This is a genomic window from Thermogemmatispora aurantia (assembly GCF_008974285.1).
GTDB lineage: Bacteria > Chloroflexota > Ktedonobacteria > Ktedonobacterales > Ktedonobacteraceae > Thermogemmatispora > Thermogemmatispora aurantia.
The window spans coordinates 230,686-288,356 of the sequence record NZ_BKZV01000002.1 but is presented as its reverse complement, the minus strand read 5'-3'; the positions used below and the strand labels follow the sequence as shown (position 1 = coordinate 288,356).

41 protein-coding genes, 1 tRNA gene, 1 other RNA gene and 1 pseudogene (2 of these 44 only partly in view) are annotated in these 57,671 nt (G+C 60.3%); 23 read left to right on the top strand and 21 right to left on the bottom strand.

Annotated elements, in window-relative coordinates; all coding sequences use genetic code 11:
- Positions 1-190: the 3' end of a zinc-binding dehydrogenase gene (locus tag KTAU_RS07945; protein ID WP_151727875.1), read on the top strand. The gene continues 842 nt to the left of window position 1, outside the view; only the last 190 of its 1,032 coding nucleotides appear in the window; the start codon falls outside the window, past its left edge; its stop codon occupies positions 188-190.
- Positions 191-297: 107 nt separating this feature from the next.
- A complete protein-coding gene (locus KTAU_RS21520) occupies positions 298-471 on the top strand; it encodes a hypothetical protein (protein WP_170293149.1) in 174 nt (57 codons plus the stop codon).
- Between the two features lie 186 nt (positions 472-657).
- Here the strand turns inward: KTAU_RS21520 and KTAU_RS07940 are convergent, their stop codons facing one another.
- The 7 genes from KTAU_RS07940 to ffs form a co-directional block, all read right to left on the bottom strand.
- Entirely contained in the window at positions 658-1,056 is a 399-nt protein-coding gene (locus tag KTAU_RS07940; RefSeq protein ID WP_151727874.1) for a hypothetical protein, read from the bottom strand.
- Positions 1,053-1,814 (bottom strand): glucose 1-dehydrogenase, encoded by a 762-nt coding sequence (locus KTAU_RS07935; protein WP_151727873.1) that lies wholly within the window; start codon positions 1,812-1,814, stop codon positions 1,053-1,055. Before KTAU_RS07935 ends, KTAU_RS07940 begins: the two co-directional genes overlap by 4 nt.
- Before the next feature lie 383 nt (positions 1,815-2,197).
- Positions 2,198-3,310, bottom strand: coding sequence for a recombinase RecA (recA, locus tag KTAU_RS07930; RefSeq protein WP_228026383.1), 1,113 nt, complete (start codon positions 3,308-3,310; stop codon positions 2,198-2,200).
- A gap of 345 nt (positions 3,311-3,655) precedes the next feature.
- On the bottom strand, positions 3,656-4,282 hold the full coding sequence (gene recR, locus KTAU_RS07925; RefSeq protein WP_151727872.1) for a recombination mediator RecR: 627 nt from the start codon (positions 4,280-4,282) through the stop codon (positions 3,656-3,658).
- Between the two features lie 3 nt (positions 4,283-4,285).
- Positions 4,286-4,582: a YbaB/EbfC family nucleoid-associated protein gene (locus KTAU_RS07920; protein ID WP_151727871.1), complete on the bottom strand. Its 297-nt coding sequence runs from the start codon at positions 4,580-4,582 to the stop codon at positions 4,286-4,288.
- Between the two features lie 12 nt (positions 4,583-4,594).
- A complete protein-coding gene (dnaX, locus tag KTAU_RS07915; protein ID WP_170293147.1) occupies positions 4,595-6,814 on the bottom strand; it encodes a DNA polymerase III subunit gamma/tau in 2,220 nt (739 codons plus the stop codon).
- 327 nt (positions 6,815-7,141) lie between these two features.
- Positions 7,142-7,241, bottom strand: an RNA gene (gene ffs, locus KTAU_RS07910) — signal recognition particle sRNA small type.
- A gap of 399 nt (positions 7,242-7,640) precedes the next feature.
- On the opposite strand from ffs, the gene KTAU_RS07905 reads away from it, so the two are divergent.
- On the top strand, positions 7,641-9,914 hold the full coding sequence (locus KTAU_RS07905) for a TIR domain-containing protein (RefSeq protein WP_151727869.1): 2,274 nt from the start codon (positions 7,641-7,643) through the stop codon (positions 9,912-9,914).
- Between the two features lie 19 nt (positions 9,915-9,933).
- Positions 9,934-11,400: an extracellular solute-binding protein gene (locus KTAU_RS07900; RefSeq protein WP_151727868.1), complete on the top strand. Its 1,467-nt coding sequence runs from the start codon at positions 9,934-9,936 to the stop codon at positions 11,398-11,400.
- 124 nt (positions 11,401-11,524) lie between these two features.
- On the opposite strand, the gene mtnP is transcribed toward KTAU_RS07900, so the two are convergent.
- Both mtnP and tyrS read right to left on the bottom strand, forming a co-directional pair.
- Positions 11,525-12,397 (bottom strand): S-methyl-5'-thioadenosine phosphorylase, encoded by an 873-nt coding sequence (gene mtnP, locus KTAU_RS07895; protein ID WP_151727867.1) that lies wholly within the window; start codon positions 12,395-12,397, stop codon positions 11,525-11,527.
- 101 nt (positions 12,398-12,498) lie between these two features.
- Positions 12,499-13,752: a tyrosine--tRNA ligase gene (gene tyrS / locus KTAU_RS07890; protein ID WP_223258447.1), complete on the bottom strand. Its 1,254-nt coding sequence runs from the start codon at positions 13,750-13,752 to the stop codon at positions 12,499-12,501.
- Positions 13,753-14,126: 374 nt separating this feature from the next.
- On the opposite strand from tyrS, the gene KTAU_RS07885 reads away from it, so the two are divergent.
- Positions 14,127-14,558 carry an Hsp20/alpha crystallin family protein gene (locus KTAU_RS07885; RefSeq protein WP_151727866.1) on the top strand — a complete coding sequence of 144 codons (432 nt, stop codon included), beginning with the start codon at positions 14,127-14,129 and terminating at the stop codon, positions 14,556-14,558.
- A 222-nt stretch (positions 14,559-14,780) separates the two neighbouring features.
- Here the strand turns inward: KTAU_RS07885 and KTAU_RS07880 are convergent, their stop codons facing one another.
- Positions 14,781-15,836, bottom strand: coding sequence for a phosphoribulokinase (locus tag KTAU_RS07880; RefSeq protein WP_151727865.1), 1,056 nt, complete (start codon positions 15,834-15,836; stop codon positions 14,781-14,783).
- Positions 15,837-16,111: 275 nt separating this feature from the next.
- Between KTAU_RS07880 and KTAU_RS07875 the strand changes: the two genes are divergently transcribed.
- Positions 16,112-18,124, top strand: a complete 2,013-nt coding sequence (locus tag KTAU_RS07875; RefSeq protein ID WP_151727864.1) for a bifunctional homocysteine S-methyltransferase/methylenetetrahydrofolate reductase — start codon at positions 16,112-16,114, stop codon at positions 18,122-18,124.
- 241 nt (positions 18,125-18,365) lie between these two features.
- Here KTAU_RS07875 and KTAU_RS07870 read toward each other — a convergent pair whose 3' ends face one another.
- Entirely contained in the window at positions 18,366-18,674 is a 309-nt protein-coding gene (locus KTAU_RS07870; RefSeq protein WP_112433321.1) for a hypothetical protein, read from the bottom strand.
- A 756-nt stretch (positions 18,675-19,430) separates the two neighbouring features.
- On the opposite strand from KTAU_RS07870, the gene infC reads away from it, so the two are divergent.
- Together infC and KTAU_RS07860 are read left to right on the top strand one after the other, a co-directional pair.
- Complete coding sequence (gene infC / locus KTAU_RS07865) at positions 19,431-20,120, top strand: translation initiation factor IF-3 (RefSeq protein WP_112433323.1); 690 nt, start codon at positions 19,431-19,433, stop codon at positions 20,118-20,120.
- A 577-nt stretch (positions 20,121-20,697) separates the two neighbouring features.
- Positions 20,698-22,104, top strand: a complete 1,407-nt coding sequence (locus tag KTAU_RS07860) for a S41 family peptidase (RefSeq protein WP_151727863.1) — start codon at positions 20,698-20,700, stop codon at positions 22,102-22,104.
- 624 nt (positions 22,105-22,728) lie between these two features.
- Here the strand turns inward: KTAU_RS07860 and KTAU_RS07855 are convergent.
- The 5 genes from KTAU_RS07855 to KTAU_RS07835 all read right to left on the bottom strand — a co-directional run bounded on the left by KTAU_RS07855 (position 22,729) and on the right by KTAU_RS07835 (position 27,783).
- Positions 22,729-23,256, bottom strand: coding sequence for a hypothetical protein (locus tag KTAU_RS07855; RefSeq protein WP_151727862.1), 528 nt, complete (start codon positions 23,254-23,256; stop codon positions 22,729-22,731).
- Between the two features lie 95 nt (positions 23,257-23,351).
- The gene (locus KTAU_RS07850; RefSeq protein ID WP_151727861.1) at positions 23,352-24,293 is read right to left on the bottom strand and encodes a hydroxymethylglutaryl-CoA lyase; all 942 of its coding nucleotides are present in this window, start codon (positions 24,291-24,293) and stop codon (positions 23,352-23,354) included.
- A gap of 205 nt (positions 24,294-24,498) precedes the next feature.
- On the bottom strand, positions 24,499-25,989 hold the full coding sequence (locus tag KTAU_RS07845; RefSeq protein WP_151727860.1) for a hemolysin family protein: 1,491 nt from the start codon (positions 25,987-25,989) through the stop codon (positions 24,499-24,501).
- Positions 25,990-25,997: 8 nt separating this feature from the next.
- Positions 25,998-27,464, bottom strand: a complete 1,467-nt coding sequence (gene glmU, locus KTAU_RS07840; RefSeq protein ID WP_228026357.1) for a bifunctional UDP-N-acetylglucosamine diphosphorylase/glucosamine-1-phosphate N-acetyltransferase GlmU — start codon at positions 27,462-27,464, stop codon at positions 25,998-26,000.
- Positions 27,465-27,709: 245 nt separating this feature from the next.
- Positions 27,710-27,783 (bottom strand) — tRNA-Gln (locus tag KTAU_RS07835).
- A 387-nt stretch (positions 27,784-28,170) separates the two neighbouring features.
- Between KTAU_RS07835 and KTAU_RS07830 the strand changes: the two genes are divergently transcribed.
- The 8 genes from KTAU_RS07830 (at position 28,171) to KTAU_RS07795 (ending at position 36,555) form a co-directional block, all read left to right on the top strand.
- Positions 28,171-28,656 carry a DUF4395 domain-containing protein gene (locus KTAU_RS07830; protein ID WP_151727859.1) on the top strand — a complete coding sequence of 162 codons (486 nt, stop codon included), beginning with the start codon at positions 28,171-28,173 and terminating at the stop codon, positions 28,654-28,656.
- A 31-nt stretch (positions 28,657-28,687) separates the two neighbouring features.
- Positions 28,688-29,161 carry a thioredoxin family protein gene (locus tag KTAU_RS07825; RefSeq protein ID WP_151727858.1) on the top strand — a complete coding sequence of 158 codons (474 nt, stop codon included), beginning with the start codon at positions 28,688-28,690 and terminating at the stop codon, positions 29,159-29,161.
- Between the two features lie 158 nt (positions 29,162-29,319).
- On the top strand, positions 29,320-30,927 hold the full coding sequence (locus KTAU_RS07820) for a carboxyl transferase domain-containing protein (RefSeq protein ID WP_151727857.1): 1,608 nt from the start codon (positions 29,320-29,322) through the stop codon (positions 30,925-30,927).
- A gap of 124 nt (positions 30,928-31,051) precedes the next feature.
- On the top strand, positions 31,052-32,029 hold the full coding sequence (corA, locus tag KTAU_RS07815; RefSeq protein WP_151727856.1) for a magnesium/cobalt transporter CorA: 978 nt from the start codon (positions 31,052-31,054) through the stop codon (positions 32,027-32,029).
- 198 nt (positions 32,030-32,227) lie between these two features.
- The gene (locus KTAU_RS07810) at positions 32,228-33,019 is read left to right on the top strand and encodes an enoyl-CoA hydratase-related protein (RefSeq protein ID WP_151727855.1); all 792 of its coding nucleotides are present in this window, start codon (positions 32,228-32,230) and stop codon (positions 33,017-33,019) included.
- A gap of 1 nt (position 33,020) precedes the next feature.
- The gene (locus tag KTAU_RS07805) at positions 33,021-35,048 is read left to right on the top strand and encodes an acetyl-CoA carboxylase biotin carboxylase subunit (protein ID WP_151727854.1); all 2,028 of its coding nucleotides are present in this window, start codon (positions 33,021-33,023) and stop codon (positions 35,046-35,048) included.
- 126 nt (positions 35,049-35,174) lie between these two features.
- Entirely contained in the window at positions 35,175-36,116 is a 942-nt protein-coding gene (locus tag KTAU_RS07800; protein ID WP_170293145.1) for an NAD(P)-dependent oxidoreductase, read from the top strand.
- Between the two features lie 226 nt (positions 36,117-36,342).
- Positions 36,343-36,555, top strand: a complete 213-nt coding sequence (locus tag KTAU_RS07795) for a hypothetical protein (protein WP_151727852.1) — start codon at positions 36,343-36,345, stop codon at positions 36,553-36,555.
- Positions 36,556-36,614: 59 nt separating this feature from the next.
- Here the strand turns inward: KTAU_RS07795 and KTAU_RS07790 are convergent, their stop codons facing one another.
- The 3 genes from KTAU_RS07790 to KTAU_RS07780 form a co-directional block, all read right to left on the bottom strand.
- Positions 36,615-37,673 carry a site-2 protease family protein gene (locus KTAU_RS07790; RefSeq protein ID WP_151727851.1) on the bottom strand — a complete coding sequence of 353 codons (1,059 nt, stop codon included), beginning with the start codon at positions 37,671-37,673 and terminating at the stop codon, positions 36,615-36,617.
- Between the two features lie 206 nt (positions 37,674-37,879).
- Entirely contained in the window at positions 37,880-39,214 is a 1,335-nt protein-coding gene (locus tag KTAU_RS07785) for an Nramp family divalent metal transporter (RefSeq protein ID WP_151727850.1), read from the bottom strand.
- A 250-nt stretch (positions 39,215-39,464) separates the two neighbouring features.
- On the bottom strand, positions 39,465-40,706 hold the full coding sequence (locus KTAU_RS07780; protein ID WP_170293144.1) for a competence/damage-inducible protein A: 1,242 nt from the start codon (positions 40,704-40,706) through the stop codon (positions 39,465-39,467).
- A gap of 492 nt (positions 40,707-41,198) precedes the next feature.
- Here KTAU_RS07780 and KTAU_RS07775 point away from each other — a divergent pair, with 492 nt between their 5' ends.
- Entirely contained in the window at positions 41,199-44,561 is a 3,363-nt protein-coding gene (locus KTAU_RS07775; protein WP_151727848.1) for a ribonucleotide reductase barrel domain-containing protein, read from the top strand.
- Between the two features lie 425 nt (positions 44,562-44,986).
- On the opposite strand, the gene KTAU_RS07770 is transcribed toward KTAU_RS07775, so the two are convergent.
- Both KTAU_RS07770 and KTAU_RS07765 read right to left on the bottom strand, forming a co-directional pair.
- Entirely contained in the window at positions 44,987-47,239 is a 2,253-nt protein-coding gene (locus KTAU_RS07770; protein WP_151727847.1) for a sodium-translocating pyrophosphatase, read from the bottom strand.
- 856 nt (positions 47,240-48,095) lie between these two features.
- Entirely contained in the window at positions 48,096-49,310 is a 1,215-nt protein-coding gene (locus KTAU_RS07765) for a 6-phosphofructokinase (protein WP_151727846.1), read from the bottom strand.
- Between the two features lie 305 nt (positions 49,311-49,615).
- Between KTAU_RS07765 and KTAU_RS07760 the strand changes: the two genes are divergently transcribed.
- From KTAU_RS07760 to KTAU_RS07735, 6 genes and pseudogenes are all read left to right on the top strand, one after another.
- Positions 49,616-50,248 carry a mycothiol-dependent nitroreductase Rv2466c family protein gene (locus KTAU_RS07760; RefSeq protein ID WP_151727845.1) on the top strand — a complete coding sequence of 211 codons (633 nt, stop codon included), beginning with the start codon at positions 49,616-49,618 and terminating at the stop codon, positions 50,246-50,248.
- Between the two features lie 255 nt (positions 50,249-50,503).
- On the top strand, positions 50,504-52,195 hold the full coding sequence (locus KTAU_RS07755; RefSeq protein ID WP_151727844.1) for a beta-N-acetylhexosaminidase: 1,692 nt from the start codon (positions 50,504-50,506) through the stop codon (positions 52,193-52,195).
- 298 nt (positions 52,196-52,493) lie between these two features.
- Entirely contained in the window at positions 52,494-53,870 is a 1,377-nt protein-coding gene (locus KTAU_RS07750) for an NAD(P)/FAD-dependent oxidoreductase (protein ID WP_151727843.1), read from the top strand.
- 304 nt (positions 53,871-54,174) lie between these two features.
- Positions 54,175-54,777: a Dps family protein gene (locus KTAU_RS07745; protein WP_151727842.1), complete on the top strand. Its 603-nt coding sequence runs from the start codon at positions 54,175-54,177 to the stop codon at positions 54,775-54,777.
- Between the two features lie 281 nt (positions 54,778-55,058).
- Positions 55,059-56,357 (top strand): GTPase ObgE, encoded by a 1,299-nt coding sequence (gene obgE, locus KTAU_RS07740; RefSeq protein ID WP_151727841.1) that lies wholly within the window; start codon positions 55,059-55,061, stop codon positions 56,355-56,357.
- A 413-nt stretch (positions 56,358-56,770) separates the two neighbouring features.
- Positions 56,771-57,671: pseudogene (locus KTAU_RS07735) on the top strand (CHAT domain-containing protein); its annotated part runs 2,084 nt beyond the window's last position; the annotation flags it as partial.

The window sequence follows — 57,671 nt, the reverse complement described above, 5'->3', positions numbered from 1 at the left end:
AGAGATCGCTCTCATTGGCTCCTATGGAGGCACACGCCACGACCTGGCCGAAGTGCTCAAGCTGGTGGCCCGAGGACAGCTCAAACCAGTGGTTCATGGCACCTATCCCCTGAGCGCCATCGCCGAGGCCCAGCGTCTCATGGAAGAGCGCCAGCAGTTTGGCAAACTCATCATTCTGCCCAACGACTGAGCAAGAGCGCGAGGGACACCAGCGCGAGCGGGGGAAGTAAGGAGGTAGATGAGATTCTCACCTGCCCCAGGAGAAGGTAAGAAAGCAGAGCAGAAGGGAGCAGTGTCATGACACAGACAACCGGTGAGGCGAGCAGCCGTCCCATCGAAATCGTCGATCAGCCAGAGGAGGAGCAGCAGGACCAGCGACTGACCGTCATCCTGGTCCTGGCGGTCACGGTCATCAGTGCCCTGATCACCTTCCTCATCGTGCGCCGATTACTGGGCGAGCACGAGAGCTGAAGCTATCTCCTCACCAGCCAGGCTGCCGGTTGCTCAATAGCCTGCCAAAGCCTGCGAGGGAGATCTGTCCCGGGGGACAGCGAGCGGGCAGCCAGAAGGGAAAAAGACTGGCTGCCCGCTGCGGCTCAGGCTGAGGGGGGAAGAGCAAGGCCTCTTGAGGCCAGCGGCAGGCTGCTCCTGTCTTGCTCAAAACTCCTCATAGCCATGTTCCAGCAAAGGCCGCAGCTCGCTCCCTGTTGAAAGGCCGACAACGCGTGGGGCTCGTACCAGGCGTAAATGGCCGCGGGCCTGGATCAGATAGACGATTGCCTCGGGCCGATAGTAGCGGCGGGCGATCAGCTCGTAGACATCCTCCCAAGGCTGGTAGCGACCGCCTGGCAGCTCAATCAGTTGAATGATCCCCTCCCAGGGACGGGGACCGACGTACTCGAAATAGACGCGAGTTCCGACTGTGTAGGTCGGGCGAGGGAGGCGGTGCGGCTCCACCTCGGGTGGCCAGTCGCAAGGCTGAAGGCCGCGGAGAGGTTGCCAGCGATTCGCTTCCGGCAGCCAGCGCAGCGTTGGGAGAATCAGCTCCTCGCTCACTGAGCGCTGCGTCCTCCATCCACGGCCAGCACCTGACCGGTGATATAGCTCGCCGCCTCGGAAGCCAGGAAGAGCACGACCGGAGCCAGCTCACCCGGGCGTCCAATACGGCCCATGGGGGTCGTGCTTGCGATATAGCTCTCGGCTTGCTCCAGCACCGCCTCCGTCATTCGTGTGCGGAACATGCCGGGGGCCACCGCGTTGACGCGCACTCCGCGTCCGCTCCACTCCACCGCCAGCGAGCGTGTCAGATTGATCACCGCGGCCTTGCTGGCGTTATAGCCCACTGTCCGCAGCTGCTCGCCACTCAGACCGGCGATCGAAGCCACATTAATGATCGAACCTTTGTGGCGCTCCAGCATATGGCGCCCAACCGCCTGAGACATCAAGAACGTCCCTGTCACATTAGTCTCCAGCACCTGGCGCCAGCGTTCCAGGGGCATCTCTTCGGCGGGCGCACCCCAGGTTTGGCCGGCGTTGTTGACCAGCACATCGATCTTCCCATAGAGGGCCAGACTTTGGCGGACCAGAGTCTCGACTGCCTCGGCCTCAGCTACATTGCAGAGGTGAGCAGAGACGGTGATCCCCTGTTCCTTCAAGTGGCGCTCTGCCTCCGCGAGCCACTGCTCGCGGCGAGCCGTTATGATCACTGTTGCGCCGGCCTGGCCAAAGGCCTCGGCGATCTCGAGGCCGAGGCCACGAGATCCGCCGGTAATCAGCGCCACCTCACCGCTGAAGTCGAAGCGAACCTGTCCCATAGAGAGCCTCCTCGTCGTGAGAACTTCGTGCTGACTTGCTGGCTTGTCCATCTGCTTGTCTGCAGCCAGGCGGGGCTGTCGGCAGGAAGCGAGCGAGCCAGCCAGCCAGCCAATCAGCCAGAGAGAACAGGGCCAGTTGAGCGGGACGGGCCAGTCAGGGAAGCATGCTATCGACCGGTGCAGAAAGTGGAGGACAGGCGATAGCCGAGCATATAGTCTGTCAGGAACAGCAAAGCGCGGACGGCCCGATCTGCTTTCGCCGCCCGCGCCTGCCACTCTGGGTCAGCGCAGAGAGCAAGTGAATCAGGCCAGCTGGCCGATCAAGCTGCTCCTCTCTTTCCCTTTCCTTCCTCATGCCCGCCTTACGCCTGGCTGGGAGAGGCTCACAGCTCCTCCAGGGCCTCCGTGGGAGGCTCATCGGCGTGGCCATCCTCCAGCGGCTCGGCCTCGCCGCCGCGGAACGACAGCATATTACTGCGAATCTGCTCCTCCAGAGCCTGGGCCACATCCGTATTCTGGCGAAGGAACTCCTTCGCATTCTCGCGACCCTGACCGAGGCGGATATCGCCCACAGTGAACCAGGCGCCGCTCTTTTTCACCAGGCCCATCTCCAGGCCCAGGTCGAGCAGGCCGCCCTCGCGAGAAATACCCTCGCTATACATAATATCGAATTCAGCCACCTTAAAGGGAGGAGCCACCTTATTCTTCACCACGCGCACGCGTGTACGGCGCCCGACCACCTCCTGGCCCACCTTGATGGTATCCGTTGAGCGGATATCCAGGCGGACCGAGGCATAGAATTTCAGTGCGCGGCCACCGGAGGTTGTTTCTGGGTTGCCGAACATCACTCCCACCTTCTCGCGCAGCTGGTTCGTAAAGATGATCGCGGCGTTTGAATTCGTAATCGCCGACGTCAGCTTGCGCATGGCCTGGCTCATCAGGCGGGCCTGGAGGCCGACATGAGAATCGCCCATCTCGCCCTCGATCTCGGCGCGGGGGGTCAGAGCGGCCACTGAATCCACCACCACCACGTCCACGGCCCCACTGCGTACCAGGGCATCGAGAATCTCCAGGGCCTGCTCGCCCGAATCCGGCTGGGAGATCAACAGATTAGCGATATCCACTCCGCAGCGAGCGGCGTAGGCGGGGTCGAGCGAATGCTCCGCATCGATAAAAGCCGCATAGCCTCCGGCGCGCTGAGCGTTAGCGATGATGTGCAAACAGAGCGTCGTTTTCCCCGAGGACTCCGGGCCGTAGATCTCTGTAATGCGACCGCGAGGCACGCCGCCCACGCCGATCGCCAGGTCGAGGGCAATGGACCCTGTTGGGATCGCCTCCACCTGAGCGTTGGCCGCCTCGCCCAGGCGCATGATGGCCCCTTTCCCAAAGCGGCGCTCGATCTGCTGGACAGCCTGCTCAAGCGCACGCTCCCGCTCACTGGCCGGGGCGCTACTATTCGTGCCCGAAGCGATATTTATCTTCTCTTTCCTGGTCATCATAGTGCCACCTTTCGTGCTATATCCAACCACAGCGGACCGATGCCCCTGCCATGTGAGAGGTAATCGCGGGCAGCATCGGATGACCTCCTGCTGTTCTCGCTCTCACAGAATATCTTCCCTCGTGAGGGTCAGAAAGCGGAAGAGGCGGCTTCCTTCCCTCGGCGATCTGAGCAATCTCTCTTGCTGCGTTGCTCGTGTGCTCGTTCACTGGTCCCTGGCTTCGTTTGCTGGCTCTGGCTGGTTCCAGGTTCTGGCGAGCTAGGAGGAGCAAGGTCAGCATGAGTGTAGAACATCTGTCAAAGAAAGTCAACAAGCGAGCGGAACGGAAGGTGTTAATGTGCTTCAGGCGCCGAGATCGAGGCGTCCCTCAATTGAGCGGCGCAGGGTGCCCTCATCGGCGTATTCCAGGTCGCCCCCGATGGGCAGGCCACGGGCCAGGCTCGTGATCTTCAATTGGCGCGGGGCCAGCTCTGACTTCAGCTCTCTGAGGCGAGAGACAAGGTAATTAGCCGTGTACTCGCCTTCGAAATTGGGGTTAGTGGCCAGTACGATCTCGTGAATCTCCTCGTGTCTGACGCGTTCGAGCAACTCTTTGATGCGCAGGTTATCAGGCCCGATACCTTCCAGAGGAGAGAGCGCGCCATGCAGCACATGGTAGAGGCCTTTGTAGGCGCCGGTGCGTTCCAGTGCCAGCACATCCAGCGGCTCTTCGACCACGCAGACCAGCTGGCGATCGCGCTGGGGGTCCTGGCAGATGCTGCATGGATCGTGCTCCGTGATATTGAAGCAGCGCGAGCAATAAATGATGCTCTCCTTGACACGCAAAATGGCCTCGGCCAGTCGGCGCGCCTGATCGGCGGGGCTGCGCAGCACATAAAAGGTCAGACGCTGCGCGGTTTTGATGCCGATGCCCGGTAGCTTCGAGAACTCTTCGATGAGGGCCGCAACAGGGGGAGCCAGCTCGCTCATAGCCTAGAACAACCCTGGAATCTTGATGCCGCCTGTGATCGTGGTGAACATCTTTTGTTGAGCCTCGGCCACTTTGCTGAAAGCATCCTTGGCTGCTGCCAGCAGCATCGTTTCCAGCTCACCGATGTCTTCAGGATTGACCGCCTCGGGATCGATTTTGATGGCGGTAATCTCGTAGTTGCCCTTCATCGTGATTGTCACTGCGCCGCCTCCTGCGCTCCCGCTAAACTGACTCTGCTCCAGTTCCTCCTGCAATTTCTGAAGGCGCTGCTGAGCCTTCATGATCTCTCGCATGTTCATAAGAGAAGCTCCTCACTCGCTTTTTTCAAGATCAATGTCGACGATCTCTGCGTTGAAGGTTTTGATGACCTCCTGCACTCGCGGATCGCTGCTTGCCTTCTCGCGCAATACAGCCGGCGGTGGCGCAGAGCCATTGCTCTGGGGCCGAGGCTTGCTGGTCGCTGGGGCGGCGTGCTGAGGTTGGTTCTCGGCACTGGCTGAAGACCAGCTGGAAGCAGGAGGCTCGGATTGCTGGGTCGATGGCCCCTTCTGCTCAACAGGCAGTTCCTCAGCCTCGGGCCTGCCACCTCTATCATTTTCTGTCACTATGCCATTTCTGGCAAGGGGGGAGGAGGGGGCAGGAGCCTCAGCGCCGCTGGCCGTAGGTAAAGGCTCCTCGGTTCCAGCTTCGGCGGCCTCTGCCGCCTGCAGGGTGCTGTCAGGGCCAGGGTTGGCGATGGCGGAGGTCGAGGGATCACGGCGCAGTACGGCTCGTCCAAAGAGGGACGAGCCGGTGGGCTGGCCTGGAGGCAAGAGACGCACCAGGCATTTGATGCCAAATTGCAGCTCCAGGGCCTGCTCTACCGGCTTATGACGGTTGCCCTGGTTCAGAAAATCAAAGTGCGGTTGGTGCTCGGCCTGGATGACTACCACAGGCGGGCCGCCATGCTGCTCGACATCCACCACGTGGAAGTCCTGGAGACAGGAGGCGGCTTTGTGATTTTTCTGGCTCACGCGGCGCCGAATCGTTTCCCAGGCCTGTTGCACCTGCTGCAGCGTCAGCGTTCCTCCGCTGGTTGGGGTTGCGGCTGAGGAGGCACCAGAAGGCGGGCGGGCGCCGGAGCCTGGGCGGCTGGCCGTGGTGGCTGAGGCTGGGGTGGAGACGGGCGTCGCCGCTCCCGCTGGAGTGGCTGTTCCTATAGTACTGGAAGCAGGTGGAGTAGACGGGCCAGCCTCGGAGCGGGGGCGTCCTCCACTGGTCGGCGCCGGGCGGAGGGGCGGTAGGAAAGGCCGCAAAGGAACGGTCTCGTCGCGCTCCTCTCCGCTGCGTCCTGAAGCGGGAGCTGGTGGTGCCGGGCGCGCAGCGGGGGAAGTAGTGGCGGGTGTCGCACTTTGCCAGGAGGGGCCGGTGGCTGGCAGGGGAATCTCACCTGACTGGGTCCGGCGGCGCAGCTCCAGGCACTCCAGAAAAGCCAGTTCCAGAGCCAGCTGAGGTGTTCCCACGCCCTTCTGAAGCAGCTCATTCTGGGCACAAATCCGGGCAAAACCCGTCAATTCCTCCAGCGAGAAATGGCCTGCCAGCTCCTGGATCTGGCGGATCTCCTCATCGCTGCGATCCAGAATCTCAGGTAAGGAGGCTCCGGCGCGAGCCAGCATGAGAGCGCGCCAGTACTCTACCAGCTGGGTGTTGACCTGACGCAGATCGGCCCCATCCTCAGCCAGCTGATGGATCAAGTGCAGGCCCGTCGCGCTCTCCCCTGCCGCCACAGCCTGTACCAGCTTCTCGATAGCCTGCGGATCGGCTACGCCTAGCATGGCCTGAACCTGGGCCAGGCTTACCCGCTCCCCTGAGTAAGCGATCGCCTGATCCAGCAGGCTCAGGGCGTCGCGCATGCCCCCGGAAGCGGCACGGGCGATCAGCTCAGCGGCTCCTTTTTCCAGCGTTACCCCTTCCTGGCTGGCGATATAGTGCAGATGGTCTACAATCTGTCGGGTCGTAAAGCGCTTGAAATAGAAGCACTGGCAGCGCGAGATCACCGTGGCTGGCATCTTATGCATATCAGTAGTCGCCAGCACAAAGATCGCATGCTCTGGCGGCTCCTCCAGCGTCTTCAGCAGGGCATTGAAGGCCTCCGTTGTCAGCATATGGGCCTCGTCGAGGACATAGACCTTATACCTGCCGGAGGTGGGACGCACCATCACCTTCTCGCGCAGCTCGCGGATATTATCGATGCCGCGATTCGAGGCGGCATCGATCTCAATCACATCGAAGGAAGTACCGGCGGTAATCTCGCGGCACTGCTGGCACTCATTGCAAGGCTCGCCGTTGCGGGGCTGCTGGCAATTGATCGTTTTCGCGAGCAGACGGGCGGTTGTTGTTTTGCCAGTGCCGCGCGGGCCGGTAAACAGATAGGCATGGGCCAGCTTGCCGCTGCTGAGCGCGTGCTTGAGCGTCTCGACAACGGCCTCCTGGCCAACCATCTGCTCGAAGGTCTGCGAACGCCACTTGCGATAAAGAGCCTGTGAACTCATAGGGATGCACTCTTCTCTCCTGGCTGACTGCTGGCGCATGGACGGACGGGACAGACGGACAGGCGGGAAGCAGGGCAGGAACCGGTCTGCCGCTTGCCTGGGGCTGGTGGCGCTGGCGCTGTTTCTCGTCAGAGGGCCAGCCTGCTCAGCCGGGTGGCCTGCCTATCCTGTCGTGTCGTGTCGCATCGCATCGCGCCGGCAGGGGCAGCGTGCCGCGGAGCGGTGCCTGCTATGCCGCCGGGCGTGGGACAGAACGGATGCGCGTGTGAGGCAGACAGAGGCGCTGGACAGATAGAAAACCGGCTTTCGCCCGGCCCTGCCGCTCAGCGCAATCAGGCAACCCTGCGACGCCCAGAGAGGTCCATTTACCGTTGCTTCCTCACGGACCTGGCGGGGTTCACAGACATCTGCCGCGCAGGACCCAATTGCGCCGAGCGACAGGGCGGGGAGAAAACCGGTCTGTTCCGCTCGTTCTCTCTTACAGGATCTGCCTTCGCGGACCAGGGCTTATTGTACACCTGTCCCAGGTCTCTTGTCAAGATTGATGGTGGGTTACGTCACGACATAGGAGGCGTAACTCTTGCCGCTCGTGAGATGATTCTCCCTGTGAGCGCTGGTTGCCCTGTGTCTGTGTCGGCTTGCTTGCTGTTCAGTCCAGGCGCGAGCTGACTGATCTTACAGCGTAACTTCACCATGACTCTATGGAAAATAAGACGATCTTCTTGTACAATGAAAGATATTGGAATCAAGGATGTCTCGTCTGCGCTGACCCGCTGCCGGGCCAGCCTGCTGCTGCGTACTGCTGCGAGGCTGCGGAGGTCCTACTATGGGAGATCAGGGAAGCGTATCCTGCGGGTCGTCTACCTCTGCCCTTTCACTTCGCTCTGTCCTCTGCTATGCTCAGGAAGATAAGAAGTTCGCCAGCCGGTTGATCAAGCACCTCTCGGCGAACCAGATCAGCGTGAGCGATCTCCCTAAAGAGTTGCCGGCTGGCCATGACCGGCAAGCTGAGTTGCAGCGGCGCATCGGGGAGGCGAACCTCGTCATTGTCTTGGTCGGTCCCGACTTTCTGCAAGATCATCGCTTTGAACTGCAGCTGATCGAGGAGCGCTTGCCGGCGAACGACTGGAGATTTATCCCCATACTGGCCAGAGAAGTTCCTCGTCAAGGCATACCGCTGCTCGAACGTTGCCAGCTCTTGCCACGCTCTGAGAAGGCGCTGGCCTCTCTGGAAGCGTCTCAGCGTGATAAGGTGCTCAAAGAAATCTCCAATGAGATCAAGAAAACCTCCGATGAGATCGAGATGCTGATCAAGCGCGGGCCAGCGCGTCAGTCGCTCCAAGATGGGGTATCGGAGGTTGCTCGTGAAGAAAAATCGGCACCGGTGCCTGTCTTGCCTCACGAGCAGACGGTTGCCGCAGAAGGCAGATCTGGGGCTATAGCTGGGATACAACCAGCCCTGCCTGTGGAGAGAAAGAAGCGCTGGAGGCAGTTCGCCACCTGGAAGGTAGTGACTCTGTTAGCTCTCTTCTTCTGCGTTCTCTGCGTCTCTATCGGCATCGGCTATCTGGCTCTGCGTACCTCTAGTCCGGCAACTGAGATCCGCACGGGCCACACTGCTACGACGATTGCAGCCTGCAGCCAGGCAGGTATGCCTGGCGCAGTGGGGCTGACTACAGAGCTGGTAGCTGGCGATTGTGTCGGAATCAGCGTCGGACAATCGATCTTCGACCAGGGAAATGGTCTGACAATCAGCGCCAAGCTGCAGGCGGCGGCCCTGCTCAGGGCAGGCCGTATCAGCCAGGCTCGGACCTACTTTCAACTGGCTCGCAGGACTGATCCCACGGATGCCGAAGCCGGTATCTATGATGAGGACCTGCTCTACTTCTCTCAGCCGCACCTCTCCCTGCTGGTGGGAGTTCATTTCTCGCATCGAGGGGATCTCTACGCGCAGCAAGATGCGCTTCAAAGTCGAGCTATTCTACAGGGGGCGTTCGTCTATCAAAAGGAGTATAACAGAGATCAAGAGCATCGAATGAAGCTGGTCCTCCTCATCGATAATACTGGCTATAGCACTGAGACAGCTCTGGAAGCTGCCAGGCTGACTCAGAAGTGCCTCCAGGCGCAAGGACTGAATGCTCTGGCGTTGATTGGCTGGCCATTCGGACTGGCAGGGGATGATGTGGTGCAGGAGGGTATGAGCAGCGATCTACAGAAGCTGCTGTCGAATATGCCGGTTCCCATCGTCGCTTCGGTTCCGACGGATCTGAGCGGCCTGCTCCCTAACTTCTTCAGTGTTGTGCCCTCGCTCCAAAGCGAAGCCGCCGCTATCGTGGCCTATATGCAGCATATTGGAGCACGTAATCCTGATGTCATCTATGATGAAAATCTGCCTTCTGCCCAGGCCCTGGCGCATGATCTGCAGAGCTTCACCAATCGTCAGCAGCAAGTCTATCCTTCCCAGGCGTACACCGGTGACTCTGCCACGGGGATACAAGACAGCCTGAAGTTCATCACGCGAATGAACGATGCCCTTATCTTTATCGGTGCGGCCCCCAGCGCTGTCATTTTGCAGAAAGCCCTTGCCTCTCAGCGGTATTCTCATCTGGTCGTCCTGGGGACAGACATCCTCTATCATTATGTTGATCTCCTCTCGTCTACGGATCGCGCAGCCCTGGTCGGACTGCATTTTCTGAGCTTTGCCTACCCCGATGAATATGGTTACTTCCTGCCGGACAAGCCGCCGCCGGCTTTCTTTGCAGACTATCTCAGTGAATTCAGCCCGCCGGGACAGAGCGAAGGACCGATCACCTATGGCAAAAGTCGCGAGGAGAGCGAGGTGATCCTGGCCTATGATGCATTCACCGTTGTCTTCACCGCCTTTCAGAGGGCCAGGCCCGGGGCCACACTCCTGCAAGGGCTGGAGAGCATCGCCCCGGCTCAGCCGGTGCAGGGAATCAGTGGTCAGATCGCCTTCGGCCCCGATGGCTATCCCATCGATAAAGCTGTGCTCGTGCTCAAAATTGTCCCTGGATCGTCTCCCGCTCAGCCCGGCCCCTATACCGAGCAGGAAATGCTCATCAGTGGGCGCTATAGCTGATCCTTCCAGGAGCTAAGCCATGAGACAATTGCCGCCGCTGCCGGGTCTGGGCGCTAAGCTAGAGCAAGGCTGGAGTCGACGCCAGGTTTTGGCCATGCTAGCTGGGGGAACGTGGTCCCTGCTCTCCTCGTGCATCTCCAGCAACGTTTCTCAGCCGATCATGGACACCTGCGTCTCCCAGATGGCCCTCTGCTCGCCGACGAGCGTAGTCGGCTCCTCCTCACCCACGCAGATCTTCTGGTATGCCGAACCGGACCCGAAAGGGATCTTTAAAACGCTGGTAGACACTTTCAACGCGTTAGGCTTCGGCGTGCAGGTCACCTTAGCGGCTCAAGGAAGCAGCACCGACGCCTATCACCAGTGGCTGCGTCAGCAGCTCAAAGCGGGTCGAGAGACTCCGCAGATCTTCTCGCTCGATATCATCTATACTGCCGAATTTGCAGAGCAGCACTGGCTCGTTTCTCTCGATGAGCTGCTTTGCCAGAGCGATAGCGAGCAGTACCTGCAGACGGCTCTCACCGCTGCCAGCTATCCTACCAGCGAGGGGCGGCTGTGGGCCTTGCCTCTTCATAGCGATGTGGGCCTGCTCTTCTGCCGCAGCGATATTCCCTATGCTGCGGGCGAAAGCCTGCCGCCCTCATCCTGGAAACAGCTCAGCGCGATGGCGCGCGAGGCGCAAGCCAAACAGTCAGTCACTGGCGTTCTACCAGGCTGGGGTTATCTTTGGCAGGACGCCCGCTATGAAGGGCTGGTCTGCAATGCTCTGGAAGTCTTTTCAGGCTACGGTGCTCAACTGCTCGCTGAGGACAGTGGCCAGCAAGACAAGCGGCCAACCTATCAGGTGATTGTTGAGCACTATCGAGATCAATTAGAGCAAGCCTTGGGGGACATGGTCTCATGGGTCCAGGGTCCGGGCGCCATTACCCCGCTGCAGTCCCTGGAGAGCACTGGGGGCATGTGGGGGCTGGATGAGCCGTTGACGATCGCCCACTTCAATCAAGGGATTGCGGCCTTCATGCGCAACTGGCCTTATGCCTACAACCAGCTCGATATCCGTGGGCTGGGATCGCAGGCTCATACCCAGCGGGTAGCTGTCTATCCCCTACCAGGGGCAACCCGTCCCTGTATCGGCGGCTGGCAGGTCGCTATCAATGCTCATGCCTCGCCGCGAGAGCGAGCTGCCGCCCTGACCTTTGCTCGCTGGCTACTGTGCGATTCCGCCCAAAAAGCCCTGGCCGGCAGCCAGAACTACCTGCCGGTCCTGAAGGAGATCTATAATGATCCGGGGCTGCAAGCTAATGTTCCCTTCTACAGCGGCCTGTGGCAGATGATTGAAGAGAGGGGACAGTTACGTCCGCGCCTGGCGCAGTACGCGCAATTTTCCAGCGCCGTTCAGGCGGCAGTCTACAGCGCCTTGCTGGGAGAGCGTCACCCTGCCGAGGCTATTACCCAATTGGGGCAGCAGCTCCACGCCCTGCTAGGCTAGAGGGCCGGGCTGCCATAGATGGGAGAGGGGCCCGAATCGGAGGCGGGCGGAGCGCGGCCTGCCTTCTCCCCGGACTGCAGCCGGTCGGGTCGACAGGGGGCAGGTGCTCCGCGTAGCCTCAGAATTAGAGATACTTCTCGATCAGCAGGCGGTATTTTTCGCGCACCGCCTCGGGGATCACGGTGCGGTCGGTAATGATAGCCGAAGCCAGCGCCTGGGAGCAATCGCAGCTCACCATGCTGCGGTCGGCAGGGATCTTGCTGACCAGGCGGCGCAAAATGCGCTGCGCATTCGTCACATTAGCGTTCAAATTCTGCACCACCAGCTCCACCGAGACCGACTCTTCACTCTCATGCCAGCAATCGTAGTCGGTCACACAGGCCAGGGTCGCATAGCACAGCTCGGCCTCGCGGGCCAGCTTGGCCTCGGGCAGGGCTGTCATGCCGATAATGTCCATGCCCCAGCTGCGGTAAGCCAGAGACTCCGCCTTCGTTGAGAAGAGCGGTCCCTCGATGCAGACATAGGTCCCACCCTCGTGTACGCGCACATCGCCGAGTTCGCGGGCGGTCTCCAGCAGGAGCCGGCTCAGGGTGGGACAGAACGGCTCAGCGAAGGTGCAATGAACTACCAGGCCGCCCTCGAAGAAGGAGTTCACACGGCTCTTCGTGCGATCGAAGAGCTGGTTGGGAACGACCAGATCACGGGGGGCAATGTGCTCGCGCAAGCTGCCGACGGCGCTCACCGAGATCACCCATTGCACGCCCAGGCTCTTCAAGGCCCAGATATTAGCGCGGACCGGAATCTCGGTAGGGCTGAGGCGGTGACCCCGTCCGTGGCGCGGCAGGAAGGCCACTGGCACCCCTTCCAGTTTGCCGATGGTAATCACATCGCTGGGGGCGCCAAAGGGTGTCTCTACCGCCACCTCCTCCAGATCAGTCATCCCCTCCATGCGGTACAGCCCGCTGCCGCCAATCACCCCAATGGTTGCCTGTGGCATAGCGATCGCATTCCTCCTTGCTGGCAGAAATCATCAAGTCGGGTGTGGGCCTCGCAGCGCTGCCAAGGCTGTGCTGCGAGGCCCACCTGCTTCGAGCATTCTCAAGACTGGACTGAAGAAGAAGAAGGCGAAGTAATGCGCAGATAGCGCAGCTTGCCAACTTTGAGTACGGCGCCCTCACTGGGAGGCACCATGAAATCGGGCGTCTCGATCTTTTGGACCTCGCTGGTAGCGCCGTGGGGGAAGAAGCTCACGCCTCCCTGCTGGATCAGGCGACGGGCCTCGTTGCGGCTGGGAACGAGCCTGGCCTCCACCAGGAGGGTGACAATATTGACCGGCTCCGTCAGCGGATAGAGAGGCATCTCTTCCGGTAGCTGCCGCTGGGAGAACTGGCGAATAAAAGCTTCCTCCGCTGCCTGAGCGGCCTCGGGACCGTGGAACTCGCTCACGATTTCACGAGCCATGCGGCGCTTGACCACCATTGGATTAAGTGTCCCCTCGGCCATCTTGCGGCTCATCTCTTCCAACTCCTCGTCGGGGACATCGGTCAGCGTCTCAAAGTAGCTCCTCATCGCGTGATCGGGCAGCGACATCAGCTTGCCGTACATATCGTTGGGTGGGGCCGTCAGGGCAATATAGTTATTCAGCGATTTGCCCATCTTCAGCTGGCCATCCAGCCCCACGATCAGTTGCACCGTGAGAATCTGCTGCGGTGGCTGGCCAAAGATTGGCTGCAGCTCACGCCCCACCAGCAAATTAAAGGTCTGATCGGTACCGCCGATCTCCACATCGGCACGCAGCGCCACTGAATCGTAGCCCTGCAAGAGTGGATACATCAATTCTGACAGATAGATCTCGATGCCGCTGTGGAAACGCTTGGCAAAATCGTCGCGGGCCAGCATCTGCGCCACCGTCTTGTAGCTGAGCAGGCGCATGACATCGGCCAGGGTGAACTGATCGAACCATTCGCTCTGCCAGCGTACCTCGGTCTGCTCGCGATCAACGATGCGGTAGAACTGGTCGAGATAAGTAGCGGCATTGGCCTTGACCTGCTCGGCGCTCAGTGGCTTACGCGCGTTCTCTCGTCCGCTCGGATCGCCCAGGCGGGCTGTCCAGTCGCCGATCACCACCACGGCCTTGTGGCCCAGGCGCTGAAACTGGCGTAACTTGCGGAAGACCACCGCATGACCGATGGTCAACTCATAGTGACTGGGATCAACGCCAAGTTTGACCCGCAGTGGCTCCCCGCGGTTGCCTTCCAGCAGCAGGCGCCGTAGCTCTTCCTCTTTCTCCACCAGCACCACCCCGCGCTTCAGCACCCGCTCGATCTCAGCTGGCTCTGGTGAGTGCTTCACCGTCACGTCTTCTGCACCCTTCCTCTTCTGACTGATTTGGTGAGATGAGATGGCTTGCGTATTGCCTGCATTGTAACAGAAAGCGAGGGTGGCGTCGAGAGGTTGAGCTTGATAGGATCATTATCAACTTTTCTAACAGAATTCTTATAGATTGCAAACGTTGCTCTAATACAAGGCACGCTATACTCTAAGGCGAGAGACAGGCCCAGCCTGATGGCCGAAGGAATGGGCCTGTCAGCAGCGACGGACGAAGATGATGTGAGCGAGAGAGGCCGCAAGTTCTCGGAGACAGAAGCATTGTGTGATCTGTTAGCTGGTAAGACAGCAAAGTTAATGCAAGAAGTATAATTAATGAAGGAGGTGTTGGTAGTTCTATGCCAGATCTGACCCGCTACAACCCCTTCCAGGAGATGATTTCGCTGCGCGAAGCGATGGATCGCCTCTTTGAGGAGAGCTTCATTTCGCCGCGCAACCTCTTGAGCCGGGGTGTTGCCTCGAACCTCTACGAGACAAAAGATGACTTCATCCTGCAGATTCCCATGCCGGGTGTCAAGCCGGAGGAAGTGGAGATCACCGCGCAGCAAGACACAATCTCTGTCAAGTGGGAGACAAAGCCGGTAGCGCCGGAGAACGCGACGGTCCACTGGCGCAACTTCGGTGAGGGGCAGTATCAGCAATCGTTCACGCTGCCTGCGCCGATCAATCCCGATCGAGCCGAGGCCCACTATCAGAACGGCATCCTAACCCTGCGCCTGCCCAAGGCCGAGCAGGCCCGCACGCGCACCGTCAAAGTCAACACCCGCTAAAGCGGGACGAAGGAAGCGGCGACACTGCGAGGCTGGCCCGCTAGCTCCGTCCCTGGCCATGCTGTGAGTTTCAACTGGGGATGAGAGCCTCCAAAGGAGCGGGCCAGCCTTGTGGTCTGGCCTGGCCTGCCAGATCTGCCCAGGTCTGGCCGTACCGCTCCCTCCTGATATTCTCCAAGCCGCGGGGGTAGGCGCGACTGGCGAGCATCAAGCCGGCCTGGCCTATGATCGTTGCTCTGGCTCGCGTTCGCGGCCACCGCGGCCCTCCACGGCCTCCCCCGAGGCGGGGGGTTCCCTCCCGCTCACTTCCTCTTCCTCAGCGCTCTGCCGCAGGCGATTTCGCGCATGAATAATGTGGTAAAGAATAATGAGCTGTGTCAGCGCCAGCGGGTCGCTCTGGCGCAGCACATTCCCCACGTAGAAGCGCCCGAGCATACTCAGGCGCTCTGGTCGCAGGTGGTTGATCTCCTGCATATGGGCCCAGATACAATTTTCCAGCTCACAGGCCTTCTGATGGCTGATGTCGCCGTCGATCTCCAGTACATCGCGCAGCACCCCGTCGTAGACCTCCTCCACCAGGCGCAAGGCGGGCTTACGTCCATTGTGGGAAGCCTCCAGCACATCTGAGAGATCGATCTTGGGGGCATGCTTCGCCTCGATCAGGCGCACGTCGAGATGGGCCAGATCGCGTGTACGGTAATACAGGCTTCCACGGTAGAAACGAACAATGATATCGGCGAAGCGCTTTTGCGGCTGAATATAGAGGCGACTATCGCGGCGGCGCAGCGCGATCTGCTCCCGCACCTGCTCAACGGTGTAGCCGCGAGAAGTGCTATCACGCATAATCTTCCACTGTTGCTGGAGGGCGGCCTCGGGGTCGAGATAAATACGCACATGAGCGAGGCGGCGCAGCTCGGGCGTAAAGAGCGCATGGAGGCCGTGGACGAAAATAATCTCCGCCGGCTTCACCTCCTCGGGCGGGCCAAAGGTGCCTGTGCGGTGATCGTAGACCGGCTTCAGGATCGTCTCACCGCGCGCCAGGCGCTGCAGGTGCTCTGTCATCAGCGGAAAATTATTGGCGCACGGGTGAAGGGCGGTGATGCCGGCGCGCATGCGTGCCGCGCGATCCAAGGTGTGATAGTCATCGAGGCAAATATGCGTCACGGAATCCTGGCCGAAAAGCTGGACCATTCCATCGGTCAGAGTGCTCTTCCCTGAGCCGCTATCGCCGCAGACCGCGACAATGAGAGGCTTGTGAGCTGTCTTCTGTCTCTCCATGAGTTAGCCACTGATTAGCAGACAAGCAGGCAAGAAGAGTCGGGGTACTGCTGCCTGGCATCTGCGTGCTCTGAACACCATCCGTTCCACCTCGCCGGAAGCGAACCTTTCCCAAGGGTTCGCTGGTTAAAAGTATAGCATATCTCGCCTATCTCGCGGCCAGCCTGCCCTTCCCAGGCGCATCACTCTGGAAGAAGAGGCCAGAGAGGGAGTACAATAGAAGGACAACGAAGCGAACTCAATTGTCAGTATTGCCGGTGGAGTGGTCTGTTATTATGGAACACGTATTGTTGGAGCGATTGCGGCAGGGTCCGTTGCTGTGTGACGGAGCGATGGGAACTCTGCTCTACGCGCGTGGCATTCCCTACGAGCAATGTTTCGATCTGCTCAACGTAACGCGGCCGGAGTTGATTCAGGGTATCCATCGCGAGTACATCAGCGCCGGGGCCCAGATTATCGAGACGAACACCTTTGGCGCCAATCGTCTGCGTCTGGCTGCCTATAACCTGGAGGATCGGGTTCGCGAGATCAATTTTCAGGGTGTGCGGCGAGCGATAGAGGCGCGCGAAATTGTCGGTCTGCCGGTCTTTATCGCGGGTGCAGTCGGACCGAGCGGCCAGCCGCTTCAGGCGCCCGAGAGTGGGCGGCTCAGCGAGGTACGAGCGGCCTTTCGAGAGCAGATCGAGGCTCTCCAGGAAGGGGGGGCCGAGCTGCTGATTTTAGAGACCTTTACCAGTCTGGCCGAGCTGCGCCAGGCCATTCTGGCGGCTCAGGAGGTCGGTGGGCTACCGATCGTGGCCCAGGTCAGCTTCTACGAGGATGGACGCACGCTCTCCGGTCAGTCGGCGGCCAGTGTAGCGCGAGAGTTATATGAGCTGGGAGTTGATGTCATGGGGGCCAACTGCTGTGTTGGGCCGGCCATGACTCTGGAGGCCCTGCAAGGAATGATTGGCGCCCTTGACGAAGAGATACAGGCCGCCGCCCAGCAGGGAAAGCGTCCCCCGCTCTTTTCGGCTCAGCCCAATGCCGGCCTGCCGACGCGCCTCGGTAACCGCTTCTTCTATGTTTCGACACCCGATTACTTTGCCGACTATGCCCTGCGCTTCGCCCAGGCCGGGGTACGTCTCATTGGCGGCTGCTGTGGCACCACGCCGCGCCACATCGAAGCCATGCGCAAGGCGCTCGACGCCCACTATGGGCGTGGAGTTGGAGCCGCGGGCCAGAAGGAGAAGGAAGAGGCCGGGCAGCAGAATGGGCTATCGGCGTCTGCCCAGGGGCAGGAAGGCAGCCGCACAGCTTCGGTGGTGGTGCCGGGGCGTGGCGGGCACCGTCCTGTGATTGGCACGCTACCTGAGGAAGAGGTAATTCTCCCCCAAGAGGGGAGCAAGACACGCCTGCAGCAGAAGCTAGAGGCTGGCGAATTCGTCATCAGCGTTGAATTAGATCCTCCGATGGGTCTCAACCCCTCCAAGATTCTGGCTGGGGCCGCCCAGCTCCAGCGCGATGGCGTCGACTGCATCAACATCGCCGATAGCCCGCTGGCCCGCGTGCGCATGAGCTGCATCGCTCTGGCCCGCCTGATCCAGGATCACCTGGGCATGGAGACCATCATCCACTTTACAACCCGTGACCGCAATCTGATGGCGCTTCAGGCCGAGCTACTGGGGGCCCACGCTCTGGGACTGCGCAATATTCTGGCCTTGACAGGCGATCCCCTGCGCGTTGGTGACTATCCCAACACCACCGGTGTCTGGGATGTCGATTCGGTTGGACTCATCCGTATTCTGCGTGGGATGAATGAGGGGCATGATGCGGCAGGTGGCTCCATCGGCGCCAAAGCCTCTTTCCATATAGGGGCCGCCCTTAACCTCAATGTCAGTGAAGAGGAGGCCGAGCGCGAGATCGAGAAATACTATCGCAAGCTGGAGGCCGGGGCCCACTTTATCATGACCCAGCCGATCTATGAACTGGCCCCCTTAGAGCGCTTCCTCAAGCGAGTTGGCAAGCCGCCGGTGCCCGTGATTCTTGGTTGCATTCCCCTCCATAGCTGGCGCCATGCCGAGTTTCTCCACAACGAAGTAGCCGGCGTCACCATCCCCGAGCGAGTACGCGAGCGTATGCGCGCGGCGGGCGACCAGGGCACGGAGGAGGGCCTGCGACTGGCTCAGGAGCTGCTGATGGAAGCGCGCGACCTCGTCCAGGGAGTCTATCTGCTCCCTTCCTATCGACGCTACGATATTGTTGGACGCCTCACCCGCTTGCTGCGCGAAGCGCCTGCCAATGCCTGAGTTTATGCTCTGTTGTCCACCTCTTCCATATACAGAAGAACATGGCATGGCAGAACGCTAGCCAGGTGGGGGCAGGCGCCGCAGCAGTAGAACGACTGCACAAGGGAAAGAGCACGGCGGCAGCGAGAGCCGTTCGCTCAGGTGCAGGCCGATCGGGTACGCGGCAGAACGGAAGAGGAAGAAGATCGGGCCTGGCGCCTGGGGAAGGCCCCGCTGGTCTCGCGCGTTCTCCTCGCCGTGCTCACGGAGCGCTGGCGGCCTCACTCTCATAGACGAGACCATCGGGACGTGGCTGGGCCGGGTAGCGCTGGAAATACTGGCTGCTTGTTCCGGGGAGGAATTGCCCGCCGGGCAGATGCCAGCCGTAAGGGCGCGAAACCACGTTGATCCGGGGAAGGACGAGGGAGGCCGCCAGCCGATAGCGATCTCTGATATAGCGCTGCAGGATATCGGCCAGTTGCTCTTCGGCTTCGTAGAGCGTCTCCGCGTAGATAAATGAGTGGACGGTGCGTCTTCCGATGGTGATGTGACCAGTGTAGAGCGTTCGCATGGGCTTGCCTCTTTTACCGGGGTCGTGTGCAGGCCATGCACAAGGGACCCTGAGAGCCAGCGCCACTGCGAGCAGCACCCGGGGGGTGGTCGCTGTAGGCAGTAGACGCTAATGAACCTGTACCGAGAGTGAGAGCGGTGGAAGAAGCTGGCCCAGGCGTCTACAGGTAAGCCTGCGTAAGCCTGCAGGCGGCCTGTGAGAGCGACAGGCGCAGCTGCCGGGCTAGCCGGCTGCTCCTAGGCGCTATCGCTGGAGGTGCCAGTGTGGGGGCGGGGAAGATGGAGACAGCTGCCAGGCAACCGCTCATAATGGTCCTCCTTTGCAGTTTCCGCTGCCGCAGGTTGCGGAGAGCGACGCGGAAGCAGCATCTGAAGCACAGACAATGCGCATAGAAGGACGCAGTCAGAGATCTTCTGCGTCTGCTGAACACATAGAGGATAGGGCGAACAAACGCATTACCTCAATAAGTATAACATACGAAAGGGTCAGTCTGTCGCGGCATGCTGGCTGGTGAGAAGTTACAGGCGGTGCAAGGGGACGGGGCGGGGCTAAAGGCATGTCGTGGGTAGCGTTGAAGCGCAGAGAGAGGAAGGTGCCAGCAGACCTCGCGGGGGCGGCACACATGCGTAAAATCAATTGACTTCTCCCACCCCTTATGCTACACTTAATCCGTCTATCCAGGGATAGACACCGGTCCTGGGATAAACAGGTAAGCAGGTTGTCACAAGTCAGGAAAGGAAAAGGGAGGTTTGGCCTATTAACAGAGATCCTCGGGGGAATGACCGGACGCGCGAAACACGGGTCAACGAGCGCATTCGGGCACGAGAAGTACGCCTCATTGATGAGAATGGCGAGATGATCGGCGTGATGCCGACGCCCCGCGCTCTTGAGATTGCCCGTGAGAGGGATCTGGATTTAGTCGAAGTGCAGCCCAATGCTGTACCACCGGTCTGCAAGTTGATGGACTATGGACGGTACAAGTACGAGCAGGCCAAGAAGGAGAGCGAGGCGCGCAAGCATCAGAAGACGATTACCCTGAAGGAGATTCGCCTGCGCCCTCGTACCGATGAACACGATATCGGTGTCAAAACTCGCAAGATTCAGGAGTTCTTAGCTGATGGCGATAAGGTGCGGGTCAGCGTCCAGTTCCGCGGACCGGACTTGCGCCACCCAGAGATTGGCCGTAGGCTGCTGGATAACATCGCCGAGACCCTGAAGGGGACGGCTGTCATCGAGCGCCCGCCTGTAATGGAGGGCCGGGTGATGTCGATGATTGTCTCGCGCGCGCCGGGGTGGGAACCGCCAAAGAAGCAGGCACCTACCCCCTCCGGTAAACGCCAGGTGGCCACGGCGGGCGCCGTGGCTGGCAGTCAGGCACCAACCTCCCCATCCGCTCCTGCTGCTGGGAGCCAAGAGGTGGGGGACGCCACTGATCGTCAGCAATAGTGACAAGCGTAGCCCCGTGAGGTAAAAACTCCTCCTGAACCTCCTCTGCCAGGAAACATGCCCAGAGCAAGAGAGAGGAGAGGGCTACGGGTACCAGGAGCTTCCCAGGTAGTCACGCCTGTGGACAGGGACAGGGGAATGCTGGTTGTCAGGAGTTGATCCTTCTCGCTTCTGACAGCGAAACTGCTCTGGAGGAAGCGAACCGACCGCCGTTTGGTTTGGACCTGTCCTACACAGGACAGTGTTGGAAAGCGGTACTGTCGCCTTCCTAGGCTATCAGGAGCGGATGCCCTTCTCCTGTTGTAGAATATTGGAATAGCTATCACTGCAGGCAAAAGGACGTAGTTCTCAGCAACTACGTCCTTTTTCTTCCTCATTCGCATGAGCGGTTGACTTTTCCTGGCGAGGCGACTACCATACGAGAAGGACTGACCTGGTGGTCCCGCCGGAGTTGCCCCGCCTGGCCTGGCTTACCCTGCCTGCCCTGTGCTTGCCTCTGCCTGCTGTCTGTTTCTTTCTGACTGTCGAATTCGGTCGGTTGCTAGCTAGCTAGAGACGCATTCTTGGGAGGAATCTGGTGAGCAACTACTATGACCCGCGCTGGTATGAAGACGGTGAGCGGCACAGTTGGAGGTCGTTTTCAACCGAGAGCATCTCCGACTCCGGCTCTGCTCCGCAAGCTGCTGCCTCACCTCCACTCGACGCTCCAAATGCTCCAGCTGATCAGCCCGCGCCCCCTGGTTGCCGCATTGCTGTCCGCCGTGCTGTCACAGTGACTGCGCTGCTCATCCTGGCTTTCATCGCCGGCTGGTTCAGCCACCAGTTTTTCTCTTCTGGCTCCTTCCCTGCCAGTAGCCAGTCGCAAAAATATGCCCAGTTGTTCCAACAGGCCTGGACGTTAGTGGATCAGAAATATGTTGATCGCAAGGCGATCAACTATCAGAAGATGGCCTACAGCGCCATTCAGGCCATGCTCGACACCCTCGGCGACAAGGGTCACACGCGCTTCCTCACGCCCGACCAGGTCCAGGCTTTTAACCAGTCGCTCAGCCCGACCCTGGTTGGCATCGGCGTCTACATCCAGCAAGATCCGACTACGAAGCAGGTAATCATCAGCGACACCGTACCGGGGGCCCCGGCGGAGAAGGCTGGTCTGAAGCCTGGTGACATTCTCCTCTCGGTCAATGGTCAGAGTGTGCAAGGCAAGGATCTGGATACGATCAGCTCGCTCCTGCGGGGGCCAGAGGGAACCTCGGTCTCGGTGACGGTGCGTCGCCCCAGCACGAATCAGACTCTGACTTTCCACCTGAAGCGGGCCAAGATTACTGTTCCGAATGTCATTTTGCATTATATCCCCGAGGTCCATATCGCCCATATTCAGATCGTTCAGTTTGCCGATGGGGTCAGCGATCAGCTCCGCAGCAGCATCGAGCAGGCCAAAAAGCTGGGGGCCAGGGCCATTGTGCTTGATCTCCGCGGCAATCCTGGTGGCCTGGTCGAGGAGGCCATCAACACAGTCAGCGAGTTCCAGGCCAGCGGCACCGTCTTTCTGGAGCAAGATAGTTCGGGGAGGCGTACACCGTATCAGGTGACAGGGCACGTGGTCGATGGGAAGATCCCTCTGGTGGTGCTCGTCGATAACGGAACAGCCAGCGCTGCCGAGATCGTCTCGGGAGCTTTTCAAGACAACCATCGGGCGGTAATTATCGGAACGCGCACCTATGGTACAGGGACGGTGCTGGAGCAATTTCCGCTCTCCGATGGCTCCGAATTGTTGCTCGGCACGGCTGAGTGGCTGACGCCCGATGGCCACTTTATTCGCCAGAATGGCATCCAGCCCAATATTGTGGTCTCTCTGAAGGCGGGGCAAAGTCCCCTAACGCCAGCGACAGAGAATCGCGACCACATGACCTATCAGCAGATTCTGCAAAGTGGCGATAGTCAGCTGATTCGCGCGCTCCAGTATCTACAGGGTCAGCACTAGAAGACGTGTCCTCAGCCGGAGACTGCCAGCGCGCTCCAGATCCGTTCATTCAGAATAGCAGAGTGTGGAACAACAGTGTAGAATAACGGTAGAGACGATCCAGCAGGCAACTAAAGCGCGGCTAGCGCGCTGAGAGAGAGGCAAGCTGAAGCCAGGTGGGCGATAGTCCAGGTTAGCCTGGTCCGCTGCCAAGCCAAGGGAGTCGGCGGAGGACAGAGAGGCGAGATAGTTGAGGCAGAAGCCAGGGTTGCCAGCGAGCAAGGGCGGAGCGGGATGGCCAGGCGAAGACGGCCTTGTCCTGGCTGGCAGCCTCCTCTCGGGTGGCCACTATCTTATAGGGCCGCCTTGGCGATGGCTAGCGCTTCCTACGCCAGAACCAGCGCCAGATCGAAAGGAAAGTGCTGCAACTTCTGGCGGCGGAGCAGTGAACAGCCAGACACCCTTTGCACGCCGTTCGTTCTCGCATCCTGCTAGAGAGCGGCAGGCCGATCTGAACCTACTTGATCAGGCGGCAAACAGATCGCTAGAGCAATCCAGAGGCGACGACCCTGTTGTCCGAATTACGGGGAGTGTGCTCGATAGGCCAGGTCGCTCCTCCGCCGGGCACAAGAGGACCTTTGGTAATCAGCGCCGCTGAGGTGGAGACGGCGGCTGGTGGCCTGGATAGTCCATCGGTTCCGCTGGCCAGGGGGTGCCTCCCCACCAGGACAACTGTGGGGGGGGAGCCACAGGCGACTGTCCGGCCCTGGCCATTACCGCAGGAACAACCGTAGCTGCCGACCCTGCTGGCATCTGACGAGGTCCTCCTGATCGAGCCGAGGGCGAGAGAGCCGTGGAGAAGGCTTGACCTGCCTGGCTCGCCTCGGCATCTTGCCCAGCGACCGGCTCGCGCGCGGCTGACGAGGCAGCAGCTGCTGCCGAACTTCGCTTCCGGTTTAACAGGAGGATCAGCCCTTTGAGAAGCAGAACAAGGCCGAAAAAGGCCAGGCCACCCCCCAGAATCACCCAATAGGGATAGATATATTCACCGCTACAGGCAGCATAAGCGACCACAGCCCCCACAGGAATCAAGAGGACTCCCACGAGAAGCTGCAACAGCGGCTTCTCCCTCTTGGATAGAAAGCGGTCGAGCCAGTAGAACAATCGGATCATCAACTTCTCCTTCCTCAAAACAAGACAACAACCGGTCGATGGGATCAGCCATCGATACAGGTGTCTATTTTAGAAAGTGAGGAAGGAGCAGTCAACTAGCTCTCGCTGCACGGAGTCTGAGCAGTAGCAGCAAGGTAATATTTGCTCGTCGGAGGATGATCGAGTACCGTGGCGATGAAGCGTGTGGCCCTGACCACCTGCTCCAGCGAGACTCCGGTCTCGATCCCCATGCCGTGGAGCAGATAGAGCAAGTCCTCGGTGGCCAGATTGCCGCTGGCCCCGGGAGCGTAAGGGCAGCCACCCAGACCACCGGCGGAGGAATCCACGCAGCTCACGCCCATCTGGAGGGCGGCCAGCACATTGGCCAGAGCCGTGCCGCGCGTGTCGTGGAAGTGCACAGCCAGCCGCTCAAGAGGAATACCCCCTTCGTTCAACAGCAAATCCAGAACCTCAACCACCTGATTGGGAGTGGCCACACCAATGGTGTCGCCCAGCGATAGCTCAGCGACGCCCATCTCCAGCAGTTCCAGGGCTACTGCCAGCACACGCCGGGGATCGACTCGCCCCTCGTAGGGGCAGCCGAAGACCGTCGAGATATAGCCCCGCACACGCACTCCTTCGCGCTGAGCCAGAGCCAGCACAGGGCGGAACTGGGCCAGGCTTTCGGCCACCGTGGCATTGATATTGTGGCGCGTGAAGCTATCGCTGGCCGCCGTAAAGACGGCTACTGAGCGCAGCCCCGCCGCTAAAGCCCGCTCCATGCCCTTGAGATTCGGTACCAGGGCCGTCAGGCGCAGTGCCGCTGGCAGGTCGCGCAGGCCCGTCATAACCTCGCTGGCGTCGCTCAGCTGGGGGATAGCCCGCGGACTGACAAAAGAGGTCACCTCAATCTCAGAGTAGCCTGCCTCGGCGAGCAGACGAATGAAATGGATCTTCTGCTCCGTGGGAACGCGCACTTTCTCGTTCTGAAGACCATCGCGCGGTCCGACCTCGACCACGCGCACCTGGCGCGGTAAAGTAGAGAGATCAAGCTTCATCGCTCTCTGCGGCCCAATCTGACCCGGGCCGCCGGTGACCCGACAGCGTTGCTGCTGGCTGGGGGGTGGGGCGGCTCGGAACTGCAGCCGCTCGCTCCTTTCTCCAATGGGGAGTCTAGACTCAGCTGGCCAAAGTATGGTATGGGTAGCGGGCGACCTGTGTGTGTATGCCAGGTCGCCCAAGCTCTGTGTTCTGCTGACTGCATCAGGAGAGGTTAGTCGCCTCTCTCATCAGGGGGGACTGAGCCATTGCCTGCCGGGCTGGAGCGGGCGCCCGTTGCTTCTCGGGGCTATCCAACGCGGACGTTGACGTCGAAGGCGGTGGGGCCGGCAGCCTGAGACGCTCGGCGGGGGCCGCCGACGACTCCTCGACACCGGGGTTGCTCAGGCGTAGCACTCGCACCTTCGTGATGCGTCGCCCGCGTGTTGCCAGCACCGTCAGATTCAAATCCCCGTAGGTAATCGTATCACCAGCCACCGGGATCTTGTCGAGCTGAGCATAGAGGAAGCCGCCGAGCGTCTCGTAGTCCTCGTTATCAAGCTTCGTTCCCATCAGCTCGTTGAAGTCGTCGATATTCATCTTGGCATCGACGATATACTCCGTATTGCTAATGCGCTCGTAGAGATTCTCCTCACGATCATACTCATCCTTAATATCGCCGACGATCTCTTCCATCAAGTCCTCGATAGTCACCAGGCCGGCGACCGAGCCATACTCATCGACCACGATGGCCATATGTGTGCGCCGCTGACGGATCTCGCGCAACAAATCGTCGAGCTTCTTCGTTTCTGGCACAAAGTAGGCCGGACGCACCAACTCGCGCACCAGGCGCGTATGATGACCCTGGCGCAGCTCTCTGAGCAGATCCTTGGTATAGAGGATGCCCAGAATATTATCTAGAGACTCCTCGTAGACAGGGATACGGGAGAGGCCGCCCTGCAAGGCCACATCGACAGCCTGATCGACGGTAGTATCGGCCTCCAGCGTAATCATGTCGATGCGTGGCACCATCACCTCGCGCACCGGCGTATCGGCGAACTCGAAGATGCTATGGATCATCTCCTTCTCTTCTTCTTCAAGTACGCCCTCTTGCTCGCCGACCGAGACCAGCAGGCGCAGCTCCTCCTCTGTTACGAAGGGGCCGGCATGCTTTAGCTCGCCGCCGAGCAAGCTCGCCAGGGAAGAGGTGACTACCCCGAGCAACCAGACCAGCGGTCGCAACAGCCAGGCGGCAAAGCGTACGAAACCGCTGAGGGCGCGCGCCCAGCGCAGGGGGTTCTGCACAGCGGCAGTTTTCGGCGTGATCTCACAGAAGATCAGCACGATCAGCGAGATGAGCACAGTGGCGATCAGCTCGCCCCAGGTGGCCGAGAAACGCAGGGCCAGGACCGTGGCCATGCTGGAGGCCACGATGACGGCGATGCTATTGACCACCAGGATCGTCGAGAGGAACGTATTCGGGTGAGCCAGCAGGCGCTCCAGCTCAGCGGCCTGTGGATCGCCCTCCTCGACGAGGTTTTTCAGCTTGATGCGGCTGACCGAAGTCAGCGCGGTTTCGGCGGCGGAGGCTGTGGCGCACAGAATCAGCGCAATGACCAAGATGATCAGCTGCAGCCAGGCCACGCCGTCGAACTGGGGGAGAGAGAGGCTGAGAGCGGCGGCGATCCTGACAAGGGGTATGCCATCGGCGTCCATAGTTGTAGTTACTCCTTTTTGCCTCCTTCCGCTTCTGAGGAGGCCTGTTCTGCTGCTGCCGCGGGATCGAGCATACGCAGCAGACGGGCGGGCACACCAACGACCAGCGCATGGGGAGGCACATCACGGTTCACCACTGCGTTGGCGCCCGTCATGGCTCCCTCACCGATGGTCACGGGCGGTACGATGATCGTATCGCAGCCGATGAAGGCCCCGTCCTCGATGACCGTACGGTACTTCTGGCGTGTGATCCCGTTATAGTTGGAAGTTACTGTACCCGCACCAATGTTGACATGTGCCCCGACAGTGGCATCACCGATATAGCTAAAGTGATGCATGTCTGTTTCCGCACCGATATACGAGTTCTTCACCTCGCCAAAGTTGCCCATGCGCACGCCACGAGCCAGATGGGCGCCGGGGCGACAGTGGCTGAAGGGGCCGATCCGTACATCATCTTCGAGAATAGCCTCTTCAAGAGCTGAATTTCGAATGATACAGCGATTCCCAATAATCGACGACTCGATGGTAGTTCCAGGGCCGATCCGGCAGCCGGAGCCGATTTGCGTTCGGCCAGTGATCATAGTGCCGGGCAGGATAACCGTGTCGGGTCCGATGGAGACCTCGGCGTCGATGTAAGTCGCCGCGGGGTCAACGATCGTCACACCCGCGTACATGTGGCGCTCCAGGATGCGGCGCCGCAGGATCTGCTCCGCCGCCGCCAACTGCACGCGATCGTTGACACCCACAGTCTCCTCTAGAGCACCCGTTACCGTCGCAACAGTACGCCCTTGCGAACGCGCGATAGCCACCAGATCGGTGAGATAGTACTCGCCACTGAAAGGATTGCGCGCTAGGCTGGGCAAGGTCTCCCAGAGCCAGCGACGCTCGAAGCAGTAGACACCCGAATTCACCTCTTTAATGCGCTTCTGCTCTTCGGTAGCGCGCTTGACCTCGATGATCTCCACCACAGCGCCTGAGCTATCGCGGATCACGCGCCCGAAGTCGGAGGGCTGTTCGGTGATGGCGGTCAAGAAAGTGATGGTGGCCTGGCTCTCCAGGTGCTGAACAAGGACGCGGGCCAGCATCTCGGCGCTGATGAGCGGAGTATCGCCGTAGCAGACGAGCACCGTCTCAGGAGGAGGAGTCAGGGCCTCGACGGCCTCGCGGGCGGCCAGGACAGCGTGGCCGGTGCCCAATTGCTCGGCCTGCAGGGCGTAGTAGCAGCGCTCACCGAAGGCGGCCTGGACCTGGGCGGCCTCGCAGCCGACGACAACAATGGGGCGGTGAGCGGTAATGGTGGCTGCCAGTGGAGCAAAAGCAGAGGTGAGAGGGATCGTTTCCACGGCATTGAGCACATGGCCTAACATCGGCAGCCCGGCCAGCGGATGGAGCACCTTGGGAATGGCAGAACGCATCCGCGTGCCCTTGCCCGCTGCAAGGACCACGGTCGCATAGGTCTTCATTGTTGAATTCACAAAACCTCTTGTTTCATTGCTGTCTCCTCAGCGGTTCGTGCCCCTGCGCCACGAATCGCCGGGCTACGCTGCGCTAAGCCAGACAGGGGAGTTGATCACCCTGCTGCTCGGGCGTGAGAAAGAAAGAAGGTCCCCCTTTTTCTTGCTTGCTGCCTGTGCAAGCACGATAGAGCATATCGATCAACCTTTAAACCTGGTCACAAAGGACCAGCCCCTGCTCTCTCCGGCGGAGAGCAGAAGCCAGATGGTTCGGGTGCCAGGATTCGAACCTGGGATCGCGGATCCAAAGTCCGCTGCCTTACCGCTTGGCCACACCCGAAAGTGATGACACGCTCAGCCGGCCCGGTCACGTCTTGCCTGGCTCGTCCTCTCCGGCTCCAGGCAGCTAGCTGGCCTTCTGCCTGCCTGGCCGCTGTTGCACGCTCTGGCGATAGTGCAAAGCCGAGACGCGACACCTTGTCTGTAGCTGTCCGAAAACAGGATACCTTTTCTTGCCAGCCCTGTCAAGGGGGGATGGCAGAGCTGACTGTCGTTGGGGTCTCCTGTGCGGCGGGGAATACGGCAGACCGTGAAATGGTTGTTTACTTAATAGATACACTATGTTATCATTCACCCTGTTGAAGGCTCGGCTCAAGAGGTGCTCATCTCCTCGGATTGAGGTGGGCGCTCGTCCCTCAGCCTGATCTGAACTGGAGGAGGAACTGCTGTGGAAGCCGCTTCTGCAACTGATTTGCGCGTCGATACGCACCTGGCGAAGTTTTCGCAGGGCAGTGTGGTTGTGCTGACGGCCCTGGCCTTTCTGTTGAGTTGGCCGCCGCTCGTGCTGATCACCGGGCTGCTCCTGGCCTGGAGTGCTCTCTGGCCGACGGTTGGTCCGTTTACCTTGCTCTATCGGCATGTGCTCGTACCGAGCGGTCTGTTGAAGCCACGCCTGGTCGAGGATGATCCAGCCCCGCATCGTTTCGCCCAGGGTGTAGGTGCTACCTTGTTGCTGGTGGCCGGGCTGGTGCTCCTGTTGACAGCGGCGACAATGGTCGGCTGGGTCCTGGACCTGCTTGTGTTTGTGCTCTCCTTTGTTAATCTCACGGTTGGCTTCTGCGCTGGCTGTCTGGTCTACTACTATCTGGGGAAGCTCGGCCTCGTCCCGCGAGTGCGCTATGAAGGGGGCTTCCACTGGCGCGGCGTGAGGTAGGAGAATGCTGGCAGACGGAGAGAGCTGAGAGATGCTAAACGTGATGCTCTGGCGGGCGGCCTTGCTGATCCTACTGGCCGCTCTCCTCTGGGGTTTCATTGTGCTCGGACGGCGCTTTGTCGAACGGCAACGTCGGGCGGCCCTGGCGGCGCCGGCTCTGGTTACCGGTCTCCAGGGTGGCTCGGGGGCTTCCAACCCGCCGGTACGCATTTTGCTCTTCAGCAGCGCCGAGTGTCAGCAGTGCCATCGTTTGCAGAAGCCGGCGCTGCGCCAGGTGCAGGCGGCCCGCGGCGATCTCGTCAGGGTGATCGAGGTAGACGCGCCGACTGAGCCCCACTTGACAGCTCGCTATCGCGTTCTGACCCTTCCGACGACGGTTGTACTTGATGGCCAGGGCAAAGCCCAGGCGGTCAACTATGGCTTTGCTCCCGCCGGGCGACTGCTGGCCCAGATCGATGACGTACTGGCGCAGCAACAAATTGAGCGAGCAGCGCCTCTGGCCTGAGTTACTTCTCTTCCTCCTCAGTTGGCCTTTCTATGGCATGAGGTGTCTCTCTGCTTGTGTAGAGAGCGGTCTTCGTCAAGGAGAAACATCTTGACGAAGAGGAGCGCCTCATGCCACAATGGCAGTGATTTCTTCAGAGAGGAAGAGAAGAAACGCCCATGCGAGTCCTTGAAACGCATGTTGACCGCAGCAGTCCTGAATTTCAGGAAAATGCGCATTATTTCCGTCAGCTTGTGGCTGAGCTGAAGGAGCGTCTGCAGCAGGTGCAGCAGGGCGGAGGCGCCGAAGCCGTGGCTCGCCATCGGAAGCGCAACAAGCTGCTTGCGCGCGAGCGCATTCGTTTACTCTGTGATCCCGACACCCCGTTTTTGGAGCTGAGTCCGCTGGCTGCCTGGGATATGTACGAGAACGAGGCTCCCTCGGCGGGCATCGTGACCGGTATTGGGGTGGTAGAGGGCCAGGAGTGCATGATTATTGCAAACGATGCCACCGTCAAGGGCGGGACCTACTACCCGATGACGGTGAAGAAGCATTTGCGCGCCCAGGAGATTGCTGAACAGAACCGTCTCCCCTGTATCTATCTTGTCGACTCGGGCGGGGCCTTTTTGCCGCTGCAGGCCGAGGTCTTTCCTGACCGCGATCACTTTGGACGCATCTTCTATAATCAGGCGCGGATGTCGAGCCAGCGTATTCCGCAGATTGCCGTAGTGATGGGTTCGTGCACTGCGGGCGGTGCCTACGTGCCGGCGATGAGCGATGAGACTATCATTGTACGCGGCACGGGGACGATTTTTCTCGGCGGGCCGCCGCTGGTGAAGGCGGCGACCGGCGAAGAGGTGAGCGCCGAGGAGCTGGGTGGGGCTGATGTCCACTGTCGCATCTCGGGAGTGGCTGATCACTATGCCCTCAATGATGAGCATGCCCTTGCTATCTGCCGCAGCATCGTGGCCAATCTGCAGCGGCGCAAGTACATCCCCTGGGAGATCACTGAACCGGAGCCGCCGCGCTACGATCCCGAGGAGATCTATGGCATTGTGCCGCGCGACTATCGCAAGAGCTACGATGTGCGCGAGGTGATTGCTCGCCTGGTCGATGGCAGCCGCTTCCATGAGTTCAAGGAGCTGTACGGGACGACGATTGTCTGCGGTTTTGCCCGCCTGATGGGCTATCCTGTGGGCATTATTGCCAATAATGGGGTGCTCTTCTCGGAAAGCGCCCTCAAGGCGACCCATTTTATTGAACTGTGCGCCCAGCGCCAGATCCCGCTGGTCTTTCTGCAGAATATTACCGGCTTTATGGTGGGACGTCAGTACGAGAGCGGCGGCATTGCCAAGGATGGGGCAAAGATGGTGATGGCGGTGGCCAACGCACCGGTCCCTCGCTTTACGGTGATCATCGGCGGCTCCTTCGGAGCGGGCAATTATGCGATGTGCGGGCGCGCCTACTCGCCGCGTCAGCTCTGGATGTGGCCCAATGCCCGCATCTCGGTAATGGGAGGTGAACAGGCGGCCAGCGTTCTGGCAACGATCCGCAAGGAGAACCTGGCGGCGCGCGGAGGGACGATGACCGAGGAAGAGGAAGCAGCCTTTAAGCAGCCAATTCTGGAGAAATATGAACGCGAAGGCAACCCCTACTACAGTACGGCTCGCCTGTGGGACGATGGGATCATCGACCCCTGTGAGACGCGTACAGTGCTGGCCCTGGGGATCGCTGCCTCGCTCAATGCGCCCATGCCTGAGACGCCTTTCGGGGTCTTCCGCATGTAGCATGAGTATGGAGAGCGGCCGCTGGCGCTGGCAGAGCGAGATATGGCTCGCGGAAGGAGCAGGCAACAGAGCAGGCGACGCGCTGGCTGGCAGCTCCTGAGTGAATAAGGAAAGGCCCACGCTTATGTTGAAAGCGCTGCGTTGCAATTCCCTGGAGCATTGCTTTCAGCGCGTCACCTCGCTGGCCGAGGCCCAGCAGGCCCTGGCCGAACCGCAGGCCATTCTCTGGCTCGATCTTTTCAATCCGAGTCAGGAGGAGCTGCAGGATGTTGGGGCGGCCTTCCATTTGCATCCGCTGGCCGTCGAGGATGCCGGTCATAAGCATCAGCGTCCCAAAATCGAGGAGTATGATAGCTTCTACCTGCTCGTCTTTTATACGGTGCAGGCCGAGCCATCCACAGATCGCCTGCGAGTCTGTGAGTTGTCGATCTTTCTGGGGGAGCGCTATTTGATCACGGTGCATAGTGAGCCTGTTCCCGAGCTGGAGGAGACCGAGCAGCGCTGGACGCGCAATGTGCGCCAGCTTGAGGGCAGGGTGATTGTCCTGCTCTATTCCCTCCTCGACACGATCGTCGATCAGTATTTCCCGGTGCTGGATGCGATGGTCGAGCAGGCCGAGGCCCTGGAGGATCGTCTCTTCAGCGGTGAGCTGCGTCAGCGCTCCTTTACTCAGGACCTGCTGGCCCTCAAGAAGCGCTTTCTGACGCTGCGCCGCATCGCTGGCCCTGAGCGCGATGTGCTCAATGTGCTCACGAATCGCGATAACCCTCTCTTCAACGAGCATGCCTTGCTCTATTTCCGCGATGTCTACGATCACATTATGCGCGTCGCCGATACCGTTGATCTCTACCGCGATCAGCTGAGTTCGACGATGGATGCGAACCTCTCGATCGTCTCCAATGACCTCAATAAGACGATGCGCACGCTGACGGCGGCCTCGATTGTTTTGATGGTCGACGCCTTGTTGGCGGGTATCTGGGGCATGAACTTCGAGTATATGCCCGAGTTGCATTGGACCTATGGCTATGTGGTGGCTCTGACTGTGATGGCCGCGATCTCACTGCTCCTGCTGCTGATCTTCCGTCGCCTGCGCTGGCTCTAGGGCGAGGGGTGCGGGGCTGCTCAACACGAGAAATCCAGGCTGTACGTTGGCAAGAGGATGGTATAATAAAAAGCAATGAGCAAATGAGAAGCTGCGGCGGCTCTAGGCTCCCTGCTCTTGGGGGGCCGGGTGCTGGCAGGCGGCCGCCTGAGCGGTTTCGCCTGATGTGCAGCTGAGCCTTTGTCAGGGATAGTCACAATGGAGTACACCCTACTCAGTGTTGAACGCAGCTTTCAGAATCGGGTCGCGACGGTGACGCTGCGGCGCCCCGAAGTCCACAATGCTTTTAATGCACAGTTGATCGAGGAACTACGGACGGCCTTCACCGCTTTGGGTGACGATGAGCGGCTACACGCTGTCGTCCTGACCGGCGCGGGTGCCTCTTTTAGCGCTGGAGCTGATATCAAGATGATGCAGCAGGCGGTGAATGTGAGTCGCGAGGAGAATGTGGCCGAGGCTTTGCGGTTAGCTGACCTCTTTGAGGCGATCAATACGTTCCCCTGTCCGGTGGTGGCCCGCGTCAATGGGACGGCGATGGGCGGCGGTTTAGGGCTGATTGCGGCCTGCGATCTGGTGATTGCGGTCGAGACGGCGCGCTTTGCTTTTAGCGAGGTGCGTCTAGGCATCGCTCCGGCGGTAATTGCCCCCTACGTGGTGCGCAAGATCGGCGAGGGTCAGGCGCGGGCGCTCTTTGTGACGGGGGAACAGTTTACAGCGGAGCGAGCACGCGAGCTGGGGCTGGTGCATGTAGTAGTGGCTGCTCAGGAACTGGATACGGCAGTGGAGCAGGCGCTGCACAACCTGCTGCGCGGTGGGCCACGGGCCTTACGGGCCTGCAAAGCGTTGGCTCTGCAGATCGGTGCGCTGAGCCGCGAGGCGGCGCGTGACTATACTGCCAGCCTGATTGCCGACTTGCGGGCCAGTCCCGAAGGGCAGGAGGGCTTGCGGGCCTTCCTGGAGAAGCGCAAAGCCAGCTGGGTGGTCAGCTAAGATGTTCAAGAAGATTTTGATCGCCAATCGAGGAGAGATTGCGCGCCGCATCATGGCTACCTGCCGGGAAATGGGCATTCGTACCGTCGCCGTCTACTCAGAGGCTGATTGTCAGGCTCCACATGTCTACGAGGCTGATGAAGCCTATCCGATCGGTCCTGCGCCTGCCAGCGAGAGCTACCTGCGCATTGAGGCCATCATTGCGGCGGCTCGCCAGGCCGGTGCGGAAGCAATCCATCCCGGCTATGGCTTTCTCTCAGAGAACCCGGCCTTTGCCGAAGCCTGCCAGGAGGCCGGCCTGGTCTTCATCGGTCCCCCTGCCTCGGCTATGCGCCTCATGGGGTCGAAAATTGCCGCGCGCCAGGTGGCGCAGCAAGTAGGTGTACCGACTGTCCCGGGGTATGATGGCCCTCAACAGGACCCGCAGCGTTTGCTGCAGGAAGCGGAGCGCATCGGGGTGCCGCTCTTGATCAAGGCGGCGGCTGGAGGTGGGGGCAAGGGGATGCGCGTGGTGCGCTCGCTGGAAGACTTCCCGGCTCAGCTGGAGGGGGCGCAGCGCGAGGCCCTGGCGGCCTTTGGCGATGGCACGGTCTTTCTAGAGCGCTTGCTAGAGCGGCCTCGTCACATTGAGTTCCAGATACTGGCCGACGCCTACGGTCAGGTTGTCCATCTGGGTGAGCGCGAATGTTCGATCCAGCGCCGCCATCAGAAAATTGTCGAGGAAAGCCCGTCGCCAGCCCTGACACCGGCCCTGCGCGCCCGCATGGGTGAGGCTGCCGTACGTATTGCCCGCGCTGCAGGCTATGTCAATGCTGGCACGCTTGAGTTTTTGCTTGACCGCGATCAGCACTTTTATTTTCTGGAAATGAACACGCGCTTGCAGGTTGAGCACCCGATCACTGAGCTAGTGATGGGCCTCGATCTGGTGCGCCAGCAGATTCTCATCGCCGCTGGCGAGCCGTTGCGTCTGCGTCAAGAGGAGCTGGTAGCGCGTGGCCATGCCCTTGAAATGCGCCTCTATGCTGAAGATCCCGAGCAGCAGTTTCTCCCCTCCACCGGCAGAGTATGCCGTTTTTTCGCCCCGCTGCGGCCTGGTGTGCGCATTGATAGCGGCGTGGAAAGCGGCTCTGAAGTCAGTCAGTTCTACGATCCGATGCTGGCCAAGCTGATCACCTATGGTGAAGATCGCGCCGCCAGCGTCGCGCGCATGCGAACCTTACTGGAAGAGCTGGCGGTCTTCGGCGTCAAGACGAACAGCGCCTTGCTGCACGCCATTACTGAGAACGCGGCCTTTCGTGAGGGCCTGACCTTCACCAGCTTTTTGGAAGAGCAGGGGCTGCTTGATCTGGGGGCCTTACGGGAGCAGGAGGCGCTGCCCTCGGTGTTAGGAGCGGCGGCCCTGGCCGACGTGCTAAATGAGAGGCGAGGTGAGCGCAATCCCTGGCGGCGGCTTGGCCCCTGGCGTTTGGGGGGGCATGGGCAGCTGCTGCGCTACCTCTATGAGGGAGAAGAGCATCAGGTTTGTCTCGAGCGCCTGCCCGGCAGCGGTGGAAGCTGGAGGATCGAGATTGACGGGGGCGAGCCAGAGGAAGTGCTGCCGCAGCTGGCGCCGGATGGGGCGCTCTGCCTGCAGCGTGGGGCGCGGCGTGAGCGTGTCCAGTTTTTCCGCCTGTCTGGTGAGACGCAGGTCATGCTGCGGGGAAGGCTCTATCGCCTGCTACGGCCTCAGCCGCCGGCTATTGAGAGCAGCCTGCGCGGACGCGGCCAGCGCGGAGGTCAGAGCCTGACGGCTCCAATGGCGGGGACCATTGTCAAAGTGCAGGTCAGCGAGGGCGAGCCTGTCAGGCAGCGCCAGGTGCTGGTCATTCTGAGCGCTATGAAGATGGAGCACGTCATCGCTGCTCCCTACGATGGCGTCGTACGGCGCATCTATTATCGTGAGGGCGATGTTGTCCAGGGTGGGGCTGTCGTTGTCGAGGTCGAGATGGGCCAGGGAGAGGCGAGCCTGGCGACGACCTCGGAAGAATGAGGCGAAGAGAAGGAAGGAAAGGAAGGCCTCGGGGCAGCGAATGGCGCGATGTGGGTCGAGCGGGGTGGGTCGGGAGAGAATGCCAGGGAGCGCAGCCAGAGCTGTATCGATTGGCGAAGAAAGGACGTGATAGTTACAATGAAGGTCGGCTTCATTGGGATCGGGACAATGGGGCGTCCGATGACGCTCAATCTGCTCAAGGCCGGGCATGAAGTCGCGGTATATGCTCGTCATCCTGAGAAACCCGGTGTTCAGGAAGTGCTCGGGGCGGGGGCCAGGCTAGCCCCTTCGCCGCGCGAGCTGGCCGCTGGAGTCGAGGTCGTCATCACGATGGTCCCCACCTCGCAGGATGTTGAGCAACTGGTCACTGGTCCCGATGGCATTCTGGAAGGGGCGCGGCAGGGGCTGATCATCATCGATATGAGCACCATCGCACCGGCAACGAGCCGACGCCTGGCACAGCTCGCCAGTGAGCGTGGAGTCTATTTTCTGGATGCGCCGGTGAGCGGCGGCTCGCAGGGAGCGATCGCGGGCACGCTGGCCATTATGGTCGGCGGAGAGCGCGACATCTTCGAACGGGTCCGTCCCTTGCTAGAAGCGATGGGCAAAGCCGAGCGCATCTTCTATGTGGGTCCCTCGGGAGCAGGAGAGGTTGTCAAGCTGGTCAACAATATGCTGGCCGGAGTGATTGCTGCGGCCACCGCTGAGGCCCTCGTGCTAGGAGTCAAGGCTGGCGCCGATGTGGAACTGATGGCGAGCATTATCAGTGTCAGCACTGGAGCCAACTGGCAGCTAGCCAATCAATTCCCCATGCGCGCCTTTACTGGTAGCTTCCAGCCCGGTTTCATGACCGATCTCTTGCAGAAGGATCTCAACCTTGCGCTTGAACTGGGGGCGCAGTATCAGACGCCTCTGCCATTGACGGGGCTGACGCGCCAGCTCTATGAGATGGCCCGTGCTCAGGGCTATGGCCGCGAAGACTATACCGCTTTGCTCAAGGTCTTAGAGCGCCTGGCCGGCGTTGCGGTGCGCAGCCGCGCAGTTCTCAACCAGGAGCAAGCCAAATAAAAAAGTAATGGGTGCCAAGCCGTCCAGGTCGAGCGCGGATTACCCTCACCCGGCACGACGGACGGCCAGCAGGTCAGACTTATAGTCGACCTGGAAAGAAGTCGTAGGCGCATCGCTTGAAAGATAATTTATTGCCGCAGCCTGTTCCATCGCGATCTGCTCTCAGTTCTGGGGGGAGCCGGGCGCAGGCACGATGGCCGGGCAAGATCGAAAAGGAGGAATCACGATGGAACAGCTTTCTCACGAACAGGCCAGCGAGAGGATCGTAGCGCTGGAGCGCCGGCTTAAGAAAGAGCAGCAATCTAAGGCACGCCGCAGCGGCGATGCCTGCCTGTCTCCTTCCTTCTCCCTTGTTACCAGCCTGGGTGCCGCTGACATTTCTGTCCCCACGGGGCCAAAGATCCCGCGGCCCCTGCCACCGCGTTCTTCGAAGCGCTAGAGAGCGCCGCTTTTGGGAAGAAAGGGTCTGGATGATGGTTGGTTGGGTAAGGAGGTTAGTTAGAGGCTATAGGGGATGATCAGGCCGCGTGCGAGCGTCATAGCGAGGGAGAGTAAGATAATCAGCCCGAAGTAGGCCACAGCTATGACAATGCGGAAGCGCAGGGGGACATCGTAGTAGTGGCGCGGGCGAAAGGCATCTTCGGTACGCTGTGTCCAGAGGGCGGCGGCGCCGATGGCCAGCAAGAAGAACAGCCAGGGAGAGAAGTCGCCATTGATCCAGAGCCAGATCTGGTAAGCCAGCAAGAGCAACAGACCGACCAGGCAGAGGCGGCGATCGATTGCTCCTATAATGCGCCCGCCATCGAGCATCGGGGCAGGGATCAAATTCAACAGGTTGATAAAGAAGCCAAAGTAGGCGAGAGGTGCCCAGACGCCCGCCGGGTGGAACCAGGCCAGCAGCAGACAAACGGCGGAGCCTAGCGCTCCGGCCACTGGTCCGGCAATACCGATCTCTGCATCGTCGCGGGCATTCTGGGGATGGCGTTTCATCAGCACTGCGGCCCCCAGCAGAGGAATGAAGATCATGCCTCCGAGGGGGATACCTTTGGCCTTAATGACAATGGCGTGCCCCAGCTCGTGCACGAAGAGCAGCACCACAATCCCCAGACCGAAGGCCCAGCCGAAGATCATCGCGTAGAAAGCCAGTGAGATCAGCGCTGAGATGCCGGCCCAGCCAAATTTCAGCAGCCAGCCGAGCCATTGGAACTTCAGGAGCAGAGCCAGCAATGCTGCGAGGCTGCCGCCCAGGCCAGCCAGTCCTTTCTTCCCTTTGATCCCCGTAGTAGATGGACCTTTTGCCGCCGTCCCTGCTAGAGTGCTCTCAACCTGACCTTGTGCCTCGTCGGAGGTATAGTGCACCACATCCGCCGGGCTACGATAAGGCTGCAGCTCGGCCTGACCTGCTGTTGCTGCAGGGGCCGGGCTAGGGTGCCAGCCAGGCGAGAGGCGGTAAAAGTCGGGATGGGTATAGTCAAAGGTCCCTTCGAGCGAGGCAGTCGGCTCATTGGGATCACCCTGGGCTGCGTAGCTGTAGGCCTGGCCTGGATCTCGCTCCATGCTGCTGGCCTCTCTCCTCCTTTTCTTGCTGTACTAATGTAATACTATTCTAGCACACGTCAGCCAAAAAAGCTTGTTTGCCTGAGGGGAGATCGATTTTCGAGATCATGGAGAGAGCCTGTGGCGGGTCAGATCGAACGCGTGAGGGAGCTGGTGATGGGGCAATGGAGAGAGGACCCTGCCTTGCTTCCCAGCCCGGACCTCAGTCAGTGAGGCAGGAGGTTGACGATCAGCAAGATCAGGGTCAGAACGGAGACGAACAGGACGGTTGCCCAACCGAAGATATTGAACAGCAGCGAATTCCTGTGCTTACCCATCAAGCGGCGATTATTGACCAGGAGAATAATAAAGACCAGGATAATCGGCAGCATAGCCGTATTAATATCCTGGAGTACGATCAGCACCTGGAAGATGGGCAAGCCGGGGATCAAGGTTACCAGGACACCAAGCGCGATCAGCGCCGTAAAAAGACCCTGGAAGACTGGTGCCTCGCGGAAGCTGCGCGAGAGGCTGCGCTCAAACCCGAAAGCTTCACAGATAGCGTAAGCCGTCGAGAGGGGCAAGACTGCCGCCGCCAGCAGCGAAGCGCCAAAGAGGCCGATGCCGAAGAGGAGCGAGGCATAGGGGCCGGCCAGGTTGCGCAGGGCGAAAGCCGCATCCAGAGCCGTGCTCACCGGGTGATGGGAGACGAAGAGCGTCGCCCCCGTGGCCACAACGATGAAGAAAGAAATGATCGTCGAGAAGAGCGTCCCGCTATAGACGTCGATCTGCTCATAGATATACTCTCCAGCATGGATGCCCTTGTCAGCAACAGCGGACTGCACATAGAAGAGCATATAGGGGCTGATGGTTGTCCCCACCAGGGCCGCTGCCATCAGCAGATAGCCACTATCCCAGCTCCAGTTGGGGAGGACGCTCTGATGGGCAATTGCTCCCCAGTCAGGATGCGCGACGAAAGCGGCGGGAATGTAGGAGAGGAAGCCGAGGGACATGGCAATAAAGACCTTCTCGACACGCCGGTAGGACCCTTTGATCACCAGCCACCAGAGTAACAGGCCGCAGACAGGGACAGTCACATAGAGCCAGGGGGTATGCACATCCTGCGCCAGCACCTGCACGCTGGCGCCGATGCCCAGGAACTCTGAAATTGTGATGCCGGTGTTGGCGATCAGGAGCGCCAGCATAGCGAGCGCCGTCCAACGTACTCCGAACTCCTCGCGGATCAGATCGGCCAGCCCCTTGCCAGTGACCGCTCCCATGCGGGCGCACATTTCCTGAATCACGGCCACAAAAAAGCTGCTGATGAAGAGGGCCCACAGCAGGCTATAGCCATAGTTGGCCCCAGCAGACGAGTAGGTTGCGATACCCCCAGCGTCATTGCCCGCGTTGGCCGCAATCAACCCTGGGCCGAGGACCGCCAGCAGCCGGATCAGAGGCGATGAGCGGCTCAGACGAAAAGGAAAACGGGACCGCGCCGGTTTCCTGCGGGTGGCGCGGTCCTTTCTCTGCAGCTCCGTTGTCTTCTGGCCAGATCTCTCCATAGCGCACCAGCATCAATTCAGCTAGCAAGGTGCCATCCGTCTTGGCCTCAAGCCGGAGGGAGTCGTCGATGTGTCGTGTCACCTGCGATCGCTTGCGCCCTCTACAGGCTGGCGCGGGCCTACTATTTGAGTGCGCTTGCAGGGCGTGGTAATGATAGCACTCAGGCTGGTCTTCTGGCAAGGGGCAGCCAGCAAAAGCAGGCTGCCGACTGGGGATGACGAAGGTGGCCAGCCTCCCAGCCAGGCGCTGCTATTGCGCCTTCTTAATGCCCAGCAGGTGAAGGCGGAGCAGATTCAGGGCGGCGAGGGCCGAGCGGTACTTCTGGTCCTCGCGGCTGCCGCGCCAGCCGCTGCCGCTGGAAGTCACCAGACCTGCAGGTCCAGCGATGGCCAGGGCCAGGGTGCCAGCAGGTTTCTGCTCGAACGGCTCAGGACCTGCTACGCCGGTAATCCCGATGCCGTAGTCGGCTCCCAGACGCTGCCGGGCGAGCTGGGCCATGACACGCGCCGTCTCCTCGCTGACCAGGCCGGCCTCTTCGACTAGCTCGGTGGGGAGACCCATCTCCAGAGCGACAGCGCGGCTGTAGGCTACCAGACCGCCGCGGAAGTAGCGCGAGCTGCCAGGTACATCGGTAATCAGGCTGGAGAGCAGTCCCCCTGTAAAGCTCTCCATGACCGCCAGGGTCTGACCGCGTTGGGCCAGCATGGTACCGACCACGCTCGGGAGCGTCTCCTTGTCGACCCCAAAAATGTAGTCGCCCAGCACCTCGCGAATGCGTGCCTCAGTTTCGCTAACCAAACGCTCGGCCTCCTCACGACTGGACGCCTTGGCGGTTACGCGCACATCCACAGCATCGCTCTTGGCATAGGTGGCTACCGTCGGATTGCTGGCATGAATGAAGGCTTCCAGCCGCTGCTCAACCGTCGACTCCCCCAGACCGGTTACTCGGAGGATGCGCGTGAAGATCAGGCCTCCTGTATAAGGGCTGAGACGCGGAATTACTTCGGCCTCCCACATGCGATACATCTCGCGTGGCACCCCTGGCATGGCAACGATGATGCGGCCCTCTTTCTCAACCCACCAGCCGGGCGCCGTACCCAGGGGATTCGGCAGGGGGCGCGCCGAGGGAATGAGGGTGGCCTGCTTGACGTTGCGCTCGGGCATCTGGACGCCGCGGGCGGCAAACCAGGCGCGCAACTCGGCCTCTAAGGTGGGGTCAACCTGCATGCGCTCGCCCAAAAGCGTGCTAATAGCCTCGCGCGTCAGATCGTCCTCCGTTGGCCCCAGGCCGCCAGTCATGATAATCAATTCAGAGCGTTCCCAGGCGCGGCGCAGCGTCTCGACGATGCGCTCTAAATTATCCCCGACCTGGGAGACGAAATAGAGGTCAATCCCTAAACCGCTCAAGTTCTGCGCCAGGTAGGTGGCATTGGTATCGGTGATCTGGCCGAGCAGCAGCTCGGTCCCGCAAGAAATGATCTCTGCCCGCATAACGCTGTCAAATCCTCCAGAGCAAGCGATACATGGTCCAGCCCGGCCAGCCAGCCAGCGAGCCGCAGTCAGCCTGGAAGCTTTCCCATCTGGCCAGACTCCCCCTTTCTCTCTCCGTAGCCTTTCTTTCCACTCGCTCTGCGCTCGCTGGCTCACCTGACCACTCCCCCTTATCATACCACGTCTCAATATCTCTCAATATGTTGTGCCTGGAGATGAGAAAATCTCAATATCTTGTGGACAAAGGCTTGTAATCGGGGAGGTTTCCTAGTATACTGTCCCGAGGAAGGTCGACCGGGGAAATCATAGCCGATAACTTGCCTGCAGGACAAGTTCTCTAGAAGTGAGTCCTATTTCCTACCTGCCCTTTCTTTGTCGTTCGTCCGGCACCGGGAGACGCGGCACATCAAGCGCATGGTGTAGTGGTGTGAGTGGTGTGTGGTAGGCGGGCGGCGACTGACGAGCTGTAATTTAAGAGAGGAGTAAGGCAGCATGTTAGAGCAGCAGGAGTCTAAGACTCCCAAAGCGCCTGGCGATACACCGAAGCGGACACAGCTAGAAGGCATTCGTCTCAAAGTCTTTCTGGATCGCTATTCGCTCAAGGATGCCAACGGTCAGCCTCTGGAGCACTATCCCGAAGAGCTGTGGGCGCGTGTGGCGCGGGGAATCGCGGCGGTGGAGAAGACAGAGGAGCTGCGTGCCTACTGGGAGAAGCGCTTCTATGAGGCGATGACTGACTTCAAATTTGTACCGGGTGGGCGTATTCTGGCCGGGGCTGGCTCTGGCCATCAGGTGACCTTTTACAACTGCTACGTCATTCCCAGTCCAGAGGACAGCCGCCAGGGTATCCTTGACAACCTCAAGATCATGACCGAGATCATGGCCCGTGGCGGTGGTGTAGGCATCAACCTCTCGACCCTGCGGCCCCGTGGCTCTTACATCAAGACCGTCAACGGCACGGCCTCTGGCCCTTGCTCCTGGGCGCAGCTCTACTCGGTAGCGACGGGCGATGTCATCCAGCAAGGAGGCTCGCGACGCGGCGCCCTCATGCTCATGCTGGACGACACCCATCCCGACGTCGAGGAGTTCATCACTGTCAAGCGCACCGAAGGCAAGATTGAGCATGCCAACCTCTCGGTCTGCATCTCTGATCGCTTCATGCAGGCTGTCAAGAACGATGAGCCGTGGAACCTCATCTGGCAGGGTGAAGTCAAGAAAACGGTGCGTGCGCGTGACCTCTGGGACCTGATTTGCAAGTCAGCCTGGGAGTCCGCCGAGCCAGGTGTCGTCTTCATGGACCGCTGCAACAAAGAGGCCAATACCTGGTACTACGAAAAAATCAACTGTGTTAACCCCTGCGTCACCGGTGAGACACTCATCTACACCAGCGCGGGCCTCATTCCGGCGCGCGAGCTGGCCCAGAGTGGGCTGCCCGTAGAGATTGTCTCAGAAGATGTGGGCCTGCCAGTGGAGGCGCTTGTCGGTAGCGCTCCCCGTGCCAGTAGGAGCAAGCAGGGAGCAGCAGGACGCAGCAGTCGGCTGTGCCTGGCCAGCCCTGTCTTTCCCACGGGGATCAAGCCCGTCTACCGGCTGCGCACGCGCGAAGGTTACAGCCTGCGCCTCACCGCTGATCACCGGGTCCTTACCACGAACGGCTGGAAAGCTGCTGCTGACCTCCGTCCGGGCGAGCAGCTCCATCTGCTGCGACAGGGTGGTGCCTTTGGGAGAGAAGGCAACGCCGAAGTGGGTCAGGCCCTGGCCTGGTTGAGCGTCAGTGCAAACGGTCTACCAGCTCCCGCCCCAGCGCTTGCCGGGGACGCCCTGGCTCGGGCCCAGGAGTTCAGCGCCGTCGAAGAGTCAACACTGGGCCAGCGCCTGCCCGCCGCCATCCTGCGCGGCAATCGCGCCATGCAGCAGGGTTTCCTGGCCATGCTCTTCTCGCTGGCTGGAAACCTCACCTGTGACCGCCAGGACGGCTACGCCCTGCGCCTCAGCGGGTGCCCGCGCACGCTGCTCGAAGATGTCCAGCGTCTCCTCCTGAACTTTGCCATTCTCTCCGAGATTCAGCCCCAGCGGCTGAGCCAGCCAGGAGGGGAGGCGGGCGACGAACTTCTCATCAGCGGCAGCCAGCTGCGACGCTTCAGCGACCAGATTGGCCTCCTGCCTGCTAGCCGCCAGCGCCTCTTGAGCGCTGCAGTTTCCCAGAGCATAGTCTCCGGGTCCGAGGAAGCAGCCGACTATCTGGCGACCTTCGAGAGCCTGGAACCAGACGGTGAAGAGCTGGTCTATGATCTCGTTGAGCCGCAGAGGCATCTCTTCATCGCCAATGGTCTCGTTGTGCATAACTGTGGAGAGCAGCCCTTACCGCCCTGGGGCGTCTGCAACCTGGGGGCGCTCAATCTGGCCGCCTTTGTCAAAGACGGCGAAATGGACTATCAGCAGCTCGCCGAGACTGCTCGCGTTGCCATGCGCTTCCTGGACAACGTCATCGATGCCAACGAGTACTTTATCGAAGAGAACCGTCAGGCGCAGATGGCTACGCGGCGCACCGGCCTGGGCACGATGGGCCTGGCCGACGCCCTCATCAAAATGAAGATCCCCTACGGCAGCGACCGCTCCATCCCGGTCATTGAGCGCATCTATCGCACCATTCGTGATGCGGCCTACGATGCCTCAGCGGACATCGCTGCCGAAAAAGGGCCATTCCCGCGCTTTGACCGCGAGAAATACATGCAGGGGCGCTTTATCCAGCGTCTGCCCAAAGCCATCCAAGAGAAGATTCGCAAACAAGGCATCCGTAATGCCGTCCTGCTGACCCAGGCGCCGACGGGCACCACCAGCCTCTTTGCCGGCGTCAGCTCCGGCATTGAACCGGTCTACGACTTCGCTATGGTGCGCCGCGATCGCACTGGCGAGCATGTGCTTTACCATCCGCTCTTCAAAGCCTGGCGTGACGAACATCCGGGCGAACCGACCCCTGATTACTTCGTTGCCGCCAACGACCTCACGCCAGAGCAGCACGTGCGTGTCCAGGCCACCATTCAGAAGTATACCGATGCCAGCATCAGCAAGACCGTCAACGCTCCCAACAGCCACACGGTCGAAGACGTCAAAAAGCTCTACACGCTGGCCTATGAACTTGGCTGTAAAGGCATTACCTATATGCGCGACGGATCACGAGTTGGAGTACTCTCCCATATCGAAGACAAGAAAGCGGAACAACAACAGCAGACACAGGTGGCCCAAGCCGCCCAGGATCAGCAGCTGCCCCAGAGCGAGAGCAGATTTGAGCAAGGGGCGAGCCACGGACCGATGATCAAGCCCCCGCCTGAGGTCTTGCATGGCTACACCCGCAAGATTCGCGCCCCCGAGGGCAAAGTCAACGTCACCATCAACAGCGATGAGCACGGCCCGCTGGAGGTCTTCGTCAATGTTGGCAAAGCCGGCAGCGACATTCTGGCTCTGGCCGAGGCCCTGGGGCGACTCATCTCGCTCATCCTGCGCATTCCCAGCCCGCTTTCGCAGGTTGAGCGTATGCGCGAAGTGGCTGAACAACTGCGGGGCATTGCCGGCAGCCGCTCCGTTGGTTTCGGTCCGCAGCAGATTCGCTCACTGCCGGACGCCGTGGCCCGAGCGCTGGAGCTGCATCTAGAGATGCTCGAAAGCGGCTCGAAGACCCCGGCCTCGCTCCATCATCAGCCGGAGAGCGAGAGTCACAGCAACAGCGCTGGCGCAGCCTTGCATATCGGTTACCTCAACGTCACCGGTAACCTTTGCCCGCAATGCGGCTGCAACACGATGGTTTACGAAGAAGGCTGTCGCAAGTGTTATAGCTGCGGCCACAGCGAATGCTAAGCTGAGGCCTGGGGATTACCCTTCCTCGGCCTACCCTACCAGGCTAAAAGCTGGCCGGCGGAGCAGCGAAAAGAAGGTAGCAGAGCCAAAAAGAGGGACGGAGGAAGCTTCCTACGCGGACTTCCTCCGTCCCTTTGTTTATCTCATCTCAGGCGGTGCTTGCGGTCCGCAGCCAGCGGAATATCGGCGCGGAGCAAGCTCGCCAGGCCATGTCTGCCTTCCGAACGTGCTTCCCACACGATGCATGGCGAGCGCAGAGGGAGCACTCGGGCAAAGCAGCACCCAAGTGCAGAGCGGGCCTGGTGACAACCCTGACGAGGTCATACCTGGCCCGTCACTCTCCTCTTCTCCCTGATTGGGCTGGACGAGCCTATCCGTAACCGACCTCCACCTTTATCTATCCCTGCCTGCTTGCCCGCCCGGAGCTAGACATGCAGGAAGTAGAAGAGAGGAGCCAGCACCAGTGTGATTGTGCTGAGCAGCTTAATGAGTACGTGCAGCGATGGGCCGGCGGTATCCTTGAAGGGGTCGCCGACTGTATCGCCGATCACGCTCGCCTTATGAGGTTCACTCTTCTTACCCAGAACGATCCCCTCGGGATCGTCGGGCGGGACGATCTCCCCTTTCACATTCACACGCAGATAGCCAGCCTCAATATATTTCTTGGCGTTATCCCAGGCGCCACCGCCGTTGTTCAAGAAGAGTGCCACCACGATACCGCCCATTGTTGCCACCATCAACAGGCCGGCAGCCGCCTGGGGGCCAAGGATCACGCCCACAGCGATCGGCGTCAAGACCGCGACCGTGCCGGGCAGCACCATCGCGCGCAGAGCGCCCGACGTACTGATGTCCACGCAGCGTGCGTAATCAGGATCGACCCGCTCATCGGGGTTTTCCGCCATAATGCGGGGATTCTCGCGGAACTGACGGCGCACCTCCTCGATCATCCGCCCGGCGGCCTTCCCCACGGCCCGGATCGCCAGCGAGCTAAAGAAGAAGATCAAAGCGAGGCCAAGCAGACCCGCAATGAACGTGCTCAGATTGGCCAGATCGACGCGATAGACCGCCGGATCGTGGCGGAAGCTATAGAGCACATCCAGATAGGCGCTGAAGAGCAGGAAAGCGGCCAGGGCAGCGGAGCCGAGGCCATAGCCCTTGGTCAGGGCCTTTGTCGTATTGCCGACGCTATCGAGCGCGTCTGTAATGGCGCGCACCGACTCCGCCTGGCCACTCATCTCGCTGATGCCGCCGGCGTTGTCCGTAATCGGACCGAAGGTATCCATTGTCAGGATATAAGCGCAGCTCATCAGCATACCGACAGTGGCCACAGCCGTACCGAAGATCCCGCTGACATTGATGGACCCCAGGGAAGCCAGCGGGATATGGACCTGGCTGCCGAAGAAGTAGGCCAGGCCCAAAGCGGCACTGATGGCCAGGACGGGTGCGACAATACACTCGAAGCCCACCGTAATGCCGCTAATAATCGTGGTGGCCGGGCCGGTCAGGGTCGCCGCAGCGATCTCACGCACCGGGCGCCAGGTCCCGGAGGTGTAATACTGCGTGATAAAGACGAAGGCGATGCTCAGAGCAATACCGACCGTACCAGCCAGAGCGAACCAGAGCCAGGCGGGCAAGCCATAGTTTGCCGAGACCGAACTCTGTCCGAGCAGCAAATAGCAGCCCAGGAACATCCCGATGAGCGAGAGAGCACAGGTAATATAGTAGCCGATATTCAGGCGCTGCATAGCAATCTGGCCGGGATCGCGGCCAGCCGCCTTCTCGGGTTCAATCACAGCCGAAGCTCGGACCGAGAGCACACCGATAGCTGAGGCGATCAGCCCGAAGGCGCCCAGCACCAGCGGGAAGAGCATCCAGCCGATGTTGCCGGTGGCCTGATAGAGGGTGGCCCCCAGGATCATGGTACCGATATTTTCAGCCGCCGTCGACTCAAAGAGGTCGGCACCACGCCCAGCGCAGTCGCCCACATTGTCACCCACTAGATCCGCCACCACTGCCGGATTGCGTGGATCATCCTCGGGAATGTTCGCCTCAACCTTGCCGACCAGATCCGCCCCCATATCGGCGGCCTTGGTATAGATACCGCCGCCGAGCTGGGCGAAGAGAGCCACGAAGCTGGCGCCGAAGCCAAAGCCAACGATCAACGACGGCGTCGTGGCCGGGCTGGAGAGGCCGCCAAAGATGGTGAAGAGCAGAGAGACACCCAGTATCGAAAGCGCCACCACCAGGAAGCCAGAAACGGCTCCCCCGCGCAGTGCCACGACCAGGGCTTCGCCCAGGCTGCGGCGCGCTGCGCTGGCGGTGCGACTATTGGACTTCACGGCAACGTACATGCCTGTATAGCCCGAGATACCAGAGCAAAGCGCTCCCACCAGGAAAGCGAGAGCGGTGTGCCAGGCCAGATTGAACCGTGCAGCCAGCGTACCCTGGCCAAGGAGCGCCAGGGCGGCTGCTACCAGCACAGCCGCACCGACCGCCAGCAATGCGATGGTGCGATACTGCCGATTGAGAAAGGCGGTTGCGCCGGAGAAGATGGCATTCGCGATCTTCTGCATTGAAGGCGTACCTGTATCTCTCCGCAGCACGTCATTGATCAAAAAGGCCGCAAACAGCACGGCGAGGAGTCCCACACCGATGGGGACCAAGATGTAATAGACCATTCAACCTCCTTGGAAGGCAGATAGTGTCAATACGAACACCCAGCTCAAAGTGAGGCCAGAACAATCTGGCGATGGCCGTGACAGCAGGAAGTAGCAAGGCCCTGGTGCGGGCGGACTGACGATGCTAGCAGTAGAACATTATTCTTATTTATCATATTATCCTGTCTTTCGTCAAGTTTGAAAAATAGCTAAAGCTGCCTCTAGGCCGGCTCTGAAAGACCCGTACCGGGCCGGCAGAACGCCGCTGGTTTCCCCTTCCCTATCCCTCTGCTGCTAACATCTATAGTCGATAGCTAGCCCTGTAATTAAATAGCAAAAAATGCAGCCATAATCAATGCGTCCCCCTATGTCGAGGACGCCCCGGGCCTGCACAGAGGGTAGCCTCTATCAGCGACTGTTTACAGACCGGGCCTCGACCCTGCGTGGGTTGTGCAAGAATGGGGGAGTGCCTGTCGCCATGTCAGCGAGTGAGGGAAGAAGAGACTGGGAACAGCCCTTACCACCAAACCGAACAACAGAGCGAGCTAGCTACCTGGCTTGGGGGTTGGTAGCCTCCATATGCCCACTATTAGCCTGTCAGTGAAATGATCTAAGACGGAACGAAGCTGGACAGAACGAAACTGGACAGAACGAAACTGGACAGAACGAAACTGGTGGATCGCGGAGAGGGATCGGCGAAGCCGCCTCTTTGCTGTTGTCTGCGGCAACGCCGACGCTGTGCGCCTGCCTGCACCTCACCGATCCCCTACTTTATGACTGATACGAAAACACCCTGTCCCTCCCCGGTGATTGGGTCACGGCTGCCGCGCGGTGTGCGCCAGCGCTGGACCCGACCAGGGTAAAGGTGCTGCTGGCCTCACAGCGGCATATACGGACCACTGATGCGCTCAAAGCGTGGGCGGTAGCGAGTTGGGTGGTAGTCATCCGGATTGACGCGCCGTGGCGGCTTGTCTTTTCCGGGCAGGTCAGTATAGATGATTTTGCCCTCGCGGTAGCCGGCCATTGCCCCGTGAATGCCCTGCTCTACCAGGCTCATTGCCATGTTGGCAAAATAGATCGCCATGTGGCGATCGTAGACATCTGGCTCGCCACTGCGCAGGATATAGGTCAGATCGATCGGCAGGAAGCGCACCCCGGGCAGGCGCTTGCTCAGCTGCTCGGCCAGGAACTCGGCCACGTTAGCCTTCTTGCGATGGCCGTAGGCATCCTCCGGGCCGACCTCTGGCACCGGCATACCCAGATTCGCCCCCTCTGAAAGGACCACGATCGAATAGTGGTTGGGATTATTGCGCCGGTCGCTGGCGACCAACTCGGCCAGCTGATCGATATTGGCTGGCACCTCGGGGATCAGCAGGCGGTCGGCCCAGGTCACGATGGCTGTTTCCAGAGCGGTAAAACCGGCATCGCGTCCGAAGAGGCGGAAGAGCGCCGTCTCGCTATGGGAGCCGAGAGTCGAGCGCAGGCGCCCGATGAACTCGCTGGCGCGGTTGATAGCCGTCTGGAAGCCAATGCAGTAATCAGTGCCAGGAACGTCGTTGTCCATCGTCTTCGGGATGCCCCAAACCGGGACTCCCTTTGCCCCAAGCACAGCCCCGTAGCTCAGCGTGTCATCGCCGCCGATGACGACCAGGCCGTCCAGGCCTAGAAACTCAATATTGGCCAGAACCTCATCGGTCAGATCCAGGTACTCCTGCGCGTTGCGTCCCTCGCCGCGATGCTTGAGATGCTCGGGTAGCTCGCTCACGCGCACACGCGCAGGATTAGTGCGCGTCGAGAGCAAGATCGTCCCACCCTGGCGGTCGATCGTGCGCGTATTCTGCCGATTGAGTGGCAGCAGGTAGTGATCGTCCCAGGTCTGGGGATCGTCGGCGCGAAAGATCTGCTCTTCGCGCGGTCGATTGCGGTTGAGGAATGTGATGCCTCTCCACCCGTAGCGGAGACCGATGACGCTGATCCCCAGCGTCTCCGCCCGGTAGACCAGTGCTTTGATGGCGGCGTTCAGCCCCGGCACATCGCCCCCGCCGGTCAGGACGCCGAGCGTGCGGACGGGGCTTTTGATCTGTCCTGGCATGATTTCCTGTCCCTCCTGAGTTCCTAGGGATGCTAGGGATGTTTGCCTTTGCCAGTATCTCATAAACAGCGGTTCTGGTAAATAGGTGGCTGACCATTGGTGAACGGGAGGGAGGGGTGGGGCTGGTGAGGATCGGGGAGCCTGGCCCCCTCTCTGGCGCCCGCTGGGGGGTACGTGGCGCTCCCTCTTGCTTGCCTTGACAGGTCTGTGCTCCAGATTGTATGGTGATAACGGTCACTTCGTTCACTGGGGCCTCCTGCAACACCACTCTGTTATCCATCGACTAGAGGAGTCTGTGTCACCCTATGACTCAGCAAGAATCTGCTACTCCCATTAAGGTGAACTTCCATTTTGATCCGCTTTGCCCCCTGGCCTGGCGCACCGCGCTCTGGATGCGTGAAGTGCGCCAGGTTCGTCCGGTGGCTGTGACCTGGCGCTTCTTCAGCCTGGAACTGGTCAATCGCAAGGAGGGGGCGCAGCCGAACTATGAAGATCACGGTTGGACTGGCCTGCGCACGCTGGCACTGGTGCGGCGTCGCGAAGGCAATGAGGGGGTGGAACGCTATTACCTGGCGCTGGGCGCTGCCCAGCATGGTCGCCGTGAGAGCATCGCCGATGCGGCTGGCGTGCGCGCCGCCCTGCAGCGGGCCGGCTTGAATGTGGGCCTGGTCGATGAGGCGCTGGCTGACGAGTCAACGATCCACGAAGTACAGGCCGATCATCAGGAAGCGGTTGAGCGCTACCATGCCTTTGGGGTGCCTACCATTGCTCTGGAAGGCTCGCAGGTGGGATTCTATGGCCCAGTCATTATCGAGGTCCCGCGGGGCGCCGAGGCCGGCGAGTACTGGGACCATTTCTACTGGGCCTTGCGCCAGCCGAATCTCTATGAGCTGAAGCGCGAGCGCGTCGGCGTCAAGCTGGAGCCGATCGCGGAGTAGGTTGATCCGCTCTCCGCACGGTGTTGATACTGGTCCAAGGGGAAAAGACCCTGCCTGGTTGCTATTCGCAGGGCCTTTCCTCTCGGACCAGCCCTTCCCCCTCTTCTCCTGTTCTGGCTCTCCCCCTCAGCTATCACCAGGAAAAGGCATAATATGGTACGATTCTGCTAATCAGCTCGCCGTACTAGTAAAAGAGGACGCCAGGTACTACAATGGAACACGAACGATCATGGTGACTGCACGGAGAGCTTGCTCGTGATTTCCCCACAGTTAGCCTTGTTTAAGAAAGGATGGCCTCCAGTTCGCTGGCGCATGAACTGGCGCCTTGCTGGCACCTTGCTGCTGGCCTTGCTGGGTCTCTTCCTGGTGGGAGCCCGCTTAGCAATTTTTCTGGCCTCCTTGCCGACCGCTGTCAACGCTCCTCCCCTGGTGATCCCAACCTTGCGCGAGTGGCATGGGGGAGTGGGGACCTTTACCTTGACCTCCGACGCGCGTATCGTGCTTGATCCTTCGTCGGCGCCCCGCCTGCAGGCAACAGCGAGGGTCTTTCAGCAGGATTTGCAGGCCGTTGCCGCTCTGCGTTTGCCCATCCTTACACAGGAAACTCCCGGCAGTGGTGATCTCTTACTTACATTGAAGAACAATGATTCAGGAATCGGAAGCGAGGGCTATGTGCTGTCGATTGCCGATAGCCTGACGATCAGTGCTCACAGCGAGACGGGGGTCTTCTATGGCACGCGCACGGTGCTTCAGATGCTCATGCAGGACCCCTTGAAGAGTCATCTGGCGCGAGGCATAGCGCGCGACTATCCCCGCTACGCTGTGCGCGGTTTCATGCTGGACGTGGGCCGACGCTACTTTACTCCGGCTCTGCTGGAGGACTACGTGCGGCTCCTTTCCTGGTTTAAGATGAACGAATTCCAGCTGCACCTTAACGACAACGCCCCGGGAGCTGGTGAGCGCACTGACTGGCGACGACAATATGCGGCCTTCCGGCTCCAGAGCGCACGTTTTCCCGGTCTGGCAGCGCGCGATGGAGCCTATAGTCGGGCAGATATGGCCTCCTTGCAGGCGCTGGCCCAGACGCATGCCGTAACCATTCTTCCCGAAATTGATACCCCAGCCCACGATCTGGCCCTGACCCAATATCGCCCCGACCTGGCCAGTCCACACGCTTCTAAGGAATTCCTCAATCTCGCCAATCCTGCCACCATGCCCTTCGTTGAAGATCTCTGGAGAGAGTTCCTCCCCTGGTTCTCCAGCAGTCAGGTGCACATCGGAGCGGATGAGTATGCCCTCAATGACGCCGATCGCTATCGCACTTTCGTCAATCGCCTGGCGGCCTTTCTCAGCGGCAAGGGCAAGACGGTGCGCATCTGGGGCAGCCTCTCGCTGATGAAGAGCCACGTAGCGGTTGCGCGCAATATTGTGCTGGACATCTGGAACAATCGCTGGGCCAATCCGGTGCAGATGGTGCGCGAGGGTTTTCGGATCGTCAACATGAATGATAACCTGCTCTACATCGTGCCGCGCGCCGGCTACTATCACGACTACCTGGACACTAAAACGCTCTACACGCGCTGGCAACCCTTCATCTTTGATCTATCCAATCCGCGTTTGAACCTGGCGCCGAACGATCCGCATCTGTTGGGGGCCATGTTTGCTCTATGGAATGACAAGCTCAACGTTGTCAGCGATGCCCAAATTGACGACCGGATCGAGCCAGCGGTACGTGTGCTGGGCCAGAAGCTTTGGAGTGATGCCTCGCCGCTCTCCTATGGCCAATTCGAGCAGCTGGCGCTCCAGCTCAGCAGCGTCCCGGGGGCCCATCTGCCCGAGCTGCCCCAGCCTTTTGAATTCACTCCGCACCAGCAGGGCGAGGGACGCCGCTCCCTCAGTTGGTCGGAGCCGCTGGCGCTGGTCACGGTCTGGAGACGCCGCCTCTAGGAGCCGCTCGGGGCCTCACATGGCACAGACGGAGGGCCAAAGCGGTGCATCCAGTGGGTCGAGCGTGCCTCTGGTACACTTGCTGCTTGCCACTGGCTCCTGGAATGCAGATAGGGGGGCATCGTGTTTTCCTCTTTAGAGAGGCAAAGAAGCTCTCTACTGATTATGGTCGGTTATTGAAAAGCGGGGCAAGTCTGTCTGCCCTCTAGAGATACCAGACAGTGTTAGGGAACGACGATGGCGCGTAGAGCCTGCCATCGTCGTTCTGTTCTCCTAGGGGAGAAAAGGGAAAACTGTCATGTCGAAGCGCACAAACAGTCCCATCTCGCCGGTATACCCTTCTGTTCTGGCAGAAGACAACCGGCGTGGTTCTCATACAAAGCAGACGCCTCTCCCGCACGTCGTCATTATCGGTGGGGGCTTCGGCGGACTGCAGGCGGCGCGGGCGTTGGGGAAGGCTCCTGTGAGAGTCACTGTCATTGATCGCACGAATCACCATCTCTTTCAGCCTTTGCTCTATCAGGTGGCCACAGCAGCTCTCTCTCCTGCTGATATCAGTGCTCCAATCCGGCATGTGCTCAGGCGTAACAAAAATACGCGCGTGCTGCTGGCCGAGGTAACTGGCGTTGACACAGAAGGCAAGCGGGTGCTCCTCGACGAGCATGGAGAGCAAAGTGTTCCTTACGATTACCTCGTCATTGCCACCGGGGCCGGCCAGAATTACTTTGGTCATCCTGAGTGGGCCCGCTACGCTCCGGGTCTGAAGACGCTAGAGGATGCCACACGTCTACGCCGGCAGATCCTGCTCGCCTTTGAAGCCGCCGAGATGGAGAGCGACCCCGATCGGCAACGCGCCCTGCTGACTTTTGTGCTGGTAGGGGCTGGTCCCACCGGCGTTGAAATGGCGGGAGCCATTGCCGAGCTGGCCCATAAAGCCCTGGCTGCCGACTTTCGCAACATCAATCCCCACTCGGCGCGCATCATCCTGGTTGAGGCGGCCCCGCGTATCTTGCTCTCCTTCCCGCCTGAGCTGGCGGAGAAGGCTCGCCGTGCCCTCAACCGTTTGGGCGTTGAAGTGCGTACCTCCACGCCGGTGGAGGCCGTCGATGAGAGCGGCGTTGTGATCGCAGGGGAGTATCTGCCGGCAAAGACCGTCATCTGGACTGCCGGGGTGAAGGCCTCACCCGCAGGACGCTGGCTCGGGGCCGAGGTTGATCGTGCCGGGCGCGTCAAGGTTAATCCCGATCTCAGCGTGCCGGGCCACCCCGACATCTTTGTCATCGGCGATACAGCCTATGTCGAAGAGAAGGGGCAACCGCTGCCCGGTCTCGCGCCTGTTGCCATGCAAGAGGGCCGCTATGTAGCGCGGGCCATCCTCCAGCGCCTGGCCGGTCAAGAGCCGGCGCCGTTCCACTACGTCAACAAGGGGAACCTGGCCACTGTGGGGCGGGCCTGGGGCCTGCTGCAGATCGGCAAATTGCGTCTGGCGGGCTTCCTGGCCTGGATATTATGGCTGACCGTCCACATTTTCTACCTGATTGGCTTCCGCAATCGGGTCCTGGTCCTCTTTCAATGGGCCTGGGCCTACCTCACCTTCCAGCGCGGAGCTCGCCTGATCCTCTATCCTGAGCGAGCTGGCAGTCGCGAGGCAGTACCGCTGGCGGCCCTCGACTGAGGAAGAGGGGCCAGGCGCTCCTTGCAGCTCAGCGTACAGACGTGCTGGGCTGGAGGCGCCCTCCATTGGGGGAGAGTTGCAATAGCATAGGAAAAGCGACAGCCAGCGCAGACTAGCGCTCTGGCTCCTTCTGTACCCGCTCCCCTGATGGCGGGCGTCTTGCCTTGAGAGGAAGGAACCTTGCTGCTCGCAGCCAACCGCTGAAACTCGGTGGACTGCTGGCGCGTATCCTCTCTGGAGAGTAATTACTGGCTTCGCGAACGAATACCTGAGCTTGAGGATCAGGAAAGGAAAGGGTGGGCATATGACGACGCGTACGCATACTGGTGGCAAGACAGCGTTTGAGGGTCAGCCGCGCCTGAAGCAGCGCATGTACGAGATTCAGACGCCCCAGCAGGTGCGTCAGCTCCCGATTGAACTGCCCGAGGAGGCGCGCAAGCAGAGCATCGAGATGCTCAACCAGCTACTGGCTGACTCGATCACGCTCTATCATCTGTACAAGAAACATCACTGGCAGGTAGCCGGTCCTACTTTCTATCAGCTTCATCTGCTCTTCGATAAGCATGCCGGGGAGATCCTGCAGACCGTTGATCTGATCGGGGAGCGTATCCAGATGCTGGGAGGGGTGGCTCTCGGCATGCCTTTTGAGGTGGTTGAGCGCACCCGCATCGAACGACCACCCAGCGGTGCTGAAAGTGTCCCCTCGATGCTGGCCCGCCTCCTGGAAGCTCATCGCACGGTGATTAAGGACCTGCGCCAGGGGATCGAGCTGACAGAGCAGTCCAAAGACTATGGCACCAACGACATGCTGATGTCTGATATCCTGCGCATGCATGAAATGCATGTCTGGTTTATCTCACAGCACCTGGTTAATACTCCACTGGTAGGCGAGGACGGTATGGCCTGACTCTGAAGCGGTGGAAGGTAGCTCCCAACACCGTGGATGGAGCGCGATAGACACTGGAGGCGCCAGATCCGAAGTCACCTCGGGTCTGGCGCTGACTTTTTCCGGGACGGATGTAACGAAGCAGGTCGACTGCACGCTGTCCTGGCTTATTCTGCCTCTGCCCGCTGGACGACTGGTCCCCCCTTTCCCCCCAACGCACTTTGTGCTATAGTATAACACTGCGTTATAACCCAAGGCTAAGGCATGCAAGGCATTGCCTGTACCGTGGCAGGATTACCTCTATGTTCTACGATCAAGTCAAGATCTTCGTCAAAGCCGGGGATGGAGGCAGCGGAGCAATCCATTTTCGCCGTGAGAAGTATGTGCCGCGCGGAGGGCCAGACGGGGGTGATGGTGGGCGAGGAGGGAGCGTCTATCTACGGGCCAGTGCCGCGGTCAATACCTTAATTGAATATCGTTATCATCAGCATTTCAAGGCTGGCAACGGGCAGCCTGGCAGGCGGCAGCGTATGCACGGTGCCAGCGGTGAAGATATCGAGCTGATCGTGCCCTGTGGCACCCTGGTCAGGGACGCCGAGACCCGGGAGCTGCTGGCTGACCTGGTAGAGGATGGGCAGCGGGTGATGGTGGCGCGTGGCGGGCGTGGGGGTCTGGGCAACGTTCATTTTGCCACCCCGACCAATCAGGCGCCGCGCGAGGCCCAGAACGGCGAGCCGGGTGAAGAGCGTTGGCTTGTGCTGGAGCTGCGGCTGATCGCCGATGTAGGGCTGGTTGGTTACCCAAATGCGGGCAAGTCGACCCTGCTTTCGGTCGTGACGGCGGCCCGGCCCAAAATCGCCGACTATCCCTTTACTACGCTGACGCCAAATCTGGGCGTAGTCCAGCTGGGTCAGGCTGGCAGTGCCGACCTGCTGAGCTTTGTGCTGGCCGATATCCCGGGACTGATTGAGGGAGCGGCCCAGGGGGCGGGGCTGGGGCTGGAGTTCTTGCGCCATATCCAGCGTACGCGCCTGCTCATCCATCTGCTTGATGGTGCCTCCGAAAACGATCCCTGGGAGAATTTCCTGGCCATTAATCGCGAACTGGAGAGTTACGATCGTCGGCTGGCGCGTCGTCCGCAGATTGTGGTGCTCAATAAGATGGACCTACCCCAGGCGCGAGATCGCTGGCCGGCTCTCAAGAGGCGACTTGAAGAAGCCGGCTACCCGGCCTTTGCTATCTCGGCGGCGGCCCATCAGGGAACGACCGAGCTGATGCAGGCCGTGGCTCGGCGCCTGGAAGAGATCAAGCGCGAGGAACAGCAGCAGGCCCTGGCTGCTGAACCTCCCGCGCAGGGTCCTGTCTTGCGACCGATCCCCGAAGATGCCTTTACCATCAGCAAAGAAAACGGGGTCTTTGTTGTACGAGGCAAGCGAGTCGAACGGGTGGTCAGCATGACGCGTCTCGATAGCAGGGAAAGCATGGATCGTCTGCAGGTGACCCTGGAGAAGATGGGAGTGACTCGCGCTCTAGAAGAGGCGGGCGTACACGTAGGCGACGTCGTGCGTTTCGGCAAGGTTGAACTTCTGTGGGGCGAATAGTGGCCTCGTAGGCCCGGACGCGCCAGGTGTTCTGGCCGGCTGCTGCGTGTGGCTGGCGCCGACGCCTGAACGCTGAGGGATGGAGAGGTGATGCGGGATGGCGCTGGGACAGGCGAAAGGTGGGGGCTAGACTGTCCCCGGCCTGTCCCTGCTTGGGGGCCTGAAGAGCATGAGCGAGAGGCGAGAAAACGGGTGGCCGCGACTCGCCTACCCTTGCCAGGCGCGGGCTGGTGCCTGCTACAGGGAGTCTCAGGTGCAACCCTGGTGCAATCGATTTCGCCCCTCATATACTGCTTTCTGTGCTATACTTTAACATTGAAGCAGAGAACTTTTATAATGGCTGAAGTCCTTCTCCTAAAAAGTCCGCGTAGCAAAGCGCGCTGCCATTATGGAAGAGAAGAGTGACCGCACAGATGGGTGAGACACTAAACGTACTCTTTCGCACCCGCGCTGAGGGCGGCTTTTCCGTGGAGGTCCGAGATAGCTGGTCCGGGAAGAGTGTCAGCGGCGACTTCGTTCCCCCGTTTACTCCGCGCTCCCTCACCACGCTGCTCAAGCGTCTCGATCGTCAAGAGATTGATGGTCAGGGTCAACGCGAAATCGGCGAACGGCTCTTTGCGGCCCTCTGTGGCAGGCAACCTGGTACGTCAGGGCGGGCGAACGCTCGTCCCGCTGGTGCTCGTGAGCAGGCGGAAGCCGTCGACGGCCTGTTGCACACCGTGATTCAGCGCACCCTGCGCCGTCGTGGTACGGTGGCGCTCACGCTGAGCTTTACCCCCGGTTGCGATGAATTCATTCCTTATCCCTGGGAGCTGTTGCACAACGGGGACTATTTCCTGGTAGCCACTGGCGTCTTTACGCTGACCCGCATCCTGCTGCGCCCCGATGAGCCGGGAGGCTGCGAACTGCCTGTGCATCCACCTTTGCGCATCCTCTACATAGGGGCAGCCCCTACTGACGGCGAGCCGCTGGAGACCGAGCGCAGCTACGATGCCTTGCGCCGTGGTCTGGCGCGTCTCGTCGAGAGTGGCCAATTGATTCTCGACCGTCTAGAGCCGTGCAGCTTTAGCGAGCTGGTGCGTTATCTCAATGCCTATGGCGGCGCCGGCATCCTGGACGATAGCGAAGTGCAGACTCCCTGCTACGTCGTCCATTTTGACGGCCACGGTGACTATGGGCGAGTCTGTCCACGTGAAGAATGCGGAGCCTTCAACGAGCCTGACGAGCGACGCTGTCAAGTCTGCGGTGCCTCGCTGGCCCGTGTCAGCGCCCAGACCTACCTCTGTTTCTGCGATGAGCAAGGGAAGCGCTGCT

What these genes read in the sequence shown, in the direction of transcription:
- KTAU_RS21520 (WP_170293149.1), top strand. Translation starts at nt 298, where the DNA reads ATGACACAGACAACCGGTGAGGCGAGCAGCCGTCCCATCGAAATCGTC.
- KTAU_RS07935 (WP_151727873.1), bottom strand. Translation starts at nt 1,814, where the DNA reads ATGGGACAGGTTCGCTTCGACTTCAGCGGTGAGGTGGCGCTGATTACC.
- recA (WP_228026383.1), bottom strand. Translation starts at nt 3,310, where the DNA reads ATGACCAGGAAAGAGAAGATAAATATCGCTTCGGGCACGAATAGTAGC.
- recR (WP_151727872.1), bottom strand. Translation starts at nt 4,282, where the DNA reads ATGAGCGAGCTGGCTCCCCCTGTTGCGGCCCTCATCGAAGAGTTCTCG.
- KTAU_RS07920 (WP_151727871.1), bottom strand. Translation starts at nt 4,582, where the DNA reads ATGAACATGCGAGAGATCATGAAGGCTCAGCAGCGCCTTCAGAAATTG.
- dnaX (WP_170293147.1), bottom strand. Translation starts at nt 6,814, where the DNA reads ATGAGTTCACAGGCTCTTTATCGCAAGTGGCGTTCGCAGACCTTCGAG.
- KTAU_RS07905 (WP_151727869.1), top strand. Translation starts at nt 7,641, where the DNA reads ATGGGAGATCAGGGAAGCGTATCCTGCGGGTCGTCTACCTCTGCCCTT.
- KTAU_RS07900 (WP_151727868.1), top strand. Translation starts at nt 9,934, where the DNA reads ATGAGACAATTGCCGCCGCTGCCGGGTCTGGGCGCTAAGCTAGAGCAA.
- mtnP (WP_151727867.1), bottom strand. Translation starts at nt 12,397, where the DNA reads ATGCCACAGGCAACCATTGGGGTGATTGGCGGCAGCGGGCTGTACCGC.
- KTAU_RS07885 (WP_151727866.1), top strand. Translation starts at nt 14,127, where the DNA reads ATGCCAGATCTGACCCGCTACAACCCCTTCCAGGAGATGATTTCGCTG.
- KTAU_RS07880 (WP_151727865.1), bottom strand. Translation starts at nt 15,836, where the DNA reads ATGGAGAGACAGAAGACAGCTCACAAGCCTCTCATTGTCGCGGTCTGC.
- KTAU_RS07875 (WP_151727864.1), top strand. Translation starts at nt 16,112, where the DNA reads ATGGAACACGTATTGTTGGAGCGATTGCGGCAGGGTCCGTTGCTGTGT.
- KTAU_RS07870 (WP_112433321.1), bottom strand. Translation starts at nt 18,674, where the DNA reads ATGCGAACGCTCTACACTGGTCACATCACCATCGGAAGACGCACCGTC.
- KTAU_RS07855 (WP_151727862.1), bottom strand. Translation starts at nt 23,256, where the DNA reads ATGATCCGATTGTTCTACTGGCTCGACCGCTTTCTATCCAAGAGGGAG.
- KTAU_RS07850 (WP_151727861.1), bottom strand. Translation starts at nt 24,293, where the DNA reads ATGAAGCTTGATCTCTCTACTTTACCGCGCCAGGTGCGCGTGGTCGAG.
- KTAU_RS07845 (WP_151727860.1), bottom strand. Translation starts at nt 25,989, where the DNA reads ATGGACGCCGATGGCATACCCCTTGTCAGGATCGCCGCCGCTCTCAGC.
- KTAU_RS07825 (WP_151727858.1), top strand. Translation starts at nt 28,688, where the DNA reads ATGCTAAACGTGATGCTCTGGCGGGCGGCCTTGCTGATCCTACTGGCC.
- KTAU_RS07820 (WP_151727857.1), top strand. Translation starts at nt 29,320, where the DNA reads ATGCGAGTCCTTGAAACGCATGTTGACCGCAGCAGTCCTGAATTTCAG.
- corA (WP_151727856.1), top strand. Translation starts at nt 31,052, where the DNA reads ATGTTGAAAGCGCTGCGTTGCAATTCCCTGGAGCATTGCTTTCAGCGC.
- KTAU_RS07810 (WP_151727855.1), top strand. Translation starts at nt 32,228, where the DNA reads ATGGAGTACACCCTACTCAGTGTTGAACGCAGCTTTCAGAATCGGGTC.
- KTAU_RS07805 (WP_151727854.1), top strand. Translation starts at nt 33,021, where the DNA reads ATGTTCAAGAAGATTTTGATCGCCAATCGAGGAGAGATTGCGCGCCGC.
- KTAU_RS07795 (WP_151727852.1), top strand. Translation starts at nt 36,343, where the DNA reads ATGGAACAGCTTTCTCACGAACAGGCCAGCGAGAGGATCGTAGCGCTG.
- KTAU_RS07790 (WP_151727851.1), bottom strand. Translation starts at nt 37,673, where the DNA reads ATGGAGCGAGATCCAGGCCAGGCCTACAGCTACGCAGCCCAGGGTGAT.
- KTAU_RS07785 (WP_151727850.1), bottom strand. Translation starts at nt 39,214, where the DNA reads ATGGAGAGATCTGGCCAGAAGACAACGGAGCTGCAGAGAAAGGACCGC.
- KTAU_RS07780 (WP_170293144.1), bottom strand. Translation starts at nt 40,706, where the DNA reads ATGCGGGCAGAGATCATTTCTTGCGGGACCGAGCTGCTGCTCGGCCAG.
- KTAU_RS07775 (WP_151727848.1), top strand. Translation starts at nt 41,199, where the DNA reads ATGTTAGAGCAGCAGGAGTCTAAGACTCCCAAAGCGCCTGGCGATACA.
- KTAU_RS07770 (WP_151727847.1), bottom strand. Translation starts at nt 47,239, where the DNA reads ATGGTCTATTACATCTTGGTCCCCATCGGTGTGGGACTCCTCGCCGTG.
- KTAU_RS07765 (WP_151727846.1), bottom strand. Translation starts at nt 49,310, where the DNA reads ATGCCAGGACAGATCAAAAGCCCCGTCCGCACGCTCGGCGTCCTGACC.
- KTAU_RS07760 (WP_151727845.1), top strand. Translation starts at nt 49,616, where the DNA reads ATGACTCAGCAAGAATCTGCTACTCCCATTAAGGTGAACTTCCATTTT.
- KTAU_RS07750 (WP_151727843.1), top strand. Translation starts at nt 52,494, where the DNA reads ATGTCGAAGCGCACAAACAGTCCCATCTCGCCGGTATACCCTTCTGTT.
- KTAU_RS07745 (WP_151727842.1), top strand. Translation starts at nt 54,175, where the DNA reads ATGACGACGCGTACGCATACTGGTGGCAAGACAGCGTTTGAGGGTCAG.
- obgE (WP_151727841.1), top strand. Translation starts at nt 55,059, where the DNA reads ATGTTCTACGATCAAGTCAAGATCTTCGTCAAAGCCGGGGATGGAGGC.